Annotated in this window: 54 protein-coding genes, 1 tRNA gene, 1 pseudogene and 1 riboswitch (1 of these 57 cut by a window edge); of the genes and pseudogenes, 42 read left to right on the forward strand and 14 right to left on the reverse strand. The window is 61.5% G+C overall.

Translation table 11 applies throughout. The features are described 5' to 3' along the window. Positions 1 to 210: 210 nt before the first annotated feature. The 5 genes from DK842_RS12110 (at position 211) to DK842_RS12130 (ending at position 7,275) form a co-directional block, all read left to right on the forward strand. Positions 211 to 2,889 carry a type VI secretion system Vgr family protein gene (locus tag DK842_RS12110; RefSeq protein WP_114061679.1) on the forward strand — a complete coding sequence of 893 codons (2,679 nt, stop codon included), beginning with the start codon at positions 211 to 213 and terminating at the stop codon, positions 2,887 to 2,889. A gap of 3 nt (positions 2,890 to 2,892) precedes the next feature. After that, on the forward strand, positions 2,893 to 3,750 hold the full coding sequence (locus DK842_RS12115; RefSeq protein ID WP_114061680.1) for a DUF4123 domain-containing protein: 858 nt from the start codon (positions 2,893 to 2,895) through the stop codon (positions 3,748 to 3,750). A 109-nt stretch (positions 3,751 to 3,859) separates the two neighbouring features. After that, positions 3,860 to 4,390 carry a DUF3304 domain-containing protein gene (locus tag DK842_RS12120; protein WP_114061681.1) on the forward strand — a complete coding sequence of 177 codons (531 nt, stop codon included), beginning with the start codon at positions 3,860 to 3,862 and terminating at the stop codon, positions 4,388 to 4,390. Between the two features lie 216 nt (positions 4,391 to 4,606). Beyond that, positions 4,607 to 5,134 carry a DUF3304 domain-containing protein gene (locus tag DK842_RS12125; RefSeq protein ID WP_114061682.1) on the forward strand — a complete coding sequence of 176 codons (528 nt, stop codon included), beginning with the start codon at positions 4,607 to 4,609 and terminating at the stop codon, positions 5,132 to 5,134. A 2-nt stretch (positions 5,135 to 5,136) separates the two neighbouring features. Continuing rightward, positions 5,137 to 7,275, forward strand: a complete 2,139-nt coding sequence (locus DK842_RS12130; RefSeq protein ID WP_114061683.1) for a phospholipase effector Tle1 domain-containing protein — start codon at positions 5,137 to 5,139, stop codon at positions 7,273 to 7,275. A gap of 183 nt (positions 7,276 to 7,458) precedes the next feature. Here DK842_RS12130 and DK842_RS12135 read toward each other — a convergent pair. Further along, a pseudogene (locus DK842_RS12135) lies at positions 7,459 to 7,728 on the reverse strand (transposase); the annotation flags it as partial. Between the two features lie 550 nt (positions 7,729 to 8,278). Here DK842_RS12135 and dusA point away from each other — a divergent pair. From dusA to DK842_RS12160, 5 genes are all read left to right on the forward strand, one after another. After that, positions 8,279 to 9,241, forward strand: coding sequence for a tRNA dihydrouridine(20/20a) synthase DusA (gene dusA, locus DK842_RS12140; protein ID WP_408608672.1), 963 nt, complete (start codon positions 8,279 to 8,281; stop codon positions 9,239 to 9,241). 103 nt (positions 9,242 to 9,344) lie between these two features. Beyond that, the gene (locus tag DK842_RS12145) at positions 9,345 to 10,418 is read left to right on the forward strand and encodes an ABC transporter substrate-binding protein (RefSeq protein ID WP_114061685.1); all 1,074 of its coding nucleotides are present in this window, start codon (positions 9,345 to 9,347) and stop codon (positions 10,416 to 10,418) included. Positions 10,419 to 10,485: 67 nt separating this feature from the next. Further along, the gene (rdgB, locus tag DK842_RS12150; protein ID WP_114061686.1) at positions 10,486 to 11,079 is read left to right on the forward strand and encodes an RdgB/HAM1 family non-canonical purine NTP pyrophosphatase; all 594 of its coding nucleotides are present in this window, start codon (positions 10,486 to 10,488) and stop codon (positions 11,077 to 11,079) included. Further along, a complete protein-coding gene (gene hemW / locus DK842_RS12155) occupies positions 11,076 to 12,266 on the forward strand; it encodes a radical SAM family heme chaperone HemW (RefSeq protein WP_114061687.1) in 1,191 nt (396 codons plus the stop codon). Before rdgB ends, hemW begins: the two co-directional genes overlap by 4 nt. Continuing rightward, positions 12,266 to 12,646 carry a RidA family protein gene (locus tag DK842_RS12160; RefSeq protein WP_046155452.1) on the forward strand — a complete coding sequence of 127 codons (381 nt, stop codon included), beginning with the start codon at positions 12,266 to 12,268 and terminating at the stop codon, positions 12,644 to 12,646. Before hemW ends, DK842_RS12160 begins: the two co-directional genes overlap by 1 nt. A 63-nt stretch (positions 12,647 to 12,709) precedes the next feature. Here the strand turns inward: DK842_RS12160 and DK842_RS12165 are convergent, their stop codons facing one another. Beyond that, positions 12,710 to 14,467, reverse strand: a complete 1,758-nt coding sequence (locus tag DK842_RS12165; protein ID WP_114061688.1) for a carboxypeptidase-like regulatory domain-containing protein — start codon at positions 14,465 to 14,467, stop codon at positions 12,710 to 12,712. A gap of 166 nt (positions 14,468 to 14,633) precedes the next feature. Between DK842_RS12165 and DK842_RS12170 the strand changes: the two genes are divergently transcribed. The 5 genes from DK842_RS12170 (at position 14,634) to recG (ending at position 18,315) form a co-directional block, all read left to right on the forward strand. Then, on the forward strand, positions 14,634 to 15,098 hold the full coding sequence (locus DK842_RS12170; protein WP_114061689.1) for a DUF4124 domain-containing protein: 465 nt from the start codon (positions 14,634 to 14,636) through the stop codon (positions 15,096 to 15,098). Beyond that, positions 15,098 to 15,310 (forward strand): PhzF family phenazine biosynthesis protein, encoded by a 213-nt coding sequence (locus tag DK842_RS12175; RefSeq protein ID WP_114061690.1) that lies wholly within the window; start codon positions 15,098 to 15,100, stop codon positions 15,308 to 15,310. Before DK842_RS12170 ends, DK842_RS12175 begins: the two co-directional genes overlap by 1 nt. Positions 15,311 to 15,354: 44 nt before the next feature. Continuing rightward, positions 15,355 to 15,507, forward strand: coding sequence for a hypothetical protein (locus DK842_RS23445; protein WP_168194879.1), 153 nt, complete (start codon positions 15,355 to 15,357; stop codon positions 15,505 to 15,507). A gap of 244 nt (positions 15,508 to 15,751) precedes the next feature. Next, a complete protein-coding gene (locus tag DK842_RS12180) occupies positions 15,752 to 16,183 on the forward strand; it encodes a DUF2147 domain-containing protein (RefSeq protein WP_114061691.1) in 432 nt (143 codons plus the stop codon). A gap of 83 nt (positions 16,184 to 16,266) precedes the next feature. Then, positions 16,267 to 18,315: an ATP-dependent DNA helicase RecG gene (recG, locus tag DK842_RS12185; protein WP_114061692.1), complete on the forward strand. Its 2,049-nt coding sequence runs from the start codon at positions 16,267 to 16,269 to the stop codon at positions 18,313 to 18,315. A gap of 198 nt (positions 18,316 to 18,513) precedes the next feature. Here the strand turns inward: recG and DK842_RS12190 are convergent, their stop codons facing one another. From DK842_RS12190 to pstS, 5 genes are all read right to left on the reverse strand, one after another. Beyond that, positions 18,514 to 19,968, reverse strand: a complete 1,455-nt coding sequence (locus tag DK842_RS12190; RefSeq protein WP_114061693.1) for an inorganic phosphate transporter — start codon at positions 19,966 to 19,968, stop codon at positions 18,514 to 18,516. A gap of 245 nt (positions 19,969 to 20,213) precedes the next feature. Then, positions 20,214 to 20,978: a phosphate ABC transporter ATP-binding protein PstB gene (gene pstB, locus DK842_RS12195; protein ID WP_114061694.1), complete on the reverse strand. Its 765-nt coding sequence runs from the start codon at positions 20,976 to 20,978 to the stop codon at positions 20,214 to 20,216. Between the two features lie 12 nt (positions 20,979 to 20,990). Further along, positions 20,991 to 21,881 (reverse strand): phosphate ABC transporter permease PstA, encoded by an 891-nt coding sequence (gene pstA / locus DK842_RS12200; RefSeq protein WP_198414714.1) that lies wholly within the window; start codon positions 21,879 to 21,881, stop codon positions 20,991 to 20,993. Positions 21,882 to 21,918: 37 nt separating this feature from the next. Then, the gene (gene pstC / locus DK842_RS12205) at positions 21,919 to 22,881 is read right to left on the reverse strand and encodes a phosphate ABC transporter permease subunit PstC (RefSeq protein WP_114061695.1); all 963 of its coding nucleotides are present in this window, start codon (positions 22,879 to 22,881) and stop codon (positions 21,919 to 21,921) included. An 83-nt stretch (positions 22,882 to 22,964) separates the two neighbouring features. Beyond that, entirely contained in the window at positions 22,965 to 24,002 is a 1,038-nt protein-coding gene (gene pstS / locus DK842_RS12210; RefSeq protein ID WP_114061696.1) for a phosphate ABC transporter substrate-binding protein PstS, read from the reverse strand. A gap of 171 nt (positions 24,003 to 24,173) precedes the next feature. Here pstS and tpiA point away from each other — a divergent pair, with 171 nt between their 5' ends. The 19 genes from tpiA to DK842_RS12305 all read left to right on the forward strand — a co-directional run bounded on the left by tpiA (position 24,174) and on the right by DK842_RS12305 (position 41,107). After that, a complete protein-coding gene (tpiA, locus tag DK842_RS12215; protein ID WP_114061697.1) occupies positions 24,174 to 24,920 on the forward strand; it encodes a triose-phosphate isomerase in 747 nt (248 codons plus the stop codon). A 1-nt stretch (position 24,921) separates the two neighbouring features. Then, positions 24,922 to 25,278 carry a preprotein translocase subunit SecG gene (gene secG / locus DK842_RS12220; RefSeq protein WP_114061698.1) on the forward strand — a complete coding sequence of 119 codons (357 nt, stop codon included), beginning with the start codon at positions 24,922 to 24,924 and terminating at the stop codon, positions 25,276 to 25,278. Between the two features lie 19 nt (positions 25,279 to 25,297). Further along, positions 25,298 to 25,382 (forward strand) — tRNA-Leu (locus DK842_RS12225). A 91-nt stretch (positions 25,383 to 25,473) separates the two neighbouring features. Next, positions 25,474 to 25,830 carry an NADH-quinone oxidoreductase subunit A gene (locus DK842_RS12230; RefSeq protein WP_011134496.1) on the forward strand — a complete coding sequence of 119 codons (357 nt, stop codon included), beginning with the start codon at positions 25,474 to 25,476 and terminating at the stop codon, positions 25,828 to 25,830. Continuing rightward, a complete protein-coding gene (locus DK842_RS12235) occupies positions 25,821 to 26,297 on the forward strand; it encodes a NuoB/complex I 20 kDa subunit family protein (protein WP_011134497.1) in 477 nt (158 codons plus the stop codon). Before DK842_RS12230 ends, DK842_RS12235 begins: the two co-directional genes overlap by 10 nt. Before the next feature lie 10 nt (positions 26,298 to 26,307). Next, positions 26,308 to 26,904 (forward strand): NADH-quinone oxidoreductase subunit C, encoded by a 597-nt coding sequence (locus DK842_RS12240; RefSeq protein ID WP_114061699.1) that lies wholly within the window; start codon positions 26,308 to 26,310, stop codon positions 26,902 to 26,904. Then, entirely contained in the window at positions 26,897 to 28,150 is a 1,254-nt protein-coding gene (locus DK842_RS12245) for an NADH-quinone oxidoreductase subunit D (protein WP_114061700.1), read from the forward strand. Before DK842_RS12240 ends, DK842_RS12245 begins: the two co-directional genes overlap by 8 nt. Continuing rightward, positions 28,150 to 28,650, forward strand: a complete 501-nt coding sequence (gene nuoE / locus DK842_RS12250) for an NADH-quinone oxidoreductase subunit NuoE (protein ID WP_114061701.1) — start codon at positions 28,150 to 28,152, stop codon at positions 28,648 to 28,650. The genes DK842_RS12245 and nuoE overlap by 1 nt, the downstream gene beginning before the upstream one ends. Next, a complete protein-coding gene (gene nuoF, locus DK842_RS12255; protein WP_114061702.1) occupies positions 28,650 to 29,945 on the forward strand; it encodes an NADH-quinone oxidoreductase subunit NuoF in 1,296 nt (431 codons plus the stop codon). The genes nuoE and nuoF overlap by 1 nt, the downstream gene beginning before the upstream one ends. Positions 29,946 to 29,948: 3 nt before the next feature. Next, positions 29,949 to 32,270, forward strand: a complete 2,322-nt coding sequence (gene nuoG, locus DK842_RS12260) for an NADH-quinone oxidoreductase subunit NuoG (protein ID WP_114061703.1) — start codon at positions 29,949 to 29,951, stop codon at positions 32,268 to 32,270. Between the two features lie 3 nt (positions 32,271 to 32,273). Further along, positions 32,274 to 33,320: an NADH-quinone oxidoreductase subunit NuoH gene (gene nuoH, locus DK842_RS12265; protein WP_114061704.1), complete on the forward strand. Its 1,047-nt coding sequence runs from the start codon at positions 32,274 to 32,276 to the stop codon at positions 33,318 to 33,320. A gap of 29 nt (positions 33,321 to 33,349) precedes the next feature. Then, positions 33,350 to 33,829: an NADH-quinone oxidoreductase subunit NuoI gene (gene nuoI, locus DK842_RS12270; protein WP_198414715.1), complete on the forward strand. Its 480-nt coding sequence runs from the start codon at positions 33,350 to 33,352 to the stop codon at positions 33,827 to 33,829. 9 nt (positions 33,830 to 33,838) lie between these two features. Continuing rightward, positions 33,839 to 34,483, forward strand: a complete 645-nt coding sequence (locus DK842_RS12275; protein WP_114061706.1) for an NADH-quinone oxidoreductase subunit J — start codon at positions 33,839 to 33,841, stop codon at positions 34,481 to 34,483. A gap of 28 nt (positions 34,484 to 34,511) precedes the next feature. Continuing rightward, entirely contained in the window at positions 34,512 to 34,817 is a 306-nt protein-coding gene (gene nuoK, locus DK842_RS12280; protein WP_011134506.1) for an NADH-quinone oxidoreductase subunit NuoK, read from the forward strand. Between the two features lie 32 nt (positions 34,818 to 34,849). Then, positions 34,850 to 36,901, forward strand: a complete 2,052-nt coding sequence (nuoL, locus tag DK842_RS12285) for an NADH-quinone oxidoreductase subunit L (RefSeq protein WP_114061707.1) — start codon at positions 34,850 to 34,852, stop codon at positions 36,899 to 36,901. 40 nt (positions 36,902 to 36,941) lie between these two features. Then, entirely contained in the window at positions 36,942 to 38,441 is a 1,500-nt protein-coding gene (locus DK842_RS12290; protein WP_114061708.1) for an NADH-quinone oxidoreductase subunit M, read from the forward strand. A 21-nt stretch (positions 38,442 to 38,462) separates the two neighbouring features. After that, complete coding sequence (gene nuoN / locus DK842_RS12295) at positions 38,463 to 39,917, forward strand: NADH-quinone oxidoreductase subunit NuoN (RefSeq protein ID WP_114061709.1); 1,455 nt, start codon at positions 38,463 to 38,465, stop codon at positions 39,915 to 39,917. A gap of 9 nt (positions 39,918 to 39,926) precedes the next feature. Beyond that, complete coding sequence (locus DK842_RS12300) at positions 39,927 to 40,223, forward strand: DUF2818 family protein (RefSeq protein ID WP_114061710.1); 297 nt, start codon at positions 39,927 to 39,929, stop codon at positions 40,221 to 40,223. 146 nt (positions 40,224 to 40,369) lie between these two features. Further along, positions 40,370 to 41,107, forward strand: coding sequence for a ribonuclease T2 family protein (locus DK842_RS12305; protein ID WP_114061711.1), 738 nt, complete (start codon positions 40,370 to 40,372; stop codon positions 41,105 to 41,107). Between the two features lie 66 nt (positions 41,108 to 41,173). Here the strand turns inward: DK842_RS12305 and DK842_RS12310 are convergent, their stop codons facing one another. The 5 genes from DK842_RS12310 to DK842_RS12330 all read right to left on the reverse strand — a co-directional run bounded on the left by DK842_RS12310 (position 41,174) and on the right by DK842_RS12330 (position 44,908). Beyond that, positions 41,174 to 41,833, reverse strand: coding sequence for a DUF799 domain-containing protein (locus DK842_RS12310; protein ID WP_114061712.1), 660 nt, complete (start codon positions 41,831 to 41,833; stop codon positions 41,174 to 41,176). Between the two features lie 9 nt (positions 41,834 to 41,842). Then, on the reverse strand, positions 41,843 to 42,199 hold the full coding sequence (locus DK842_RS12315) for a DUF4810 domain-containing protein (RefSeq protein WP_114061713.1): 357 nt from the start codon (positions 42,197 to 42,199) through the stop codon (positions 41,843 to 41,845). 37 nt (positions 42,200 to 42,236) lie between these two features. Then, entirely contained in the window at positions 42,237 to 42,902 is a 666-nt protein-coding gene (locus DK842_RS12320) for a CsgG/HfaB family protein (RefSeq protein ID WP_406850481.1), read from the reverse strand. Between the two features lie 249 nt (positions 42,903 to 43,151). Then, positions 43,152 to 44,018 (reverse strand): lipid A biosynthesis lauroyl acyltransferase, encoded by an 867-nt coding sequence (locus tag DK842_RS12325; RefSeq protein ID WP_114061715.1) that lies wholly within the window; start codon positions 44,016 to 44,018, stop codon positions 43,152 to 43,154. After that, positions 44,015 to 44,908, reverse strand: a complete 894-nt coding sequence (locus DK842_RS12330) for a lysophospholipid acyltransferase family protein (RefSeq protein WP_114061716.1) — start codon at positions 44,906 to 44,908, stop codon at positions 44,015 to 44,017. Before DK842_RS12330 ends, DK842_RS12325 begins: the two co-directional genes overlap by 4 nt. 76 nt (positions 44,909 to 44,984) lie before the next feature. On the opposite strand from DK842_RS12330, the gene metK reads away from it, so the two are divergent. Continuing rightward, entirely contained in the window at positions 44,985 to 46,154 is a 1,170-nt protein-coding gene (gene metK, locus DK842_RS12335) for a methionine adenosyltransferase (RefSeq protein WP_114061717.1), read from the forward strand. Positions 46,155 to 46,214: 60 nt separating this feature from the next. Here metK and DK842_RS12340 read toward each other — a convergent pair whose 3' ends face one another. Then, positions 46,215 to 47,804 carry a histidine kinase N-terminal 7TM domain-containing protein gene (locus DK842_RS12340; protein WP_114061718.1) on the reverse strand — a complete coding sequence of 530 codons (1,590 nt, stop codon included), beginning with the start codon at positions 47,802 to 47,804 and terminating at the stop codon, positions 46,215 to 46,217. An 89-nt stretch (positions 47,805 to 47,893) separates the two neighbouring features. Beyond that, positions 47,894 to 47,985: riboswitch (S-adenosyl-L-homocysteine riboswitch) on the forward strand. 72 nt (positions 47,986 to 48,057) lie between these two features. Here DK842_RS12340 and ahcY point away from each other — a divergent pair. The 3 genes from ahcY to DK842_RS12355 all read left to right on the forward strand — a co-directional run bounded on the left by ahcY (position 48,058) and on the right by DK842_RS12355 (position 51,018). Continuing rightward, a complete protein-coding gene (gene ahcY / locus DK842_RS12345) occupies positions 48,058 to 49,458 on the forward strand; it encodes an adenosylhomocysteinase (protein WP_114061719.1) in 1,401 nt (466 codons plus the stop codon). A 125-nt stretch (positions 49,459 to 49,583) separates the two neighbouring features. Continuing rightward, positions 49,584 to 50,420, forward strand: coding sequence for a methylenetetrahydrofolate reductase [NAD(P)H] (metF, locus tag DK842_RS12350; protein WP_114061720.1), 837 nt, complete (start codon positions 49,584 to 49,586; stop codon positions 50,418 to 50,420). Positions 50,421 to 50,472: 52 nt separating this feature from the next. Beyond that, the gene (locus DK842_RS12355; protein WP_114061721.1) at positions 50,473 to 51,018 is read left to right on the forward strand and encodes a TIGR00645 family protein; all 546 of its coding nucleotides are present in this window, start codon (positions 50,473 to 50,475) and stop codon (positions 51,016 to 51,018) included. 60 nt (positions 51,019 to 51,078) lie between these two features. Here DK842_RS12355 and DK842_RS12360 read toward each other — a convergent pair whose 3' ends face one another. Then, positions 51,079 to 51,564 (reverse strand): Lrp/AsnC family transcriptional regulator, encoded by a 486-nt coding sequence (locus tag DK842_RS12360; RefSeq protein WP_114061722.1) that lies wholly within the window; start codon positions 51,562 to 51,564, stop codon positions 51,079 to 51,081. 421 nt (positions 51,565 to 51,985) lie between these two features. On the opposite strand from DK842_RS12360, the gene hppD reads away from it, so the two are divergent. From hppD to maiA, 4 genes are all read left to right on the forward strand, one after another. Further along, positions 51,986 to 53,062, forward strand: coding sequence for a 4-hydroxyphenylpyruvate dioxygenase (gene hppD / locus DK842_RS12365; protein ID WP_114061723.1), 1,077 nt, complete (start codon positions 51,986 to 51,988; stop codon positions 53,060 to 53,062). Between the two features lie 121 nt (positions 53,063 to 53,183). Further along, positions 53,184 to 54,314: a homogentisate 1,2-dioxygenase gene (locus DK842_RS12370; protein WP_114063719.1), complete on the forward strand. Its 1,131-nt coding sequence runs from the start codon at positions 53,184 to 53,186 to the stop codon at positions 54,312 to 54,314. A 178-nt stretch (positions 54,315 to 54,492) separates the two neighbouring features. Beyond that, entirely contained in the window at positions 54,493 to 55,470 is a 978-nt protein-coding gene (locus tag DK842_RS12375; protein ID WP_114061724.1) for a fumarylacetoacetate hydrolase family protein, read from the forward strand. Beyond that, positions 55,463 to 55,928, forward strand: the 5' portion of a protein-coding gene (gene maiA, locus DK842_RS12380; RefSeq protein ID WP_114061725.1) for a maleylacetoacetate isomerase. The gene runs 179 nt beyond the window's last position; the window shows 466 of its 645 coding nt (coding positions 1–466); its start codon is at positions 55,463 to 55,465; its stop codon lies beyond the right edge, outside the window. Before DK842_RS12375 ends, maiA begins: the two co-directional genes overlap by 8 nt.

The following is a 55,928-nucleotide window of genomic DNA, read 5'->3' on the forward strand; positions in this document are numbered from 1 at the left end:
TTAAAGACTATCCTGGCAGCTTGTCTGGTGCGGCGTGTTATCGCTTCAAGGAAGCGGCATGAAATGAATTTTCACCTGTACTTTAGTGTAGGTTTGTCCGATTTGTGGCAGGCCCAGCTTGTTGACGCTTGCAGGGCAGCATAAAATTCTTATCCTCTTTCAGTTCAATGACATACCCTCGCCATGAGGGTATTTTTATTTGGGAATCGGATGGATTTAAACGCACTGCTGGCCAGTTTCGCCTCCGCTTTTGGCCAAGATCGACGGGTATTGACTTTGCGGCTGGGGACCGGGCAGATCGCCGCCGAGCAGTTGCTGCCGCTGAGCCTGCAGGCCGAAGAAGGTCTGTCCCAACCTTACCGTTACACCCTGACCTGTTTGTCGCCGGACACCCATATCGAACTGAAGTCGCTGCTGGGCCAGCCGGCGCGCATCGGCATCGAGGATGCGGCGGGCGGCGAGTCCATCCGTTGTGGTGTGGTGAGCCAGGCCCGGCTGGCCGGCGCCGATGGCGGCTTCGCCAAGTACGAACTGACGATCGAGCCGCCGTTCGCGCTGCTGCGCCACCGCCGCACTTCTCGCGTGTTCCAGGACCTGACAGTGCCGGACATCATCCAGCAGATCCTCTCCGAACATCAGCAAGCCAACCCTGCCTTCGCCCGCGTGCAGACGCTGGCCATCCAGGTGCAGCCGGCCCCGCCGCGCAGCTACACCTTGCAATACCGCGAGAGCGATTACGAGTTCATCGTCCGGCTGTTGCATGAGGAAGGCTACGCCTGGCGATTCGTGCATCTGGATGACGTGACCGAGCGTGGTAGCGAAGCGTCGCGAGGGAATAGTCCGCAGGTGCAATTGACGGTGTTTGACGACCCGCATAGTCTGCCGGCCGCTCCGTTGAGCCGCGTGCGCTTTCACCGCGCCGACGCCACCGAAGACGAAGACGGCCTGACCGAATGGCAGGCCACGCGCCAGATCGTGCCCAGCAGCGTGGCGCTGGCCAGTTACGACTACAAACCCGTCTCCACCCAGCACAGCGAAGACGGCAGCCGCATCGAACAAGGCCAGGCCGGCCAATCGTTGCAGAGCAGCCTGACCCACTACGACGCGCCTGGCCTCTACTACGCCGGCGACGAAGAACAGCTGGGCCGCTACGCCCAGTTGCGCCAGCAGGCGCACGACCTGCAAGCCAAATCCTTCACCGCCAGCGGCGCCGTGCGCGGCCTGCAGCCGGGCGAATGGTTCCGCCTGGACGACCATCCGGCGCATGAAAGCGACAGCCCGCAACACCGCGAATTCGTTGTCACCGGCCAACGCTTCCAGGCGCGCAACAACCTGCCCCAGGATCTGGCCCAGCACCTCGGCGCTCCCAGCGACGCCGCGCCGTTCACCACGTCCATCCAGACCCAGCGCCGCGGCATTCCGTTGACGCCGGCCTATGCCGACACGCCACTGGCCAAGCCCCAATCGCGCGGCGTGCAAACCGCCACCGTGGTCGGCCCGGCCGAGCCGACAGACCAAGTCGCCGACGAGATCTACACCGACGCCCAAGGCCGCATCAAGGTGCAGTTCCACTGGCAACGGCCAGAGGAACATAAAACCTTCGGCGCCAACCTCGACGACAAATCCAGCTGCTGGCTGCGCGTGGCCATGCCCAGCGCCGGGGCCGGTTTCGGCCATCAGTTCATCCCGCGCATCGGCCAGGAAGTGCTGGTCGACTTCATCGAAGGCGACATCGACCGGCCGGTGATCACCGGTGTGCTGTACAACGGCAGCCACCCCACGCCCGACTTCAGCGGCGCCGGCGCGCTGCCCGCCAACAAGACCCTGTCCGGCATCAAGAGCAAAGAACACCAGGGCGGCGGCTATAACGAGCTGCTGTTCGACGACACCCCCGGCGAAGTGCGCGCCAAACTGTCCAGCGAATCCGGCAAGACCCAGCTGAACCAGGGCTTCCTCACCCACCCGCGCAGCAACGGCAAAGCCCAGCCGCGCGGCGAGGGTTTCGAGCTGCGCACCGACCAGCACGGCGCCATCCGCGCCGCGCATGGCCTTTTGCTGTCCACTGAAGCGCAGAACGGCGCCGGCGGCAAGCAGCTGGCGCGCGAGCATGCGCAAAGCCAGCTGCAATCCGCTGTCGCGCTCAGCCAAGCCCTCGCGGAAACTGCTACAGGCCAGCTCGCTGACACCATGGAAACCGGGCCGGATGAGATTGGCGACGACAACGCCAAGGACGGCAAGAAGGACAAAGGGCACATGCAGCACCAGCTGGATGCCCTGGCAGCCTGGGAGGCTGGCAGCAATACCGATAAAGATGGCAAGACCGCCAAGGAGCAGGAGGGTCAACAGCCGCTGCTTATCCTGTCTGGTCCGGCCGGCATCGCCAGCGTCACTGAGCAAAGCCAAACCCTCAGCGCCGAGCAGAACCTCAACCTAGTCGCCCAGCGCGATGCCAACCACACCACCGGCCGCCGCTGGCTTCACAACGTAGGCAAGAGCATCAGTCTGTTCGTAGCCGGCGTACAAGACCAAGTGGCCATGAAACTGATTGCAGCCAAAGGCAAGGTACAAGTTCAGGCGCAAAGCGATGCAATGGAGATCACGGCAGACAAGGATGTGACCATCACATCCTGCAAGGAGAGGATCGTCGTCAATGCCAAAAAGGAAATTCTGGTAACGGCTGGCGGGGCTTACTTTCGCATTGCGGACGGCAATATCGAAGTGCATGCGCCCGGCACTGTCAGCGTTAAAGGCGCCAGCCATGATCTCAGTGGCCCAGATAGTCTGAAACCGCCGCTGCCGCAATTCCCCAAAGGCATTTGCATCGAATGCATGATCAACGCCTTGAAAGCGCGCAGTCCTGTTGCCACCACGACGCCAGGGAGCGCTTGATCCATGTATCTGCAGAACCCACATGCCACAGACCTGTCCGCACAGATAGAGGCCTGGATGGCCAAGCAGCCGGAAGCGGAATACTGCTGGCTGCTGGATGGCAGCCAGTTGGAAGCACCAGATAGACGCTGGCTGCAACGCCATGCAACGCCATGGCAATCTGCATTTGAAGGCGGCCCCATGGCAGAACTGGCTGACCAGGGCATCCTGCTATGGTCCGGCAATCTCCCGTCTCAATCCTGGTGGCCGGAATGGTTGGCGCTGACCTCCGGCCGGCCTCAGCTAAGCGTGATTGAGTGCCGGGATGGGCTGCCCAGCAGCGATTTCTGGCATTGGCTCAGCCAGCTGGGCACTGAAGACGGCACCAGTCTTGTGCTGCGCTTTGCCGATACCCATACCCTGGCCAATGCTCTTCCCTTGCTCAACGAAGAACAACAAGCCCTTGTATCGAGCCACATTGCGCGCTGGGGCTGGGTAGGCCGCGACGGAAATTGGGAAGCGTATGCATTTCAACCGGCTCAGCCAACCGCTACCCCATGGCCTCCACTGCTATTCAATGATGAGCAGTATGAACAACTGATGCAGCGAGCCCACCCAGACATGCTGGTCCCGGTACTGCAGCATTTCGAAGTGGAGCTGCCTGAACTGTCTCCAGCTGCGCTGCATCAACGCCTGGACGGCTTGTCCGCCGCGCTGCGTGAATACGGCATCGAGGACACACCTAGCCAAGCGCTGTTTACTTCCATTGCCTTCGAGCAAGGCGATGACTTCCATGAACATCCCGAATGGCAAACACACTGGCAGCAAACACGGGCTGGTAAACCTTTAACGCGGATTCTAATTGATATTAATGAAAATTAAAATTCACCAGTCATGCTTAACGTTGCAAAATTAACTAGACCGCCAGAATTTAAATTTAATTGCTTTGGATATTAAAATCCAATCTAACAAATGACCAAAGAGCCATAAAATGATTAGATCAATCATCTTGATGATATTGGTCACTTTACTAACAGGCTGCCTTGAAAAAGCACCAGTGAATATACCTGTTGCCGGATACAACTTCACTGACCATTCTGTAATATCTATCTGGATAGACAAGAAATGGGTAGGGAGTGTTTCACATGCTCAAGGTGGCGCCAGCACATGTTGCGTATCTCTCCCTTACAATTACAAGCCAGGAACCAAATTAACCCTTGATTGGGATAGATATGATTGTTCAGTCAGCAATAATGAGTGCATTGAAAAATACAAAGGGAAAGATTGGCCAATTAAAAGGATTCACCGAGAAGTTGAAATACCTCCTTACAACATGAACAGTGTTGCTGAACTACAACTAGCATTTTTACCCGGAGATGAAGTTCGAGCATATGCAGACAATCGCTCATTTAGTCATTCAGAGCACCCATCTCATAAAGAGTTTGGAAATCTACTAGAAGACACTGTCCCACTTGAAGGAAAATGGCCAAAAGCAAGAAACAAAACAGGAGTTGAAAAATGACAGCTCAAAACTCATCAGGAATGGCAAACGCACTGGCAGCAAACACGGGGCGGTAAACCTTTAATGCAGATTCTAATTGATATTAATGAAAATTAAAGCATTGCAATATTCACATATCATATTTAACGTTGCAAAATTAATTAGTCTGTCAGAATTTAAATTTAATTACTTCAGATATTCAAATCCAACCCAACAAACAAATTTAAAGATATAAAAATGATTAGATTAATTGCCTTAGCTATATTTGGCATTCTACTTACAGGGTGCTTTGAAAGATCTCCTCTGAATATACCCATAGCAGGGTATAACTTCACAGACCACACCATTAAAAATATTTGGGTAAATAAATCTTGGAGTGGAAGTGTTATTCAGGGTGGCGGAGGAGGGGCTGTTTGCTGCGTATCAATTCCATTTAATTACAAACCAGGCGAAAAAATAACAATTGACTGGGAAATATATGACTGCACGATCAGTAATAACGAATGCGCAGAAAAATACAAAGGAAAAGAATGGCCCACTAAAATGCTGCATAAAGTCATAGAAATCTCCCCCTACAATTCAAAAGACGTAGCTGAGCTACAGTTAGCATTTCTGCCCAATGATGAAATTCGAGCATATGCAAATGGAGCACTATTCTCATATGAAAAGCATCCTTCCCGAAAAGAGTTTGGCGAACTTTTAGCGCATGGAATGAGACCTCTGGAAAAAATTTGGCCTAGACAAAGTAAAAAAATGGAGCCATAAAAATGAGCAGTCAAAATGCAAGCACTCCTCAAGAATCACACTCCATCTCACAAAAGGCTGCTCAATTTCAAACTAAAGGACAGCTAACCGGCGATACCGGAAAAATTCAACCAAGCTGCAAGCGCGACGTTTGGGCTGCATTTTTCTTTGATGGAACAAATAATAATCGTGATCGTGACTTGGTGGAATCCGTAAAGAAAGGCAAGCCTAGGTACTTATGCGAGCACTCCAATATTGTAACTCTTTATGAAAGCACTAGAGCAGACAATGAAAACTACCACTTTACATATTACATGCAAGGTGTTGGCACGGTTTTCAAAGAAATTGGCGAAGATGAACCTAATGATAAAGGACTTTCATTAGCCCAGGGAGGACAATCTAGACTAAGCTATGCATATTATCAATTATGCAACGCGATTCATGTTTCACTGCAAAAAACTCCACTATTCAAAGGTGGTGATTTTAAAAAAGAACTTTCTGTATCCAGTAACAACAACCCAAATAGTCCTGACTTCAACTGCCTCCAGGCAGTTCAACAAAAGCTAGCAGCTGCAATTGGACTTAATAAGAATACCCCAAAAATTCAAATAATAAACGTCGCGGTATTTGGCTTTTCACGCGGAGCTGCAGAAGCTAGAGTTTTTTGCCGTTGGCTGGAAAAGTCTTGCAAACAAGATGGCGACACTTGGCTGTTTGCTGGTTGCGTACCGATCAGACTGCAATTTCTAGGCATTTTCGATACAGTGGCTTCGGTTGGTCTAGCACATTCGACCCCAACGGCGGGTCGCGAACCTGGCAGGTCGGCTAGCGGAGTGATAGATGGCCAAATGGGTTGGGCCACCCCGGACATGCTGAAAGTAACTAGCTTTACCAAAAATTGTCGACATTATGTGGCTGCACATGAGGTGCGCTACAGTTTTCCCCTTACTAGCATTCGACATGAAGACGGCGGAATGCCATCAGGAGCAATTGAAGTTGTCTATCCTGGTTCACACTCAGATGTTGGCGGCGGATATGGTCCTGGAGACCAAGGAAAAGCCGCCGGCCATCGCAGAAAATTATTAAGCCAAATTCCATTATTAAATATGTATAGAGATGCTAAAAATTTAGGCGTTCCTCTTTATGATCTTAAAACTTTGGAAATTAAATTTCCAGACGTTTTCAAAGATTACTCGTGCGATCCAATTTTGATTAAGCGTTTCAGTTCATATATGAAATGGGCTGGTAGTGGCGGAAGCTTGGTGGAGGAAAAACTTTATCACCATCTGAAAAAATACTGGTACTGGCGAGTGGCGACCAGCCCGCAATTCATGCAACAGGACTGCATGCAGCAGCTCAGCAAGGGGACGACGCAACGTAGCCCTCGCGCCGACAAGCAAGATCTGGAAGACATGCGGGCAAGCGAACAAGATTGGCTCGGAGACCTGAATGGCTCGCAAGATGGTGAGACCGGCGAAGCCGCTGACCTGCTCAAGTTGCGGCTTCAAGCCGGCAAGCTATCGGTCCCCAAGGACGTTCATGACTTTCTGGATCAGCATGTCCACGATTCGCATGCGTCGTTCTACATGATCGGCCCCACCACCGCATGGCAGCGTCAGCAACGAGTGGCAAACATTCGTAGCAAGCTCAAACGGCCGACCATCAGCGCCAGCGGTTTGAACAATCAAGGACTGAGTCCATTCGAGCAAAAGGCGATGAGCAGCGCGCCTGGCGATGCTACCGATCCGGCAAAGATCGACGCATCCAACTTCCCCGTGGTGAGCGACAAAGATTACGCCGACTTGGTGAAGTCGGATGGCTTTGCCGGTACCGTTGCGGGCGCAATGACCAATACTCGGCGCGAAGTAGGCGGGCATGGCCATCAGCGTGCTACTTTCGTTGGCAGCCAGGCCCGCTATGCCAAGACTAAAGAACGAGCTGTTGATGTACTGGCGAAAGATACGCTTCGCAGGCGCCAAGACCAATTGGCAGAGGACTACTCTCAGCAAGTTAAAAAAAGTAATATTGCCTATGAAAATCAGAAAGCATTTTTAAAAAACCAAGGATTGCCGAGCAATCAGCTGGATAGACTGCATCAGCAAGATCTAAAAGCGATAGGCATAAAATTTAAAGAACAAATGTCAAGGCTTAACACCCCATGACTGGACTTGGAAGCGTATAGAACCAGTTTTCTATCAACTTTGTTGCCTAGTGGCGCTGTTGCATAAACTGTGGATAGGCAAAGTTTTCCCTTTGATTTCAATGGCGCGGATTTGCAGGGTTTCCGCACCCATGCCCAGATGCACTCTGCGCCATTGCCGGCGATACACCGCGGCCAAGCTTTTCTGGTAGGGAATCCTGACTTGAAGCGTCTGCTGCCGACTGGATAGCATGCTGTAATCTGGAACACTCCAGTCCAGACCCACCGGCTTGAGCAGGCTTTGGATGACGCCGACGGTCTGCCGCAACGTCAGTCCAAACAAGTTTTTGATGGCCAGACAGAATGGAATCGCGGCATCGCTATAGGTTTGCGTCCGTCCGCGTTTGCCCCGAGGAGCCGCCTGCCACGACATGCTCGTGTCCAGCCAGACGGACAGAGAGCCACGTGGGATCAGGGCTCAGTTGTAGGCGTTCCAGTTGGTCGTTCGGTAACGTTTCGGAGCGGGCTTGGTCATGCCACTATCTTACCAAGCGGCAGAGAGAGGACTTGTGCAACAGCGCCCCGTCAAGACCGAAGATTAATGGGCTGGACTCTGTAGGCTGATATCTTCGCTGCGTCGACATCGCCAAGGTACTCTCGGCTTTCCCTGTATATTTCGCCCTACCGCGGATGATCTCGGGTAGGGCGGATGCCCCGCAAGCGGTGCGATCCGTCGCTGAGTGATTGGCATGTGTCTGTCTGCCAAACTTGACCCTGTCGCGGTGTAAGGGGGATAATTCTTCGTTTATTCAAATGCTTAGTCAGCGCCGCCGTGTGAGCTAGAAGGCGGGCGCTACGCAAGGCGTGCGAGTGGTGCTATAGCCCCCGGAAAGTCGCGCTTTGTGTAGCTCCGGCGGGACGGAAATAGGCGGAAATCAGCCGGAATGAACGTAAACAAGACTGCCCCCCAAGGCGTTGAAACCCTCGCCAACCAAGGATTTCAAGCAAATAAGCCGTCTCGCCGCATGAGCGTGGCGCCCATGCTGGATTGGACGGATCGCCACTACCGTTATTTCGCCCGCCAGATCACGCGCCATACCTGGCTGTACACCGAGATGGTGACCACCGGCGCGCTGTTGAACGGCGATGTCGCCCGCCATCTGCGCTTCGACGAGGCCGAACATCCGGTCGCGCTGCAACTGGGCGGCAGCGAGCCGTCTGAGTTGGCCGCTTGCGCCAAGCTGGCGCAAGAGTGGGGCTATGACGAAGTGAACCTTAACGTTGGCTGCCCATCGGAAAGAGTGCAGAAGGGCGCTTTCGGCGCCTGCCTGATGGCAGAGCCGCAATTGGTGTCGGACTGCGTCAAGGCGATGCGCGACGCGGTGGAGATCGATGTCACCGTCAAGCACCGCATCGGCATCGACCAGATTGAGCATTACGATTACCTGCGCGAATTCGTGGATACTGTGGCCGAGGCCGGTTGCCATACCTTCATCGTCCATGCCCGCAACGCCATCCTGAAGGGCCTGAGCCCGAAGGAGAACCGCGAGATTCCGCCGCTGAAATACGACTATGTCTATCGTCTGAAGCGGGAGCGGCCGGATTTAGAGATCCTGATCAATGGCGGTGTGAAGACCAACGCCGAAATCGCCGAGCACTTGAAGCATGTGGACGGCGTGATGGTGGGCCGCGAGGCCTATCACAATCCATGGCTGATGGCCGAGTGGGACGCGCTGTTCTACGGCGACGCGGCTGCCGGACCCGAGCGCGAGGCGGTGGTGGACGCGATGATGCCCTACGTGACCGCGCGTCTGGGCGATGGCAGCAATGTCCGCCACATCGCCCGCCACATCCTGGGCCTGTTCCAGGGCCTGCCCGGCGCGCGCAACTGGCGGCGCATGCTGTCCGACGCCAAGCTCTTGGACGGCGCCGACGCCGGCCTGCTGCGCCAGGCCTACGAAGCGACGCAGGCGGGCCGCCGCGCCTGATTATCCGATGGCCGCCGACGAGCGGCTGTCTTCGCCAGGCGGCTGCGGCCGCCTTTTGTCATGGTTGTCATGCCCGGCATGACTGTCTGGAGGTGGATCCCAATTGAAAAAGTTGCAAAAGCTGATGCTCGCCCTGTCGCTGTCTTCCGGCCTGGTCTGGGCCGGTCCCAATGACGTGCTGCACATCTACAACTGGAGCGGCTCTTTGTCCGACAACATCGTCAGGCAGTTCGAGAAGCGCTGCGATTGCAAGGTGGTGCAGGACTATTACGGCGACAACGAGGAAATGCTGGCCAAGCTGGCCGCCGGCGCCAAGGGCTACGACATGGTGTTTCCGTCCAGTTTCGTCGTGCAGGCGATGACCAAGCAAAAGCTGTTGCAGCCATTGGACCACCGCCAGATTCCCAATTTGAAGTATGTGGCGCCGGCCTATCTGTCGCAAAGCTACGATCCGGGCAACCGCTACACCATCCCCACCGTGTTGTCGCTGACCTCGGTGGGCTACAACGCGGAGAAACTGCAAAAACTGGGCGTGGACCCTGGCAGCTGGTCGGTGATCTTCGATCCGAATGTGCTGCGGAAGATCAAGGGCAAGGTGACGGTGCTGGACAGCTCGCGCGAGGTATTCGCCGCCGCGCTGTTCTATCTGGGCAAAGACCCGAATAAGGCGACCGACGCCGACATGCGCGCCGCGCGCGACGTGATCAAAAAAGCCAAACCGTACTGGGCGGCCTTCTCCAACGCCAGCTACCTGAAGCAGCTGGCGGTCGGCAATATCTGGGCGGCGCTGGGCTACTCTACCGAATTCTTCCAGGCCAGCGAGGACGCGCGCCTGACCAAGCGGCCATTCCATATCGGCAACGTGCCGCAGCGCGAGGGCAATGAGATCGGCGTCGACACCATGGCGATCACAGCCAGCGCCAAGCGGCCGGACCTGGCGCACCAGTTCATCAATTTCATGCTGGACGGCAAAAACGCCGCCCAACTGACCAACCTCAACGGCGCGACCAACCCGGTATCCACCGCCAGCGCCTATTTCCGCGCCGACTTGAAAGCCAACCCGGTGATCAATCCTACGGCCGAGCAAGCCAAGACATGGACGGTCTTGCGCGAACTGACGCCCGCCGAGCGCCGCGCGCTGGCGCGGATGTGGACGGAAGTGAAGGTCAGCCGCTAAGCTGGCGGCCTGGCCGGACGCCATCGACCCGGTTCGGCCGCACCCACAAGATAGAAAGAGCGAAAAGATGTTCGACCAACTGGTTCTCGCCAGCAACAACGCCGGCAAGCTGAAGGAGTTCGGCGCCCTGTTCGCCGAGCTGGGTGTCACCGTCCGCCCGCAGCGCGATTTCGACGTGCCGGAATGCCCGGAGCCGCACCACACTTTTCTGGAAAACGCGCTGGAGAAGGCGCGCCATGCCAGCCGGCTGACCGGTCTGCCGGCGCTGGCCGACGACTCCGGCATCTGCGTGGAAGCGCTGGGCGGCGCGCCGGGCGTATACTCTGCCCGCTTCGCCGGCGAACCCAAATCCGACGCGCGCAACAACGCGCTGCTGGTGGAAAAGCTGCAGGGCGAGGCCAACCGCCGCGCCTGGTACTACTGCGTGCTGGTGCTGGTGCGCCATGCCGACGACCCGCAACCGCTGGTGGCCGACGGCATCTGGCTGGGCGAAGTGCGCGATGAGGCGGCCGGCGAGGGCGGCTTCGGCTATGACCCGTATTTCCACCTGCCGAGCTACGGCGTATCGGTGGCCGAGCTCGACGCCGGAGAGAAGAACCGCGTCAGCCACCGGGGCCAGGCGCTGGCCGCGCTGATGGCCAAGCTCAAGGCGCTGGCATGAGCGTGGTCGACCTGTCGGCGCTGACGGGCGGCCTGCGCGAGCTGCCGCCCCTGGCGCTGTACGTGCATTTTCCGTGGTGCATCCGCAAGTGCCCGTATTGCGACTTCAACTCGCACGAGCCGAAAAACGGCTTCGACGAGATGGCCTACGTCGACGCGCTGCTGCGGGATCTGGAATACTCGCTGCCCGAGGTATGGGGCCGTCCGCTGACCAGCATCTTCATGGGCGGCGGCACGCCCAGCCTGTTCAGCCCGCAGGCGATGGACGTCTTCCTGGCCGGCGTGCGCGCGCGGATGAAGCTGCATCCGGACGCCGAGATCACGATGGAGGCCAATCCCGGCACCTTTGAGATCGAGCGTTTCCGCGGCTACCGCGAGGCCGGCATCAACCGGCTGTCCATCGGCATCCAGAGTTTCGATCCCAAGCACTTGAAGGCGCTGGGCCGCATCCATGACGGCGACGAGGCCAAGCGCGCGGTCGAGATCGCGCTGACCCACTTCGACAACGTCAATCTGGACCTGATGTACGCGCTGCCGGGCCAGACCCTGGGCGAGGCGCTGTCCGACCTGAACACCGCGCTGTCCTACGGCATCACCCATCTGTCGGCCTATCATCTGACGATAGAACCGAATACGATGTTCGCGGCGCAAACGCCGAACAACCTGCCGGACGACGAGGTGTCGGCCGACATGCAGGAAGCGATAGAATCCTGTCTGGCAGCCGCCGGTTTCGATCACTACGAAACCTCGGCCTTCGCCAAGCCCGGCCGCCATAGCCGGCACAATCTCAATTACTGGCAGTTCGGCGACTACGTCGGCATCGGCGCCGGCGCCCACGGCAAGATCAGCAGCCATGCCGGCATCGTGCGCCAGATGCGGCACAAGCAGCCGGCGGCCTATCTGAAGGCGGTGGCGGACGGCAATCCGCTGCAAAGCAGCCAGAAAGTCGCCCGCGCCGACTTGCCGTTCGAATTCATGATGAATTTGCTGCGCCTGACCGGCGGCTTCGAGAGCCGCCTGTTCCAGGAACGCACCGGGCTGCCGCTGGCGCTGATCCGCCGCCAGCTGGACGACGCCCAGGCGCAAGGCCTGCTGGAGGGCGATGGCGCCATGCTGCGCCCGACGCTGAAAGGCCAGCGCTTTCTCAACGATTTGCTCACCCTGTTCCTCAAAGAAGGAGATGAATAATGGCTAAGGAAATTATCCACACCGACAAGGCTCCGGCTGCCATCGGCGCCTACTCGCAAGCCGTCAAGGCAGGCAACACCGTCTATCTGTCCGGCCAGATCCCGCTGGACCCGGCCACCATGGCCGTGGTGGAAGGTGGTTTCGCCGCCGAAACCCACCAGGTGTTCAAGAACATGAAGGCCGTGTGCGAGGCCGCCGGCGGCAGCCTGGACCAGATCGTCAAGCTCAACGCCTACCTGACCGACCTGTCCAACTTCGCCACCTTCAACGAAATCATGGGCCAGTACTTCAGCCAGCCGTTCCCGGCCCGCGCCGCCGTCGGCGTGGCCAGCCTGCCCAAGGGTGTGCTGGTGGAGGCCGAAGCGGTGCTGGTGCTGTAAGCGCGCCGCGTCCGCGATGAAAAAAAGCCCCGGAACACCGGGGCTTTTTGTTGGGCAGGGGATTCAGCGCAGCTGATAGCGGGTGTAGAGGCCCCGGCCTTGTTTATCCTGGCTCCAGATCGTTACGCGCAGGAAGTCGGGCGAGGTCAGCGTGGGACTCTTGCGGGCGTTAAGCGTCAGCGGGTTGGCCAGTGCGCCCGCGTTGTCTTCGATGCGTTGCGGCTGGCCTTTTTGACGCATGTCCAGCAACAGGCTGTTGAACCAGAGCCGCGGCGGCATTTGCCAGGCGAGTTTCAGATCGCTGGCGCCGTTGGCCTTGGCGAGCGCCTGCAGCGTGTCGCTTGTCAGAGCGGGAAAGGCCTGCTGAGCGATTTCGGCGGCGGTGAACAGCGGCGCGCGTGGGCTGAAGTCCTTGCCGACCGGCTGGGCGAAGCGGTCATCGGCGTAAAAGCGCAATTTCAGAGCGTTCCGGCTCAAGGCGTCGTTGTAGACGGCGGCGAAGCTATCGGGCGTCAGGTAGTTCACCGGGCAATGATAGTCAGGATTCGCCGATGCCAGCTCCTGTGGCTCCAGTTGCGCGCACTTGGCATTTTCCTTCAGGGTCAGGATGGCTTTGCCGTCCGCCAGCAGCAGGGCGCTGCGGGCGACAATGTGCGCGGCGGGACGGTCTGGCTGGCTGTAGATCGGGTTGTCGTGCCGGGCATATTGGCTGAGCATCAGGTTCAGCAGGCTGACCTTGACGTTGCTCTTGTCGGCGGCGCTGATGATCTGGCGGGCCCCAGATCCCATCTCCAAGGAGACCGGGCTGTCATTTCCCGCCAGCTTCCAGCCTTCCTTCTGCAAGCGGGCCTTCATGCGGAAATAACTGGGCGCCATGCCCGCCACGCGGACCGTCATTGAAATCTGACAGAGCGCGGCGCTGTAACAGGTTTCCACCTTTGGCGGCGAGAAACGTCCGCCGACATAGGTTTCTCCGTATCCGGCGTCCTCCATTTCCCGCGCCAGATATTGCGCCGCGTTGTCGCCGTCAAACTGGAAATCGTCGCTGAGCAACGCCGCCAGGCGCTTGTCCAGGCCGTCCGCGCTGAGATAGGCGGCGTTCAATTGCGCCGCCAGTTCATCCAGCCGGCTCAGGTCCGGCAGGTCGTCGGCCGGCAAGGGGTTCGGCTTTTGATCCCGGCTCACCATGGTGGCGGCCTGGGCGCGCTTGCTTTGCAGGCGCATGGTTCCCGCCTGGCTGCCGGCGGAAACCTCCACCATTTCCAGCAATTTGTCGTGCCCGGTCTTGTCGGCGGCGAAAGCCGTCCGCAGCAGATCGGCGCGGCTGTCCAGGCCGACGGCCTGCATCAAGGGAGCCAGCGCGGTTTTCAGGCTGGCTTGGCTCTGGTTCAGCTTGGCGCTGTCGAATTTGGCCGCGCAAACCGCGGCGTTGAGGAAGCATTCGTTCGCCTCGGTGTCGCTGCTCATCGACAGAATGGCGTCGGACAGCGGCGTGATGTTGACGGTCCCCGTTTGAGTGGCGACCGAGTGGAGAGACACCGGCACGCCGCCGATCAGTCCGGTAGCTTCCAGCAGCGCCGGCGAGGCGAACTGGCTCAAGTCGGCGCTGTAGCGGCCTTGCGCGTCGGTTTGGACTGTAATCGAGTGGCCTTGGACGTCTTTGATCGTGATTGAGCCATTGTCCAATGGGGAGCCGGAAGCCGCGGTGCCGTTGATCTGGCCGAGCGTCTGAGCATTGCCGCCGGATGTGGAGTGGCTGTCGTCGCCTCCGCAAGCGGCCAGCGCGAACGCGATGGCCAATGCGAGAGCGGATTGCTTCATCACAGTATTCATTATGCGAGTTGTTTTAGTTTGGCGAAGCGTTGAGAAATAGTTAGGATGAAATAGTACATTGACATTTATTTTGTGTCATTTATGTCCAGGCGAGCAGTGGCGGGATGGCGGAGAGTTGGGCATGGTTCCGAGATTGAGACTCTGAGGCCGCGAGATGAAAAATCTTTTCCTGCTGGGCCTGCTGTTAGGTGCGGATCTGTGTTCAGCCGAAGTGTTCAAGTGCAGGAGCGCCGACGGCAGCGTGGTCTATGGCCAGCAGCCGTGTCCGCCGGGGAGCCAGCCGCTGGAGATGTCCAGCCATCCGTTCAGCGTGATCGAGCAGAACGACGGCGGCCAGGCGGCGAAGCGCTACCGCGAGCAATTGCGGCAGTGGTCCGACAAACAAGACAAAAGCCGGCAGGCGGATGCCAAGTTCGAGCGGCGCGAGCGGGCCGCCCAACGCAAGAAGTGGCTGGCCGAGCGCGAGCATTGCCGCCGGCTGGACGCCAAGCGCGCGTCGCTGGACGCCAGCCTGCGCGGCGGGCAGCCGCTGCGGGAGGCGGAGCGCGCGAAGGCGCGCCTTGCCAAGGTGGAGGATCAGATGCTGGATCGGGCATGCCATCTATATAAGGAGGATTGATGGACGCTTACCGATTCCAGATCGTCAGCGTCTTCGCCGAACAACGCTTCGGCGGCAATCCGCTGGCGGCGTTCGCCGATGCCGCCGGCTGGCCGGACGAAGACATGCAACGGATCGCGCGGCAGTTCAACCTGTCCGTAAGCGTATTCCTGTTTCCCGGCAACGCCGGATGCGCCGCCATCCCGCGCTGGGCGGCGCGGCGAGCTGGGTGACGATTTCACGCTGCGCACCCGCTCCGGCTTGATCCCGATCCGCCATGCCGGCGTGGTTCACCCGGCATGCGACGCTGCGGCCTGGACGCAGCATCGCCTATGTCTGGCATCAGGATGGCGGCGTCGCCACCGCGCGGCTGTTTTTCGAGCAGTTGGGCTCGGTGATAGAAGACCCCGGCAGCGCCTGCGCCAACTAGGGCGGCCGGTGCGCGCTGAACGGTCTTGCGCCGCTGTCGCGGCGGGTGGAGCAGGGCGAGGCGATCAGCCGGCCCAGTCGGCTGTATCTGGATGTGGACGCGGATGGCGCACTCAGCTCATGGGAGAGGGTGAATTCCGCGGCGGACTCCGTCACCCGGCTTGACTGGCTTGCCTGCTATTGGCATCCTAGAGCCGCTACTCCAAACTGTTGTTTCATAACAAACGAGACGAGGAAAAAACATCATGATCCGAATCGCCAAAGCCGCCTGCTTCGCGACCGCGCTGGGCCTGCTCAGCCAGCTGGCGCTGGCAGGCAGCGCCGCTGGCCTGTGGAAGACCATAGACGACGAAACCAAGCAGGCCAAGGCCCTGGTGCAGATCAACGAGGGCGCCAACGGCGAGTTGACCGGCAAGGTGATCAAGCTCTACCTGCATCCCGACGCGGTGTGCGACAAGTGCGACGGCGCCAACAAGGGCAAGCCGGTGAACGGCATGCAGATCCTGTGGGGCCTGAAGAAGAACGGAGAGGAATGGTCGGACGGCCAGATCCTGGATCCGAAGTCCGGCAAGATCTACACCTCCGGCGCCAAGCTGATCGAAGACGGCAAGAAGCTGCGCGTGCGCGGCTACATTGGGCCCTTCTTCCGCACCCAGGTGTGGGAGCACCAGCAGTAAGCCGGCGGTTCTGACCGAATGACGAGGCGGAAGCCGGCGCGAGCCGCTTCCGCCTTTCGCATTGTTGGGTACAATCGCTACTCATGAATTCGCCGATCGATCTCGCCAACCAGCCGCCGGCGGCGCCGGCCGCGCTGGTCAAAAAGCTGGAGAAGCTGGGCATACGCCGCCGCTTCGACCTGGTGCTGCACCTGCCGCTGCGCTACGAGGATGAAACCCACATCTATCCGATCGCCGACGCGCCTTACGGCCAGCCGGCGCTGGTGGAGGGCACCGTCACCGCGCACGAGGTCAGCTACAAGCCGCGCAAGCAGCTCAGGGTGCAGATCGAGGACGGCAGCGGCACGCTGATGCTGCGCTTCATCCATTTTTACCCCAGCCAGCTCAAGCAGTTCGCCGAGGGCAGCCGCATCCGCGCGCTGGGCGAAATCCGCCGCGGCTTCGCCGGCGACGAGATGGTCCATCCCAAGACCCGCGAGGTGCGCGAGGGCGCGCCGCTGGCCGACAGCCTGACGCCGGTGTACCCGACGGTCAACGGCCTGACCCAGCCGGTGCTGCGCAAGCTGGTGCATGCCGAGCTGAAATCGCAGCGGCTGGACGAGTTGCTGCCGGCGCCGCTGATGGCGCCGCTGGCGCTGCAGCCGTTCGCCGACGCCATCCGCCTGCTGCACCAGCCGCCGCCGGAATGGTCGGCGCAGCAGCTGGCCGATCCGCGGCTGCCGGCCTGGCAGCGGCTGAAATTCGACGAGCTGCTGGCGCAGCAGCTGTCGATGCGCCTCGCCTACCGCGCGCGCCGGCTGGGCCACGCGCCGCGCATCGCCGGCGACGGCAGCCTGAGCGGAAAACTGCTGGCCAGCCTGCCGTTCCAGCTGACCGGCGCCCAGCGCAGGGTGCTGGACGAAATCCGCGCCGACCTGCGCCAGCCGCATCCGATGCACCGGCTGCTGCAGGGCGATGTCGGCAGCGGCAAGACCATCGTCGCCGCCCTGGCCGCGCTGTCGGCGATCGAGGCCGGCTACCAGGTGGCGCTGATGGCGCCGACCGAAATCCTGGCCGAGCAGCATTACCTGAAGCTGTCCGGGTGGCTGGCGCCGCTGGGCATCGGCGTGTCCTGGCTGTCCGGCAGCCTGCGGAAGAAGGCGAAGCAGCAGGCGCTGGACGAGATCGCCTCCGGCCGGTGCCGGCTGGCGGTGGGCACTCATGCCCTGTTCCAGGACGACGTCGCCTTCCAGAAGCTGGGGTTGGCCATCGTCGACGAGCAGCACCGCTTCGGCGTCGGCCAGCGGCTGGCGCTGCAGGACAAGGGCGAGGAGCCGCACCAACTGATGATGTCGGCCACGCCGATTCCGCGCACGCTGGCGATGAGCTTCTACGCCGATCTCGACGTATCGGCGATAGACGAGCTGCCGCCGGGCCGCACGCCCATCGTCACCAAGCTGATCGGCAGCCCGCGCCGCGCCGAGGTGGTGCAGTTCGTCGAGAAGACCTGCGCCGAGGGCAACCAGGCCTACTGGGTGTGCCCGCTGATCGAGGAGTCCGAGGCCTTGCAGCTGCAGACGGCGGTGGATTGCCACCAGCAGCTGCAGCAGGATCTGCCGCAACGGCGGATCGGCCTGGTGCACGGCCGCATGAAGGCGGCGGAGAAAGCCGAGGTGATGGCGGCATTCGGGGCGGGCCAGTTGGACGTGCTGGTGGCGACGACGGTGATCGAAGTGGGCGTGGACGTGCCCAACGCCAGCCTGATGGTGATCGAGCACGCCGAGCGCATGGGGCTGGCGCAACTGCATCAGCTGCGCGGACGGGTGGGGCGGGGCAGCGCGCGCAGCGTGTGCGTGCTGTTGTTCGAAAACCCCTTATCCGATCTGGCCAAGGCCAGGCTGAAGGTGATCTACGAGAATACCGACGGTTTCGAGATCGCGCGGCAGGACTTGCAGATACGCGGGCCGGGCGAATTCCTCGGCGCGCGGCAGAGCGGCCTGCCGATGCTGCGCTTCGCCGACCTGGAGCAAGACCAGGCGCTGCTGGAGGCGGCGCGGGATCTGGCGCCTGTCCTGCTGGAGCGCTGGCCGCGGGAGGCGGAGGCGCATCTGGAGCGCTGGCTGGCCGGGCGCGAGCAATTTCTCAAAGCGTAAAAAAAAATCCGCCGCGATTGGGGGAAATCGCGGCGGCGAGGGAGGATTGCTGCAAACAAAAGAAACCATTAATGAAGCAGCGCTATATTAGCAAACCATGAATTTTTGGTTCAAGCGCGGACTAACGCGCCGTTGACCTGGATCAAGCAAGAAAAAAGCCGCTCGATGAGCGGCTTTTTCGTTCGGGCGCCGTATGGGTCAGAACCACTGCGCCGCCAGGTAGTACAGGCCGGCGGCCAGCGCCATCGAGGCCGGCAGCGTGAACACCCAGGCCAGCGCGATGGAGCGGATGGTGCTCATCTGCAGGCCCGCCTTGTCGGCGATCATGGTGCCGGCCACGCCGCTGGATAGCACGTGGGTGGTGGACACCGGGAAGCCGAACCAGCTGGCAAGGCCGATGGAGACGGCGGCGGTGGCCTGCGCGGCCACGCCCTGGGCGTAGGTCATGTCCTTCTTGCCGATGCCTTCGCCCACGGTCTTCACCACGCGGCGCCAGCCTATCATGGTGCCGATGCCCAGCGCCAAGGCCACGGCGACGATCACCCAGGTGGGCGCGTATTCGGTGGTGGTGGTCAGATCCTTGCGCAGATTGCTCAGCAGCTGCTTCTCGTCGGAAGACAAGTTGGGCAGGACGGCGGCCTTCTTGGCGGCGTCGTCCAGGCACAGCAGCTGAGTGCGCACGTCCCAGCGCTGAGAGGCGCTCAGGTTGTGGTAGTCGTTGCCGTCGCCCATCAGTTGCAGCAGCTGGTTGGCGGTGGCCACGGTTTGCTGCGGGTGGCACTCATACTGGCTGGTGCTGGTGGACTTGACGATGATCTTGGACAGGTCGGCCTCGTGGCGCTGGTAGAACTGCTGCAGGTGCTGCGCCGCGTCGCGGGTGCGCTCCAGCTGATACGGTGTGCTGTCCAGATTGAGCACGAACTTGGCCGGCACGATGCCGATCAGCACCAGCATCACCAGGCCCACGCCCTTCTGGCCGTCGTTGGAGCCGTGGGCGAAGCTGACGCCCATCGCCGACACGATCAGCATGAAGCGGGTCCAGAACGGGGGATGCTTGCGGCCTTCCACTTGCTGGCGCTGGTACGGCGTCTTGTGGACGTTGCTGCGCGGGCGGTAGCGCCGCAGCAGGATGACGATCAGGCCCGCCATCACCGCGCCGGCGATCGGCGACACCAATAGCGAGGCGCCGACATCGATGGCCTTGCCCCAGTTGATGCCGTGCGACAGCGAGGTGTTGTTGATGAAGCTGTTGGCCACGCCGACGCCCAGAATGGCGCCGATCAGCGTGTGGCTGCTGGATGCCGGCAGGCCCAGGTACCAAGTGCCCAGGTTCCACAGGATGGCGGCGGCCAGCAACGCGAACACCATCGCCATGCCGCGGCTGGTATTCACCGAGATCAAGAGGTCCACCGGCAGCAGGTGGACGATGGCGTAGGCGACCGCCAGGCCGCCGCTCATCACGCCGAGGAAGTTGCAGACGCCGGAGTAGAACACGGCGAGGCGGGGCTTCATCGACTGGGTGTAGATGACGGTGGCGACGGCGTTGGCGGTATCGTGAAAACCGTTGATGAACTCAAAGGCGAGCACGAAGCCCAGGGAAAGCATCAAAGTGATGGCTACATGGGTATCGAGCCCGGAGAACAGGTCCAGCATGGCGAGTCAGTGGATTATCGTAAAGGCGGGATTGTTGTGTTCCGCGCCATGGCCGTCAAGTCTTTATAAAAAAAAAATAAAGCGTGTGGTTTTGCCTGTGAAAAAGGCAAAATCTTCTTGACAGCGCGGGTTTGAAAGACGGCTAAGTCCATGATTTTACAAAATGGCGTCATCATTATTGCTTAGCCGAGCGGCATGAGAAACGGCTGGCGCGGTGCGCGCGCCAGCCGGTGGCGACGGCGAAATCAGCCGAATTTGCCGGTGATATAGTCCTCGGTAGCCTTTTTCTGCGGCGTGGTGAAAATGGTGTCGGTCTTGCCGAACTCCACCAGCTCGCCCAGGTACATGTAGGCGGTGTAGTCGGACACCCGCGCCGCCTGCTGCATATTGTGCGTCACGATGGCGATGGTGTAGTCCTCCTTCAGTTCGTGGATCAGCTCTTCGATGTGGGCGGTGGAGATCGGGTCCAGCGCCGAGGTCGGTTCGTCCAGCAGCAGCACTTCCGGCTTGGACGCCACCGCGCGGGCGATGCACAGGCGTTGCTGCTGGCCGCCGGACAGCGAGTTGCCGGACTGCTTGAGCTTGTCCTTCACCTCGTCCCACAGCGCCGCCTTGCGCAGCGCCCATTCCACGCGGTCTTCCATCTCGCCCTTGGACAGCTTCTCGTACAGCTTCACGCCGAAGGTGATGTTGTCGTAGATGGACATCGGGAACGGCGTCGGCTTCTGGAACACCATGCCCACTTTGGCGCGCAGCAGGTTGACGTCGATGTCGCGCCCCAGGATGTTCTGGCCGTCCAGCATGATTTCGCCCTCGGCGCGCAGGCCGGGGTAGAGCTCGTACATGCGGTTGAAGGTGCGCAGCAGCGTGGATTTGCCGCAGCCGGACGGGCCGATGAAGGCAGTCACCTTGCGGGGAGCGATTTCCAGCTGGATGCCCTTGAGCGCGTGGAAATTGCCGTAGAAGAAGTTCAGGTCGCGGACTTCGAGCTTGGAGGCGTTGCTGGTCATGGTTGTCATGCCTTAATTCGATTGAGACTTGCTGCCGCCCATCCAGCGGGCGACGATGTTCAGGGCGAGAACGCTGAAAGTGATCAGCAGCGAGCCGGCCCAGGCCAGGTGGTGCCAATCCTCGTAGGGGCTCATCGCGAACTGGAAGATCACGATGGGCAGGTTGGCCATCGGCTGGTTCATATTGCTGTTGAAGAACTGGTTGTTCAGCGCAGTGAACAACAGCGGCGCGGTTTCGCCTGAGATGCGCGCCACGGCCAGCAGGATGCCGGTGAGCACGCCGGCCTTGGCCGCGCGCAGCGTCACGGTCAGCGTGACCTTCCACTGCGGCGCGCCCAGCGCGGCGGCGGCTTCGCGCAGGCTGTTCGGCACCAGGCGCAGCATGTTCTCGGTGGTGCGCACCACGACCGGGATCACCAGGATGGCCAGGGCGAAGGAGCCGGCCCAGCCGGAGAAGTGGCCGACCGACACCACGTACACCTCGTACACGAACAGGCCGATCACGATGGAAGGCGCCGACAGCAGGATGTCGTTGATGAAGCGGGTGGCCGGCGCCAGCCAGCCGCGCTGGCCGAATTCGGCCAGGTAAATGCCGGCCAGGATGCCGATCGGCGTGCCGAACAGCGTGCCGAAGGCCGTCATCACCAGGCTGCCGTAGATGGCGTTGGCCAGTCCGCCGGCGGAGCCTGGCGGCGGCGTGCTCTCGGTGAACACTTGCCAGTTGATGCCGGACAGGCCGTGCTGCAGCAGCGTGAACAGAATCCAGAACAGCCAGAACAGGCCGAAGGCCATGGTCAGCATCGACGCGGCCATGGTCAGGCGATTGGTCAGCCGGCGCCGGCGGTAGACGGCGCTATCCTGTTTCAGGCTAAGGGCGGGCGCGGTGCGCAAGGCGTCGTTCATTGTCGCTTGGCTCATCGTGGTAACGTCTTCTTTCATCTCAGGAAGGCTTGCCTTCCTGCTTCTTCAGGCGGAGCAGCAGCAGCTTGGAGCAGGACAACACCACGAAAGTGATGAAGAACAAGATCAGGCCCAGCTCGATCAGCGAGCCCAGGTACAGATCGCCGTTGGCTTCGGCGAACTCGTTGGCCAGCGAGGAGGCGATGGAGTTGCCGGGCTCGAACAGGCTGGTGGAGAAACGGGTGGAGTTGCCGATCACGAAGGTGACGGCCATCGTTTCGCCCAGCGCGCGGCCCAGGCCCAGCATGATGCCGCCGACGACGCCGGTCTTGGTATAGGGCAGCACCACGTGGCGCACCACCTCCCAGGTGGTGGAGCCCAGACCATAGGCGGACTCCTTCAACATGGTCGGCACCACCTCGAACACGTCGCGCATCACCGAGGCGATGAAGGGAATCACCATGATGGCCAGGATCAGGCCGGCGGTGAACAGGCCGATGCCCATCGGCGCGCCCTGGAACAGGAAGCCGATCAGCGGAAACTCGCCCAAGTGATCGATGACCCAGGGCTGGATGTGGTCGGCGAAGAAGGGGGCGAACACGAACAAGCCCCACATGCCGTAAATGATGGACGGGATGCCCGCCAGCAGCTCCACGGCGATGCCCAGAGGCCGTTTCAGCCAGGTCGGGCACAGCTCGGTCAGGAACAGCGCGATGCCGAAGCTGACCGGTACGCCGATCAGCAGGGCGATGAAGGAGGTGACCAGGGTGCCGAAAATGGGCACCAGCGCGCCGAACTTCTCCTGCACCGGATCCCAGTCGGAATTGAACAGGAAGCTCCAGCCAAAGCCCTTGATGGCGGGCATCGCGCCGACCAGCAGGGAAAGAAGGATGCCGATCAGCAGCGCCAGCACCAGGAAGGCGAAGCCGCGGGTAGTCACGCGGAAAGTTGTGTCCAGCAGTTGCTGGCGTCCCAGCTGCTGCTCGTTGCTCAGTTTTTGCATGCGCCGATTCTTGATGGTTCAGACACAAAGCCGGAGAGAGCAAGCTCCCTCCGGCCCGGGGCCGACAGTATAAACGTCGCCTATCAGTTCCAGACAGCCTTGCCGCTGCCGTCGGTGATCTGTTTCCAGCTGGCGCGGATCACGCCCTTGACGTTGTCCGGCATCGGGATGTAATCCAGATCCAGGGCGGTCTTGTCGCCGTTCTTGTAGGCCCAGTCGAAGTACTTCAGCACTTCGGCGCCTTGGGCCGGCTTGTCCTGTTTCTTGTGCATCAGGATGAAGGTGGCGCCGGCGATCGGCCAGCTGGTCTTGCCCGGCTGGTTGGTCAGCAGCAGGTAGAAACCCGGGGCCTTCTTCCAGTCGGCGTTGGCGGCCGCTGCCTTGAACGAGGACTCGTCAGGGCTGACAAAGGCGCCGGCCTGGTTCTGCAGCAGACCGTAAGCCAGCTTGTTCTGCTTGGCGTAGGCGTATTCCACATAGCCGATGGAGCCCTTGATGCGGGACACGTAGTTGGCCACGCCCTCGTTCCCCTTGCCGCCCACAGAGCTGCCCTTCCAGCTGACGGCGGTGTTGGAGCCGACTTCCTTCGCCCATTCCGGCGAGACCTTGGACAGGTAGTTGGTGAAGATGAAGGTGGTGCCGGAGCCGTCGGAGCGGCGCACTACCGAGATGCGCTGGTCGGGCAGCTTGACGCCGGGGTTCAGCTTGGCGATGGCCGCGTCGTTCCACTTGCTGATCTTGCCCATGTAGATGTCGGCCAGCAGCGGGCCGGTGAACTTGATCTGGCCGGCGGCGATGCCCGGAATGTTATAGACCGGCACCACGCCGCCCATCACGGTCGGAAATTGGGTCAGACCGGTTTTTTCCAGTTCTTCCGGCTTCAGCGGCATGTCGGACGCGCCGAAGTCCACGGTCTTGGACTGGATCTGCTTGATGCCGCCGCCAGAGCCGATGGACTGGTAGTTCATGTTGTTGCCGGTGCTGCCCTTGTAGGTGGCGGCCCACTTCGCGTACAGCGGGTAGGGGAAGGTCGCGCCGGCGCCGGTGATGTCAGCCGCGTAGGCCGAGCCTGCGATCAGCGCGGAACCCAGGACTGCGGCCAGACGAACAGACTGTTTCATTGCTTAACTCCCGAACTGTGGATGGGACTGCGTTTGTGATGGCCGCAATCGTATCGGGCAAATCTTTCAGTAATATTACAAGTCGTAAATGCTTGACCCAGCTCCATTGGAGAGGGGGCTGCCGCCGCGCTATAATCGGCGCCAACCAATAACATGGAAATGGAGAGTCGCATGTCCGGCAAACTGGTGATTGGCAATTGGAAGATGAATACCCGCGGCGATAGCGCTCGTCAATTGGCGGCGGCGCTATTGGCCGATGCGCAAACCAATCGCGAGGGCGTCGGCATCGCCGCACCCGCCGTTTACCTGGCTGCGCTGGCCGAGCAACTGAAGGGGAGCAAGATCGCCTTGTCTTCCCAGGACGTCAGCCGTTTCGCCGCCGACGGCGCGTTTACCGGCGAGACCAGCGCCGCCATGTTGGCCGACGTGGGCTGCCGCTACGCGCTGGTCGGACATTCCGAGCGCCGCCAGTATTTCCGCGAAGACAATGCGGCGCTGCTTGCCAAGATGCGCAACGCGATCGCGGCCGGCGTGGTCCCGGTGCTGTGCGTGGGCGAGACGCTGGCGCAGCGCGAGGCGGGCGATTATTTGAACGTGGTGCGAGAACAGCTTGCCATCTTGGCCGAGATCGCCGATGGTGAATACGTTGTCGCCTACGAACCGGTATGGGCCATCGGCACCGGCAAGGTGGCATCGCTTGAGCAGATCGCCGAGATCCATGCATTCATCAAAAATTGGTGCTTGCAAAACGTTGCCGGCTCCGCTAAGATTCGCGTCCTCTACGGCGGCAGTGTCAAAGCAGAGAATGCCGAAGCGATTCTGGCGACGGAAAACGTCGACGGAGCACTGGTCGGAGGAGCCTCTCTGGACGCCGATTCATTCAGAGTGATTTGCCAAGCCGCAGGAAAATTGATATAGTATGGAACTTCTCAAGACGCTTATTTGGATTGTTAATCTGCTGTCCGCAGCATCTATCATCGTCCTTGTTCTGATGCAGCACGGCAAGGGTGCGGATATGGGCGCGGCCTTTGGTAGCGGCTCGTCCGGCAGTCTGTTCGGGGCGTCTGGTTCTGCGAATTTCTTGAGTAGAACGACTGCGGTTGCTGCCGCGGTGTTCTTCTCGACCTCCATGGCGCTGGTCTTTCTTTCCGGGGGTGGGAAGAGTGATCTGGGCGTAATGGGCAATGGCAGTAAGATTGAGCAGGCGGCGCCGCAAATCCCGGCAGGCGCGCCTAATAAAAACGCTTCGGGAACGGCTTCCAAGATTCCGGAGTGACAATGTAAAGCTTTGCTGTGCCGACATGGTGAAATTGGTAGACACGCTATCTTGAGGGGGTAGTGGCGAAAGCTGTGTGAGTTCGAGTCTCACTGTCGGCACCACCATTCAAAAACAGGCCACCGGGACTCCGGTGGCCTGTTTTATTTGGAGCCAAGAGGGGGTGACCCCTCTTTTTTTGGGGGTGTACGGGAAATGCTGCAAAACTACTTTCCCATTCTGATGTTTGTCATCGTCGGACTTCTGGTCGGTGTGGGCCCTATTGTTCTGGGCAAACTGCTGGCGCCGAATCGTCCTGACGCTGAAAAACTTTCTCCATACGAATGCGGCTTCGAGGCCTTCGAAGATGCCCGCATGAAGTTTGACGTCCGCTACTACCTGATCGCCATTCTCTTCATCCTGTTCGACCTGGAAATCGCATTCCTGTTTCCGTGGGCGGTGGTGTTGAAGGATCTGGGCGTCTATGGTTTGGGCGTGATGGTCGAGTTTCTGGCCGTGCTGACGCTCGGCTTCGTCTACATGTGGAAGAAGGGAGCTCTGGAATGGGAGTAGAAGGGATTCTGGAGAAAGGCTTCGTCACCACGACAGCCGACAAGCTTATCAACTATACCCGCACCGGTTCGCTGTGGCCGATGACCTTCGGCCTGGCCTGTTGCGCGGTGGAAATGATGCACGCCGGCGCGGCGAGATATGACCTCGACCGCTTCGGCGTCGTGTTCCGTCCCAGCCCCCGCCAGTCCGACCTGATGATCGTCGCCGGCACGCTGTGCAACAAGATGGCGCCGGCCCTGCGCAAGGTTTACGACCAGATGGCCGAGCCGCGCTGGGTGATTTCGATGGGCTCCTGTGCCAATGGCGGCGGTTACTATCATTACTCCTACTCTGTAGTTCGTGGCTGCGACCGCATCGTGCCGGTCGATGTCTACGTGCCGGGCTGTCCGCCGACCGCCGAGGCGCTGCTGTACGGCATCATCCAGCTGCAGAACAAGATCAAACGTACCAACACCATCGCCCGCTAAGGTAGAAACTATGGCCTCCAAGAAAATGGAAGCGTTGGGTTCGGTCGTTGCCGCGGCGCTGGGCGACAAGCTCGTGAGCAGCACGCTGGCCCTGGATGAGCTGACCATCGTGTGCAAGGCGTCCGATCTGCTGTCCGTCGCGCAAACGCTGCGCGATCACGCCGATCTCGCCTTCGAGCAGTGCATCGACGTCTGCGGCATGGACTACAGCGCTTATCGCGACGAGCCGTGGGACGGTCCGCGTTTCGCCGCCGTGTACCACCTGCTGTCCGTCAAGCTGAACCATCGCCTCCGCCTGCGCGTTTTCGCCGAAGACGACGATTTCCCGGTGATCCCGTCGATCAATGGCGTGTGGAACGCCGCCAACTGGTTTGAGCGCGAAGCGTTCGACCTCTATGGCATCGTGTTCGAAGGCCACCCCGACCTGCGCCGCCTGTTGACCGACTATGGCTTCGTCGGCCATCCGTTCCGCAAGGACTTCCCGCTGTCCGGCCACGTGGAAATGCGTTACGACCCGACCCAGCAGCGCGTGATTTACCAGCCTGTGACCATCGAGCCGCGCGAAATCACTCCGCGCATCATTCGCGAGGAGAATTACGGTGGCTGAGATCCGCAACTACACCCTCAACTTCGGCCCGCAGCACCCGGCCGCGCACGGCGTGCTGCGCCTGGTGCTGGAGCTGGACGGCGAAGTCGTCCAGCGCGCTGACCCGCACATCGGCCTGCTGCACCGCGGCACCGAGAAGCTGGCCGAGAGCAAGACCTTCATCCAGTCGCTGCCGTACATGGACCGTCTCGACTACGTGTCGATGATGTGCAACGAGCACGCTTACTGCCTGGCCATCGAGAAGATGATGGGCATCGAGGTGCCGGAGCGCGCGCAATACATCCGCGTGATGTTCGCCGAAATCACCCGCATCCTGAACCATCTGCTGTGGATCGGCGCCCACGCGCTGGACATCGGCGCGATGACCATGTTCCTGTACGCGTTCCGCGAGCGCGAAGACCTGATGGACTGCTACGAGGCGGTGTCCGGCGCGCGGATGCACGCGGCCTACTTCCGTCCGGGCGGCGTCTACCGCGACCTGCCGGACAGCATGCCGCAGTACACCGTGTCCAAGATCAAGAACGCCAAGGAGCTGGCGCGCCTGAACGAGGGCCGCAAGGGCTCGATGCTGGACTTCATCGAAGACTTCACCAAGCGCTTCCCGACCTATGTCGACGAGTACGAGACCCTGCTGACCGACAACCGCATCTGGAAGCAGCGGACCGTGGGCATCGGCGTGGTGACGGCCGAGCGCGCGCTGAACCTGGGCATGACCGGCCCGATGCTGCGCGGTTCCGGCATCGCCTGGGACTTGCGCAAGACCCAGCCGTACGACGTGTACGACAAGATGGATTTCGACGTGCCGGTGGGCGTGGGCGGCGACTGCTACGATCGCTACCTGGTGCGCGTGGAAGAGATGCGTCAGTCCAACCGCATCATCCAGCAGTGCGTGGCCTGGCTGCGCGCGAACCCGGGTCCGGTGATCACCGACAACCATAAAGTGGCCCCGCCTTCGCGCGAAGGCATGAAGTCCAATATGGAAGACCTGATCCACCACTTCAAGCTGTTCACCGAAGGCATGCACGTGCCGGAAGGCGAGGCTTACGCCGCGGTGGAGCACCCGAAGGGCGAGTTCGGCATCTATCTGGTGTCCGACGGCGCCAACAAACCGTACCGCCTGAAAATCCGCGCGCCGGGCTATGCCCATTTGGCGGCGCTGGACGAGATGGCCACCGGCCACATGATCGCCGACGTCGTCGCGATCATCGGTACGCAGGATATCGTGTTTGGGGAGATTGACCGCTGATGCTGTCCGCACAATCGCTAGCCTTGATCGACCGCGAGGTCGCCAAATATCCGGCCGACCAGAAGCGCTCCGCCGTCATGGGCGCGCTGCGCATCGCGCTGGACGAGCGGCGCGCGACCGGTGAAACCCCGGAAACGCGCTGCCTGAATCCGGAACTGATCGAGTTCGTCGCCGACTACCTGGGCATCGCCCCGTTAGCCGCTTACGAAGTCGCCACGTTCTACAACATGTACGACATGAAGCCGGTGGGCAAATTCAAGATCACCGTCTGCACCAACCTGCCCTGTGCGCTGTCCGGCGGCGTCAACGCCGCGGAGTACATCTCGAAGAAGCTGGGCATCGCCATCGGCGAAACCAGCGCCGACGGCATGTACACCCTGCTGGAAGGCGAATGCATGGGCGCCTGCGGCGACGCGCCGGTCTTGCTGGTGAACAACCACAAGATGTGCAGCTTCATGACGCCCGAAGCAATCGATAAAAAACTGGCGGAGTTGAAATAATGGCTGTCTTCGCTAATGGCGTGATTTTCGACGGCGTCGACACTGCCCAGCCTGATTGCTGGCGTCTGGACGCCTATGTGGCCCGCGGCGGCTACCAGGCGCTGCGCCGCATTCTCGACTCCAAGATGACGCAGGAAGACGTGATCGCGGAAGTGAAGAACTCCGGCCTGCGCGGCCGCGGCGGCGCGGGCTTCCCGACCGGCCTGAAGTGGAGCTTCATGCCGCGCTCGTTCCCGGGCGACAAGTACGTCGTCTGCAACACCGACGAGGGCGAGCCGGGCACCTTCAAGGACCGCGACATCATCCGCTACAACCCGCACTCGTTGATCGAGGGCATGATCATCGCCGGTTACGCGATGGGCACCAAGGCGGGTTACAACTACATCCACGGCGAAATCTTCGAAGACTACGTGTTGTTCGAGGAAGCGCTGGAAGAGGCGCGCAAGGCGGGTTTCCTGGGTCAGAACATCCTGGGCTCCGGCTTCAACTTCGACCTGTTCGCCCACCACGGCTACGGCGCCTACATCTGCGGCGAAGAAACCGCGCTGCTGGAATCGCTGGAAGGCAAGAAGGGCCAGCCGCGCTTCAAGCCGCCGTTCCCGGCCAGCTTCGGCCTGTATGGCAAGCCGACCACCATCAACAACACCGAATCGTTCGCCTCGGTGCCATTCATCATCCGCGACGGCGCGCAAACCTTCCTCGAGAAGGGCAAGCCGAACAACGGCGGCACCAAGCTGTTCTCGGTTTCCGGCCACGTCAACCGTCCGGGCAACTACGAGATCGCGCTGGGCACTCCGTTCTCCGAGCTGCTGGAAATGGCCGGCGGCATGCGCGACGGCAAGAAGCTGAAGGCGGTGATCCCGGGCGGCTCGTCCGCGCCGGTGCTGCCGGCCGACATCATGATGCAGTGCACGATGGACTACGACAGCATCGCCAAAGCCGGCTCCATGCTGGGTTCGGGCGCCGTGATCGTGATGAATGAGGACGTGTGCATGGTCAAGGCGCTGGAGCGTCTGGCCTACTTCTACCACGAAGAATCCTGCGGCCAGTGCACGCCGTGCCGCGAAGGCACCGGCTGGCTGTACAAGGTGATCCATCGCATCGTCAATGGCCAAGGCCGCAAGGGCGATCTGGAGCTTCTGGATTCCGTGGGCAACAACATGGCCGGCCGCACCATCTGCGCGCTGGCCGACGCCGCGGTGTTCCCGGTTCGCAGTTTCACCAAGCATTTCCGCAATGAGTTCGAGTACGCGATCGAACACGGAAAGACCTTGGTGGATCACAAATGGTGTTGAGCGATGCTTGAAATCGAAATCGACGGTAAAAAACTGACGGTGCCGCAAGGCAGCACCGTCATCGAGGCTGCCCACTCGGTGGGCACCTACATTCCGCACTTCTGCTACCACAAGAAGCTGTCCATCGCGGCCAACTGCCGGATGTGCCTGGTGGAAGTGGAAAAAGCGCCCAAGCCGCTGCCGGCCTGTGCCACTCCGGTCACCGACGGCATGAAGGTCCATACCGCGTCGCCGCTGGCCAAGAAGGCCCAACAGGGCGTGATGGAATTCCTGCTGATCAACCACCCGCTGGATTGCCCGATCTGCGACCAGGGCGGCGAATGCCAGCTGCAGGATCTGGCGGTGGGCTACGGCAACTCCACCTCGCGCTACGAGGAAGAGAAGCGCGTGGTGGTGGGCAAGGACATGGGTCCGCTGGTTTCCGCCGAGGAAATGTCGCGCTGCATCCACTGCACGCGCTGCGTCCGCTTCACGGAAGAAGTGGGCGGCTTCCAGGAAATCGGCATGGCCAACCGCAGCGAGTTCTCCGAAATCCTGCCGTTCCTGGGCAAGACCGTGGACTCGGAAATCTCCGGCAACGTCATCGACCTGTGCCCGGTGGGCGCGCTGACGTCCAAGCCGTTCCGCTACAGCACCCGCGCCTGGGAACTGTCGCGCCGCAAGTCGGTGAGCCCGCACGACGGCCTCGGCTCCAACCTGGTGGTCCAGGTGAAGAGCAATGAAGTGATGCGCGTGCTGCCGCTGGAAAACGAAGCCATCAACGAGTGCTGGATCGCCGACCGCGACCGCTTCTCCTATGAGGGCCTGAACAGCGCCGAGCGTCTCTCCAAGCCGATGATCAAGTTCGACGGCAAGTGGCACGAGACCGACTGGGAAACCGCGCTGAACTACGTGGCCAAGGGCCTGAACGGCGTGTCCGCCGATCACGGCAAGGACGCCATCGGCTTCCTGCTGAGCCCGCACTCCACCACGGAAGAACTGCACCTGGCGCAGAAGCTGGCGCGCGCCTTCGGCGTCAACGCCGTCGACTACCGCCTGCGCCGCAGCGATTTCGCCGCCGACGCTTTCAAGCAGGGCGCCGAGTGGCTGGGCTCCACCATCGCCGAACTGGCTGACGCCAAGTCGGTGCTGGTGGTCGGCTCCACGCTGCGCAAGGAACAGCCGCTGCTGGCCTCGCGTCTGCGCCAATCGGTGAAGAAGGGCAGCGAGCTCAACATTATCCATGTCGCCGACGACAATCTGCTGACCCAGATCAAGGGCAAGCTGATCGTGTCGCCGCTGGCGCTGGTGAATGCGCTGTCGCAAGTGCTGAAGGCCGTCGCCGAGATCAAATCCGGCTCGACCGAGATCGACCTGGCTGCCGTGGAAGTGTCCGCCCAAGCGCGCGTCATCGCTGAAAGCCTGAGCGGCGCGGAAACCGCGTCCATCGCGCTGGGTAACGTCGCGCAACACCATCCGGCCTACAGTCAGCTGCTGTCGCTGGCCCAGGAAATCTCCCGCCTGTCCGGCGCGCGTTTCGGCATCCTGGCCGAAGCCGCCAACAGCGTGGGCGCCGAACTGGTGGGCGCATGGGCGCAAAACGGCGACAACGCCGCCGCGATGATCGCCAAGCCGAAGAAGGCCTACTTCCTGCTGAACGCGGAAGTGGAATTCGACAGCTACGACGGTCAGGCCGCCGTGGCCGCGATGAAGCAGGCCGCCACGGTGATCGCGCTGACCGCCTACCAGGGCCAGGGTCTGCTCGACTACGCCGACGTGCTGCTGCCGATCGCGCCGTTCTCCGAGACCGCCGGCTCCTTCGTCAACATGGAAGGCAAGCTGCAAACCTTCAACGGCGTGGTCAAGCCGCTGGGCGAAACCCGTCCGGCCTGGAAGGTGCTGCGCGTGCTGGGCAATATGCTGAATCTGGCCGGCTTCGAGCAGAACAGCGCCGAAGACGTGCGCGCCGAGTTCGGCGACCTGGCTGCCAAGCTGAACAACGCCTTGTCCAAGACAACCGCCAGCCCGGCCGTCGGCTCCGGCATCGTCCGCATCGGCGAAGTGCCGATGTACCAGGCCGACGCCGTTTGCCGCCGCGCGCCGTCGCTGCAGGCCACCAACGAAGCCAAGGGCGCCGACACCGCCTATGCCCATAGCAGCCTGCTGGCCAAGCTGGGCGTGGATGCCGGCTCCACCGCGCTGTTGAAGCAGGGCGAAGGCGAGGCCCGGGTCCGGATCGAGGCCGACGACAGCCTGCCGGCCGACGCGGTACGAGTCGCAGCAGCGCACGCTTCCACGCTGGCGCTGGGCGGCATGTTCGACGCAATCGAGATCAAGCAGGGGTAAGCGATGGAGTTCTTGCAAGGTATTCTTGGCACTGACGCGGGGCTCCTGGTGTGGACCCTGCTGAAGATCATCGCCATCGTGCTGCCGATGTTGGGCTGCGTGGCGTATCTGACGCTGGCCGAGCGCAAGGTGATCGGCTACATGCAGATCCGCATCGGCCCCAACCGGGTCGGCTATTTCGGCCTGCTGCAGCCCATCGCCGACGCGGTGAAGCTGCTGATGAAGGAAATCATCCTGCCGACCAACTCCAGCAAGGGCCTGTTCCTGCTGGCGCCGGTGCTGTCCATCGGGCCGGCTCTGGCGGCCTGGGCGGTGATTCCGTTCACCGACAAGCTGGTGCTGGCCAACGTGAACGCCTCGCTGCTGTACATCCTGGCGCTGACCTCGATGGGCGTGTACGGCGTGATCATCGCCGGCTGGGCGGGCAACTCGAAGTACTCCTTCCTCGGCGCGATGCGTTCCGCCGCTCAGATCGTATCCTACGAACTGGCGATGGGCTTCGCGCTGGTCGGCGTGCTGATGGTGTCCGGCAGCTTGAACCTGGTCGACATCGTGCATCAGCAGTCGTTCGGCAGGGGCGATGGCTCCATCCTGTCCTGGAACTGGATCCCGCTGTTCCCGCTGTTCATCGTCTACCTGATCTCCGGCGTGGCCGAGACCAACCGCGCGCCGTTCGACGTGGCCGAAGGCGAATCGGAAATCGTGGCCGGTTTCCACGTGGAATACTCGGGCATGGCCTTCGCCATTTTCTTCCTGGCCGAATACGCCAACATGATCCTGGTGGCCGCGCTGACCGCGCTGCTGTTCCTGGGCGGCTGGCTGTCGCCGTTCCCGGCATCCTGGGGCATCCTGGGCGCCGGCGGCTTCCACTGGCTGGCGGCCAAGGTCGCGATGGTGCTGTTCTGCTTCCTGTGGTTCCGCGCCACCTTCCCGCGCTATCGTTATGACCAGATCATGCGTCTTGGCTGGAAGGTGTTCATCCCGGTGACCCTGGCGTGGATCCTGGTGGTGGGCGTGTGGATGTTTACCCCGCTGTCCATTTGGCACTGAGACAGGGGATAGGTGAAAAAATGAATTCGATCCGCAACTTTTTCAAGACCTTCCTGCTGGTGGAGCTGGTCAAGGGCCTGATGGTCACTGGCCGCTACTTCTTCGCCCGCAAGATCACGGTGCAATTCCCGGAAGAGAAAACGCCGATTTCGCCGCGTTTCCGCGGCCTGCACGCGCAGCGCCGCTACGCCAACGGCGAGGAGCGCTGCATCGCCTGCAAACTGTGCGAGGCAGTGTGCCCGGCGCTGGCGATCAGCATCGAGTCCGAGCAGCGCGAAGACGGCACCCGCCGCACCTCGCGCTACGACATCGACCTGACCAAGTGCATCTTCTGCGGCTTCTGCGAGGAAGCCTGTCCGGTGGACGCGATCGTGGAAACCCACATCTTCGAATACCACGGTGAAAAACGTGGCGACCTCTACTACACCAAGCCGATGCTGCTGGCGATCGGCGACAAGTACGAGGCCGAAATCGCCGCCAACAAGGCGGCCGACGCCAAGTATCGCTAAGGGGAGGCCATGAACCTAACTACGGTAATTTTCTACGTTCTGTCCGCCATCCTGATCTTCGCCGGTCTGCGCGTGGTGACGGCCAAGAACCCGGTCCATGCCGCGCTGTATCTGGTGCTGGCCTTCTTCACCAGCGCCGGCCACTGGTTGCTGATGGAGTCGGAGTTCCTGGCGATCACGCTGGTGCTGGTTTATGTCGGCGCGGTGATGGTGCTGTTCCTGTTCGTGGTGATGATGCTGGACATCAACATCGAGAAGCTGCGCGAAGGCTTCTGGAAGAACCTGCCGGTGGCCGCCACCGTCGGCGCCATCATGGTGTTCGAAATGGCGCTGATCCTGGTGAGCCCGGACGCGGCGCTGTCGCAGTACAAGGCCGGCGCGCCGCTGGCCGCCGACTTCAGCAACGTGAAGGTGCTGGGCAGCCAGCTGTACACCACCTATCTGCTGCCGTTCGAGATCGCGGCGGTCGTGCTGCTGCTGGCGATGATCGCCGCCATCGGCCTGACCATGCGCTCGCGCAAGGACAGCAAGGTGATCGACCCCGCCGTTCAGGTGAAGGTGCGCCGCGAAGACCGCGTCCGCATCGTCAAGATGGACGCCGTGAAAAAAGTGGAAGCGGCCGACGCGGCCGATTCCGGTGAGCAACAGGCCTGACGGCCAATCAACCAATAAGGGAGGAAACGTGCTGACACTGACTCACTTTCTGGTGCTGGCCGCCATCCTGTTCGCCATCAGCGTGCTCGGGATTTTCCTGAACCGGAAAAACCTGATCATCCTGCTGATGGCCATCGAGCTGATGCTGCTGGCGGTGAATTTCAACTTCATCGCGTTTTCGCACTACCTGTCGGATTCGGCAGGCCAGATCTTCGTGTTCTTCATCCTGACGGTTGCCGCCGCCGAGTCCGCCATTGGTCTGGCGATTCTGGTGGTGTTGTTCCGCAACCTGCAGAGCATCAACGTTGAAGACTTGGGCAGCCTCAAGGGCTAAGGCAAACCGGAACCACTACAAAGCACAAAAGCATGGATATGAAGAGCTTATACCTGCTGATTGCACTCGCCCCACTGGCGGGTTCCATCATTGCGGGCCTGTTTGGATGGGCGATCGGGCGGCGCGCCTCGCACGTCGTCACGATAGCCGGCGTGGCGGTGTCCGCCGCGCTGTCGCTCAAGGTGCTTCTCGGCTTCCTCAATGGAAGCGCGGAAGTGTTCAATGGACCGGTTTACACTTGGCTGACCGTCGGCGGTCATGAGTACGCCGTGGGCTTCCTGGTGGATTCGCTGACCGCGATGATGCTGGTGGTGGTCACCAGCGTGTCGCTGATGGTGCATATCTACACCATCGGCTACATGCAGGATGATCCGGGCTACCAGCGCTTCTTCAGCTACATCTCGCTGTTCACCTTCTCGATGCTGATGCTGGTGATGAGCAACAACTTCGTCCAGCTGTTCTTCGGCTGGGAAGCTGTGGGCCTGGTGTCCTACCTGTTGATCGGCTTCTGGTTCAAGCGCCCGACCGCGGTGTTCGCCAACCTGAAGGCCTTTCTGGTCAACCGCGTCGGCGACTTCGGCTTCTTGCTGGGCATCGGCATGGTGCTGGCTTACTTCGGCGGCTCGCTGAACTACAGCGACGTGTTCGCCGCCGCTCCGGCGCTGGCGCAGAAGACCGTCGAGCTGATCCCGGGCCAGGAGTGGTCGCTGATGACCGTCACCTGCATCCTGCTGTTCATCGGCGCGATGGGCAAGTCGGCGCAGTTCCCGCTGCACGTGTGGCTGCCGGACTCGATGGAAGGCCCGACCCCGATCTCCGCGCTGATCCACGCGGCCACCATGGTGACCGCCGGCATCTTCATGGTGTCGCGGATGAGCCCGCTGTTCGAGCTGTCCGACGTCGCCCTGAACGTGGTGATGGTGGCCGGCGCGATCACCGCGCTGTTCATGGGCCTGCTGGGCATCGTGCAGAACGACATCAAGCGCGTGGTGGCCTACTCCACGCTGTCGCAGCTGGGCTACATGACCGTGGCGCTGGGCGCGTCCGCCTACTCGGTGGCGATGTTCCACGTGATGACCCACGCCTTCTTCAAGGCGCTGCTGTTCCTGGCCGCGGGCTCCGTGATCATCGGCATGCACCATGATCAGGACATGCGCAACATGGGCGGCCTGCGCAAGTACATGCCCATCACCTGGATCACCTCGCTGCTGGGTTCGCTGGCGCTGATCGGCACGCCGTTCTTCTCCGGCTTCTATTCCAAGGATTCGATCATCGAGGCGGTCAAGGTCTCCCACCTGTCCGCGTCGGGCTTCGCCTATTTCGCCGTGGTGGCGGGCGTGTTCATCACCGCCTTCTACTCCTTCCGCATGTACTTCCTGGTCTTCCACGGCAAGGAGCGCTGGATGGAGAACCATGGCTCGCAGCATGAGCACCATGGCGACAGCGACGAAGAAGAAGTGTCCCACGACCATCATCATGGACTGGGTCCGAACGACAAGCCGCATGAAAGCCCATGGGTGGTGACGCTGCCGCTGGTGCTGCTGGCCATCCCGTCGGTGTTGGTCGGCTTCTTCGGCATCGACAAGCTGGTTTACGGCACTTTCTTCGACAACGTGATCGCGGTGAATCATGCCGCGCATCCGGGCATGGAAGAACTGGCGCACGAGTTCCACGGCGCCGTCGCCATGGCGTTGCACTCGTTCACCACGCTGCCGCTGTGGCTGGCCATCGCCGGCGTCGCCACCGCCTGGTTCTTCTACATGAAGGCGCCGCACATCCCGGCCGCCATCAAGGAGAAGTGCGCGCCGATCCACAGGCTGCTGGAAAACAAGTACTACCTGGACGAGATCTACTTCGCCGTGTTCGCCAAGGGCTCGCGCGCCATCGGCACCTTCTTCTGGAAGGTGGGCGACACGCTGCTGATCGACGGCCTGATGGTCAACGGCACCGCCAAGCTGGTGGGCTGGTTCTCCAGCGTGGTGCGCCGCGCGCAGACCGGCTTCATCTACAGCTACGCCACCGCGATGATCATCGGCGTGCTGGGTCTGATGACTTGGTGGTTCCTGCCGCTGATTCTGCGTTGAGTCCGGATTCCGGGATTGAAATAACAATATAGGTTTGACTATGTTCACAAATCTGTTAAGTCTGGTGATCTGGACGCCGATACTGGCAGGCCTGGCAGTGCTGGCCACCGGCGGCGACCAGCGCGCGCCGCTGGCGCGCTGGCTGGCCTTGGCGGGCGCCCTGGCGGGCTTCCTGCTGTCGGTCCCGCTGTTCACCGAGTTCAACAACCTGAACGGCGGCATGCAGTTCGAAGAGATGAAGCCGTGGATCGCTTCGCTCAACATCAACTACCACCTGGGCGTGGACGGCATCTCCATGCTGTTCGTGGTGTTGAACAGCTTCACCACGCTGTTGGTGGTGATCGCCGGCTGGGAAGTGATCCAGAAGCGCGTGGCGCAGTACATGGCCGCCTTCCTGATCATGTCCGGCCTGATCAACGGCGCCTTCGCCGCGCTGGACGCCATCCTGTTCTATGTCTTCTTCGAAGGCATGCTGATCCCGATGTACCTGATCATCGGCGTCTGGGGCGGTCCGCGCCGCGTTTACGCGTCGATCAAGTTCTTCCTGTACACGCTGCTCGGCTCGCTGCTGATGCTGGTGGCGCTGATCTACCTGTACTTCCAGGCCGGCAAGAGCTTCGAGATCCTGGCTTTCCACGACATCGCCAAAATCTCGCTGACCGCGCAGATCCTGCTGTTCGTCGCCTTCTTCATGTCCTTCGCGGTGAAGGTGCCGATGTGGCCGGTGCACACCTGGCTGCCGGACGCCCACGTGGAAGCGCCGACCGGCGGTTCCATGGTGCTGGCCGCGATCACGCTGAAGATCGGCGCTTACGGCTTCCTGCGGTTCGTGCTGCCCATCCTGCCGGACGCCGCGCGCGAGCTGTCGCCCGTCGTCGTCACCCTGTCGTTGATCGCCGTGGTCTACATCGGCCTGGTGGCGCTGGTGCAGTCGGACATGAAGAAGCTGGTGGCGTACTCGTCCATCTCCCACATGGGCTTCGTGACCCTGGGCCTGTTCCTGTTCACCGGCAGCGAACTGAACCAGTGGGCGGTTGAGGGCGCGCTGGTGCAGATGGTGTCCCACGGCTTCGTTTCCGCCGCGATGTTCTTCTGCATCGGCGTGATGTACGACCGCGTGCACAGCCGCAACATCGCCGACTACGGCGGCGTGGCCAACAAGATGCCCGTCTTCGCGGCCTTCATGATGCTGTTCGCGATGGCCAACTCCGGCCTGCCGGCCACTTCCGGCTTCGTCGGCGAGTTCATGGTGATCCTGGGCGCGGTGCAGGTGAACTTCTGGTACGCCGCGCTGGCCGCCACCACGCTGATCTTCGGCGCCGCCTACACCCTGTGGATGTACAAGCGCGTGATCTTCGGCGACGTGGCCAACCAGCATGTGGCCGAGCTGTCCGACGTCAACAAGCGCGAATTCCTGGTGCTGGCCATCCTGGCCGTGATGGTGCTGGGCATGGGTCTGTACCCGCAGGCTTTCGTCGCCAAGATGCATCTGGCGGTCAACGACCTGATCATGCACGTCGCTCAGACCAAGCTGCCGTAAGGACGGAAGGAATAAACACAAATGAATTGGGCTGATCTCAACCTGATACCCGCGGTGCCGGAGCTGTTCCTGATCGGCGCCTTGCTGGTGGTGCTGATGCTGGATCTTTTCATCCCCGATGAAAAGCGCGGCGTCACCTACGGCCTGACGCTGCTGACCCTGGTCGGCGCCGCCGTCGCTCAGGTATGCACCTTTACCCCGTACCCGGTGACCACGTTCTCCGGCATGTTCGTCGCCGATCCGCTGGCGGCGCTGGTCAAGCTGGCGATGTACGGCGTCACCGCCATCGTGCTGGTGTACAGCCGCCAGTACACCGCCGACCGCGGCCTGTTCAAGGGCGAGTACTTCTCGCTGTCGCTGTTCGCGCTGCTGGGCATGAACCTGATGGTGTCCGCGTCCCACTTCCTGACTCTGTACATGGGCCTGGAGCTGCTGTCGCTGGCGCTGTATTCGCTGATCGCGCTGCAGCGCGATTCGGTGGCGGCCACCGAATCGGCGATGAAGTACTTCGTGCTGGGCGCGCTGGCCTCCGGCCTGCTGCTGTACGGCATCTCTATGATCTACGGCGCCACCGGATCGCTGGAGCTGGCCGTAGTGGCCAAGTCCATCAAGTCGCACGCGGCCAACCCGGTGCTGCTGATCTTCGGCCTGGTGTTCATCGTCGCCGGCCTGAGCTTCAAGCTGGGCGCCGTGCCGTTCCACATGTGGGTGCCGGACGTGTACCAGGGTTCGCCGACTTCCGTGACGTTGATGGTCGGCGCCGCGCCCAAGCTGGCCGCCTTCGTGTTTGTGCTGCGCATTCTGGCCCAGGGGCTGGACGCGCTGGTAGTGGACTGGCAGGGCATGCTGATCATCGTCGCCGCATTGTCGATGGCCATCGGCAACATCACCGCCATCGTGCAGACCAACATCAAGCGGATGCTGGCTTATTCCACCATCTCGCACATGGGCTTCCTGTTGCTGGGCGTGCTGGCCGGCACCAAGCAGGGCTACTCCGCCGCGCTGTTCTACGCGGTGGTGTACGTGGCCATGTCGCTGGTGAGCTTCGGCATCATCCTGGCGCTGTCGCGCAAGGGCTTCGAGTGCGAGAAGATCGACGATCTGAAGGGGCTGAACAGCCGCAACAGCTGGTACGCGCTGCTGATGCTGCTGGCCATGTTCTCCATGGCCGGCATTCCGCCGCTGGCCGGCTTCTACGCCAAGTTCGCGGTGATCCAGGCCGTGGTGCAGATCGGCATGCTGAAACTGGCCGTGTTCTCGGTGGTGATGTCGGTGATCGGCGCCTTCTACTACCTGCGCGTGGTCAAGGCCATCTATTTCGACGACGCCCAGGACAACGCGCCGATTACTGTGCGGGCCGACATGAAGCTGGTGCTGTCGCTGAACGCGCTGGCGCTGCTGGTGGTGGGCATCCTGCCGCAGTCTCTGTTCGAACTGTGCGCGCAGGTGATGCGCCAGTCGCTGGGCATGATGTAAGGAGCGGCCATGCAGACCAGCATCGTTGTCTTGCTGCTGCTGGCCGTTGTCGCCGCCAACCTGCCGTTCGCCACCACCCGGGTGGCCGGAATGTTCAAGGTGGCGCGCAAGCGCTTCGGTTGGCAGGCGCTGGAACTGGCGGCGCTGTATCTGCTGGTCGGTCTGCTGGCCAGGCTGCTGGAGTCGCGGGCCATGCCGGTACATCCGCAAAACTGGCAATTTTACGTGACGACCTTCTCGCTGTTCGTGGTGGCGGCCTTTCCAGGCTTCCTCTACCGTTATTTCTGGCGCAAGCCGGGACAGTGAGGCGCGAGAGCCGCGCAAACAACAAAGCACCGCTGCGGCGGTGCTTTTTTATTGGCAATTGTTTTCGCTTCTTGCTTAATATCGCATCTTGATTGAAATTGACATTTTATACCCGCATACCATGCGGACTCGATGGAACGATCATCATGATGCGCAAACTGCTTTCCGCTTCTCTGCTCGCCGTGCTCGCGGGCTTCGTCCAAGCCGATGAGCTGACGCCGGCCCGCAACGGCGACTTCGCCCATTACACTTTCGCTCTGGCCTGGATGCCGGGCTTCTGCCAGGCAGGCGGGGAGGGCTGTCTGCCGGATCAGAACCAATCCGAACTGATAGGCCTGCACGGCCTGTGGGCATCGGAGCCGCAAAGCCTGGCTGACAAGGGGGTGGCGGTGAGCCAGTGGTGGGAGCAGGGGTGTTCTCTATTTCCCCATGTCACCATGGTACCGGCCCTGTCGGAGGATTTGCGCCAGAGGCTGAAGGAGACAATGCCGCAACTGGCGAGCGACCTGCAGACGCATGAATACGTCAAGCACGCCCAGTGTTTCGGTTTCGACGCCAACGAGTTCTTCACCACCGCGCTGCAGCTGCGCGAGGCGGCGCTGGACAGCGATTTCGGTCGCTACTTGCAGGCTCAGGCCGGCCGGGTGCGAAACGGAGCGGAATTGAAGGATGCGTTCGCCAAGGGCTACAACGGCGCCGCGCGCGGCGCTCTGCAACTACGCTGCGCCAAGGATGCCAAGGGGCGCAACGTCTTGACCGAACTGTGGTTCACGCTAAAGAAGGACAAGCTGGAAAGTTTTCCGGAATCGGACAGCTTCATGGATACGCCGGCGGGGGAAAGGGAGGATACGTGCGGCAAACCTTTCTTGCTGCCTAGATGGTGAGAGGGCGCGAAAAAGCCGCCCTGGCTTGACGGCCGGGCGGCTTTCGCCGTCGCATGCGATGCGCGCTCAGTCCGTGCCGTATTGCGGAGAGCGCGGGCCATACAACACGCCGTTCACGTGTCCCGCCGACAGCAGCATATTGCTCGCCATGCCCGCTACCGGATAAGTGGCGTCGGTCGCGCTGTTGACGATCTGTTTGATCGCCGCGTTGATCAGCATGCCGACCAGGCCGCCGCCTGAGTTGTTGCTGTTGGCGTTATTGGCCGCCGCGCTGCCCGTCCACAGCTCCTGGCCGGTTTTCAGGTCCACCAGCCTGGTCTGAACTTCCACTTCGGCCACGCTGTCGATCACGCTGTAATGAACGCCGTAGCGCTTGATCGTGGTGTACAAGGCGGCGTCGGCTCCGAATATCTCACGCAGTTTGGCGGGGGAGACAGACTGGATGTCGTTGGCGCTGGATAGGCCGTTCTGTTTGAAGGATTCGGTCATCAGGGTGACAGGCACCACGTAGTAGCCGGCTTCCGCGAGCGGATAGGTCATCTGCGAAAGCACGCCGTTGGGCGCATTGACATCAGGAGAGTCGTTGACCGGGGGCAGAACCAGAATGCTGCGTGGCTTGCTTTGTTTGTAGGCGGTGTAGTCGCGCTTGACGACAGGGCCGGCGCAACCGGTGGCCAGAATGGCCAAGGCGGCGATCAGGGTCGCCTTGAAAAGAAGCTTGAGCATGATGTCCTCTTATTTTTTCAGTTTGCTCATCAAGAAGTCCATATAGATCGAAGATTCGGGGAAGCGTTTTTTCTCCGCGTCGAACTCTTGGACCATCTGCTCGGTTTTGCCCGCATTGGCGTATAGCATGCCCAGATGGGCGTGATAGCCGGGCGGCTCTTGATTGCCATTGGCGCGTATCCTTTGCAGCCCTTCTTCCAGCGCGGCGATCTGTTTCTGAGCATCCGCGCCGTCGCCTTTCAGGTATTCATACACTTGAGGCTGATACGCTTCCCATTGATAAAGGGATTTTGGGCCGCTGGCGCAGGCGCTGAGCAGCGCGCAGCCAGCCAGCAACAAGCTGGTTTTGGATATTTTCGTTTTCATTGTCTCTATTATTTTTGATCTGGGGTTGCGAGTGGAGTTAGTTGCCAGGCTTCCAGGCGCCGGAGTCGATGCCGTTGACGAGGTTGTTGACGGCTTCGCGCATGGCCAAGTCCAAAACCTTGCCATTCAGCGTTGAGTCGTAGCTGGCGGTGCCGCCGAAGCCGATGATCTCGCGATTGGACAGCGAGTATTCGCCCGCGCCTTGCGAAGAGAAGACGACTTCGGAAGTTTGGGTATTGACCACGTTCAGATTGACCTTCGCATAGGCGATCTGCTGTTTGCCGCGGCCGAGGATGCCGAACAACTGGCGATCGCCGATTTCCTTACGGCCAAACTCGGTGACGTCGCCGGTGATGACGTAGTCTGCTCCTTTAAGCGTTTGCGCTTGTTTTTTCAAGCCCGCTTCCTGCTTGATCTCTTCCATGTTGGCGCGATCCAGCACGTTGAAGCGATTGCTTTGCTGCAAATGCGTGATCAGGATGGTTTTGGCCTGGCTGCCGAGATGGTCGACACCGTCGGAGAAGATGCCGCGCATGAAGCTGGAGCGATTGTCGAATTTGCCGACCGAGATGGGCGCGCGCGGACCATGATAAGGTTTGTTGGCGGTGGCGACCTGTTGCACTGACAGCGCGGTGGAGGATTCTGTGGCGCAGCCGGACAGCAAAGCGGCGCTGATGGCGGCTGCGAAAATGGTCTGTTTCAACATTGATAAAATCCGATTTAAATTTACTGGGTATGAATGTTAACGTGGGTTAACAATATACCCGAAGTCGGACTCAATGTTGATGCTTTAACTCAATGGCATTTGATGTCGGGAAGCCCCGGCCATGCTTGGCGCCGCTTGCAAAAGTCCTGGTGCTGCGTTGCGCCGACTTGGCGTACGCTTTGTACTGTCTGCGTCGGCGCGCCTTGCCTCAGACGTAAAACTGAATTTTGTTAGCCGCCCTTACCTTTAGTAGAAGCGCGCTTCGCCCTGCGGGCGATTCTTGAAGCGTTTGTGCAGCCAGAAGTACTGGTCCGGGATTTCGCGCACGCGCTCTTCTAAGAAGGCGTTCATCCTGCGGGTGTCCGCTTCTATGTCCTCGCTCGGATAATTGTCCCAGGCGGGATAGAACTCGAGCTCGAAACGGTCGCCGACGCGGCGGGCGATAGCTGGCACCACCTTGGCTCGGGCCAGCTTGGCGATGCGCGACATGCCGGTGATGGTGGCGGCCTTGACGCCGAAGAAATCGACGAACAGCGAGTCGCGAACGCCGAAGTCCTGATCGGGCAAGTACAGGAAGGGAGCGTGATCCTTGCGCATCGCCTTGATGATGGGACGCAGTCCTTCCTGGCGCGACACGATGTAGGCATTGTCGTATCGCTGGCGGCCGGCGTAGATCTGGCGGTCCAGCGCCTTGTTTTTCTGGTGGGAATACACGCTGACCAGCGGAATGTACTGGTTCAACGCGAATACGCACATTTCGAAGCCGACAAAGTGGGGGTAGAACAGGATCACGTCCTCTCCCTTGTCGCGCAAGTCTGTGACGTGATGCAGATTCTTGATGTCGACCAGGGCGTCGATGCGTTTGGCAGAACTCCACCAGCACACGCCATACTCCAGCACCATCCGCATCATGTGCTGGCAGTTTTTGCGTATCAGTCGCCTGCGTTCCGTCAAAGGCATGTCTGGAAAGCATAGCCTCAGGTTGATCAGGCCGATGCGGCGGCGGCTGCGGGCCAGGAGATAGGCGATATTGCCGAGGCCGGCGGCGATGAGGCCGATGGCCCGCATCGGCAGCAGGCGGATCAGCCACAACAGGGCGAATGCGAGTTTCATGCTTGTCCTTGTTCTGCGTCGGGCCGAGAGACCCCAGCCGGGCATTTGTAGCGGTTATAGCTCCACAGATACTGGCTGGGGAAGCGGCGGATCAGGTTTTCCACCTGGGCGTTCATCAGCGCGCAATCGGCTTCCTTGTCGCCGCTGAACGGTTGAGCCAGCGGCTCGATGTGGACGACGAAGCCTTGGCCGCGCGGCAAGCGCTCGCCGACGAAAAACAGCGTGGTCACCTTGTTCATCTGCGCCAGCCTGGGCGCCAGTGTCATCGTGTAGGCCGGGCGCCCGAAGAATGGCGCCCACACGCCTTCTCCGTTGCCTGGAGCCTGGTCGGGCAGGATGATGGTGGCCTCGCCAGACTTCAGCGCCTTCATCAGCGCGCGGACGCCGGCGGCGGTGGCCGGCGCGGTGCGGCCTTTGTCGCGCTCGCGGCCCGCCTGCATCACCGGCTCCAGCCATTGCAGCTTGGGGGGGCGGTACATCGCGGTCAGCGGAAACGGCAGGCGCGAGCTGATGTAGCGGCCGGCAATGTCATAGCTGCCAAGGTGCGGCGTGATGAAAACAATCCCGTTGCCTTGTTCCAGCGCGTGCTCGACATGTTCCCAGCCATGGCATTCTTTGACCATGGCGGCGATGTCTTCCGGGCTGCGACACCAGGCGATGGCCAGCTCCAGCGCGCCCTTGCCGGTTTCCGCCGCGCTTCGTTTGACTTCGCGTGCTAAAACCTGATAGCTTTCAACGGTTTTACTAGAGCAAAGATTTTCCCGTAGCCGCGCCGCGAAACGGGGCGACGCGAGGAAAGTCAGCCGCCCCAGAGCGGCGCCCAAACCTTGTAGCCAGGACAATGGGAGGCTCGCCAGTAAGGTCAGTAGCACTTGGACTAGCTTGGACATGATCTGAGCGGTCTTGATCTGAAAGCGGCCTATTCTACCATCACAGGGTTTTGTATTTTTTGGGAACGCAGAATAAATGAGTGAATACCTGTTTACCTCGGAGTCCGTCTCCGAAGGCCATCCGGACAAGGTAGCCGACCAGATCTCCGACGCCATCCTCGACGCCATCCTGCGCGAGGACAAGCACGCCCGCGTCGCCGCCGAGACGCTGGTGAACACCGGCCTGGTAGTGCTGGCCGGCGAGATCACCACCACGGCCAACATCGATTACATCAAGATCGCGCGCGAGACCATCAAGCGCATCGGCTACGACGATTCCGAGCTGGGCTTCGATTATCGGGGCTGCGCGGTGATGGCTTGCTACGACAAACAATCGCCGGACATCGCCCAGGGCGTGAACGAGGGCGAGGGCCTGGACCTGAATCAGGGCGCCGGCGACCAGGGCCTGATGTTCGGCTACGCCTGCGATGAAACCCCGACGCTGATGCCGTTCCCGATCTACTACGCGCATCGCCTGGTGCAGCGCCAGGCCGAATTGCGCAAGGATGGCCGCCTGCCGTGGCTGCGTCCGGACGCCAAGAGCCAGATCACCTGCGTGTACGACGCCGCCACCGGCCTGCCCAAGCGCATCGACACGGTGGTGCTGTCCACCCAGCACAGTCCGGACATCGACCACCAGACGCTGACCGAAGCGGTGATCGAGGACATCATCAAGCCGGTGCTGCCGCCGGACATGGTGACGGCGGAAACCAAGTTCCTGATCAATCCGACCGGGCGCTTCGTCATCGGGGGCCCGATGGGCGACTGCGGCCTGACCGGGCGCAAGATCATCGTCGACACTTACGGCGGCGCGGCGCCGCACGGCGGCGGCGCGTTCTCCGGCAAGGATCCGTCCAAGGTGGACCGCTCGGCCGCCTACGCCGGCCGCTACGTGGCGAAGAACATCGTCGCCGCCGGCCTGGCGCGCCAGTGCCAGATCCAGGTGTCGTACGCGATCGGCGTGGCGGAGCCGACCTCGATCGCGGTGGACACTTTCGGCACCAACAAGATTCCGAACGAAAAGATCGTGGAACTGGTGAAGAAGCACTTCGACCTGCGTCCCAAGGGCATCATCCAGATGCTGGACCTGCTGCGTCCGATTTACGGCAAGACCGCCGCCTACGGCCACTTCGGCCGCGAGGAGCCGGAATTCAGCTGGGAGCGCACCGACAAGGTGGAGGCGCTGCGCGCCGACGCCGGCTTGTAAGCGGTTGACCGCCGCACGAGAAAACCGCCGAATGATTTCGGCGGTTTTTTTATGGGGCGGTCAGCGCGCCGCGCGCGCGCTGCGGTTCTTGCCGGCGGCCTTGGCCTGGTAGAGCGCCTGGTCCGCCCTGCGGTAAAGTTGTTCCAGATCGCTGCCGTGGTCGGGCAGGGCGGCGATGCCGCAGGAGAAGCTGGCGCGGAAAGTCTGGTCGCCGCTGCCCTGGTGTTCGATGCGATGGAAGCGGCGTCGCCAGATTTCCGCCCGTTGCTGCGCCTGTTCTGCATCGCTTCCGGGCAGCACGACCATGAATTCCTCGCCGCCGAGCCGGCAAACGATGTCGGCCGCGCGGCATTGTTGTTTCAGCAGCCAGGCCAACGCCTGCAGCACGGCATCGCCCACCTGGTGGCCGTGCAGGTCGTTGATGCGCTTGAAGTCGTCCAGGTCCAGCATCGCCACTGCGATGGGCTGCGATTCGCGTTCGGCGCGCTCGCGTTCCCGTTCGAAGGTTTCATCCAGATAGCGGCGATTGAACAGCTGGGTCAGCGGATCGCGCAGCGTCTGCTCGCGCAGCGCAGCCTGCAACGCTTCGATCTGGGCCAGCCTGTCGGTCAGTTGCAGATTGGCGTCGCGCAGCGCGTCTTCGGTCTGGCGGCGCAGAGTGATGTCGCGCATCACCAGCATCCGGGTGAGGGCGGGCTTGCGGAAGGGTTGGATCTCGTAGACGCGGATATCGAGAATGCGGTCGCCGTCAGGCGTCATCAGTTCTAACTGAGGCCCGCCTGAAAGCATGCCGGCGCGCAGCCAGGGCGCCGGCAGTTCGCAGCCATGCCATGGCGCCGGCTTGTCGCCCAGCATGTCCGAGCCGGCGGGGTTGATGTCGAGGATGCGCAATTGATGGTCGACCACTACGACGCCGTCGCCCATCGCCTCGAACGCGCGGGCGCGGGCCACCGGCACCAGATACAACTGGCGCAGGTATAGCAGATCGATGGCGAAGATCATGCCGGTGAAGGCGAAGGAGTGGGGCGTCGGATCCAGTCCTTGCAGCGGGAACGCGCCGCTGAGGTAGAGGATATTGCCGAACCAGGGCGCGATCGCGCTGAGCATCAGCGTGATGGACTGGCCTCGAAAGTGGGGCGGGAAGTAATGCAGCGCCCGGATCAGCAGCAGGCTGCCCAGCAGCATCATCAGGTAGGAGTAGCCTGCCACGCCCAGCCAGAACGCCGGGCCGTGGCCGTAGATCAAGAGGTTGTAGCCGGAGGGGCTGGGCCGGACGCTGGTCCATATCAGACGGTGGTGGTCATTGCTGGCCGCGAGCAGCAGGCAGAGGACGGGAATCGCGAACAGCAGGGCCAGCCAACGGCGGCGCAGCGAGATGTGATTGTAGTCCAGCGCCAGCAGCAGAAACAGCACCGGCGTGCTCAGCGTGCCTAGATATTCCACCTTGGACCAGAAGAGTTTGGCGCCTATGCTGGTGACGGACAGTTCGCACATCGCGCCGCCGGCCCAGAACGCCACCGAGGCCATCAGCAGCGCCAGCCAGCGCACCCCGGCGAATTGCCGTCGGTTCCAGGCGATGATGCTGATGGCGGCGGCCAGCAGCGAGGCGAGGCCGGACAAGGCGGCCAGCGGCGTGAATGCGAAGGACATGGCAAGGCGGCGAAATGACCAAGCGCCAGTTTATCGCTTTGACATGACAAGTCCTACCTTTTCCGATGGGACTGGGTATAATCGTTTTACCACCCGAGGGGCGCTGCGAGGAGGTTCATCTCCCCAGGCTCGGGCTGCCGCGGGCGATATCGTCCGCGAATCAAAACGGCGCTCACCTGACTCATGACCGTGGCGGCACGGGATGGCGGGTGGGCCGCATCCTGGCTGGCCGCGTGAACAAGGATGCTTCACGATGGCTGAATTTTCCGATTTTCACGTAGCAGACATCTCGCTTGCCGGCTGGGGCCGCAAGGAGCTGAACATCGCCGAAACCGAGATGCCGGGCTTGATGGCGACACGCGACGAATACCGCGCCAGCCAACCGCTGCGCGGCGCCCGCATCGCCGGCAGTCTGCACATGACGGTGCAGACCGCAGTGCTGATCGAGACCCTGACCGCGCTGGGCGCCGAAGTGCGCTGGGCTTCGTGCAACATCTTCTCTACCCAGGACCACGCCGCCGCCGCCATCGCGGCTGCCGGCATTCCGTTGTTCGCGTTCAAGGGCGAGAGCCTGGACGAGTACTGGGAATTCAGCCATCGAATCTTCGAGTGGCCGGAGGGGCAGCCCGCCAACATGATTCTGGATGACGGCGGCGACGCCACCTTGCTGTTGATGCTGGGCAGCAAGGCTGAGAAGGACATCGGCGTGCTGGCTCACCCGACCAATGAGGAGGAGACCGCGCTGTTCGCGTCGATCAAGCGCCACCTGGCCGTCGACCCTCGTTGGTATTCCAAGCGTCTGGAGCACATCCAGGGCGTGACCGAGGAAACCACCACCGGCGTGCACCGCCTGTACCAGATGGAGAAGGATGGCCACTTGCCGTTCCCGGCGATCAATGTCAACGACTCCGTCACCAAGTCCAAGTTCGACAACCTGTACGGCTGCCGCGAATCGCTGGTGGACGGCATCAAGCGCGCCACCGACGTGATGGTGGCCGGCAAGGTGGCGGTGGTGCTGGGCTACGGCGATGTGGGCAAGGGCTGCGCGCAGAGCCTGCGCGGGCTGGGCGCCACGGTGTGGGTGACCGAGATCGACCCGATTTGCGCGCTGCAGGCGGCGATGGAAGGCTACCGCGTGGTGCGCATGGACGAGGTGGCCGACCAGGCCGACATCTTCGTCACCGCCACCGGCAACGTCGGCGTGATCTCCCACGAGCACATGAAGAAGATGCGCAACAACGCCATCGTCTGCAATATCGGCCACTTCGACAGCGAGATCGAGGTCGCCTCCTTGCGCCGGTACCAGTGGGAGAACATCAAGCCGCAGGTGGACCACATCATCTTCCCGGACGGCAAGCGCGTGATCCTGCTGGCCGAAGGCCGCCTGGTCAACCTGGGCTGCGCCACCGGCCACCCCAGCTTCGTGATGTCCAACAGCTTCACCAACCAGGTGCTGGCGCAGATCGAGCTGTTCGCCAACGGCAACAAGTACGATAAAAAGGTGTACGTGCTGCCCAAGCATCTGGACGAGAAGGTGGCCCGTCTGCACCTGGCCCGCATCGGCGCGCGGCTGACCGAGCTGTCCGACCAGCAGGCCGCCTACATCAGCGTGCCCAAGCAGGGGCCTTATAAGCCGGATCACTATCGTTATTGATTATTGAACCAAGGCGAAACGGACAGCGCCCCTAGAATGGAGCTGTCCGTTTTTTGCGACAGGCACGAGACGACAGCCGGCGCGAGACCGGCGAGCCAGCCAGGACAGCGATAGAGAGGATCACCATGACGCAGACGCCGCGCACCTTCAGTTTCGAATTTTTCCCGCCCAAGACGCCGGAAGGCGTCGCCAAGCTGCGCACCACGCGCCAGCAACTGGCCCAGTTCAAGCCGCAGTTCTTCTCGGTGACTTTCGGCGCCGGCGGAACTACCCGCGACGGCACCTTGTCCACTGTGCTGGAAATCCGCAGCGAAGGGCAGGCCGCCGCGCCGCACCTGTCCTGCATCGGCTCCACCCGCGAGAACATCGCCGCCATCCTGAATGAATACCGGGCCAACGGCATCCGCCACCTGGTGGCGCTGCGCGGCGACATTCCGTCAGGCATGGTGGCGGCCGGCGAATTCCGCTACGCCAACGAGTTGGTGGCGTTCATCCGCGCCGAGCATGGCGACCATTTCCACATCGAGGTGGCCGCCTATCCGGAATTCCATCCGCAGGCGCGCTCGGCGGAAGACGACCTCGCCAATTTCGTGCGCAAGGCCCAGGCCGGGGCGGATTCGGCGATGACGCAGTATTTCTTCAACGCCGACAGTTATTTCCGCTTCGTCGACGAGGTCCGCGCGCGCGGGGTGGACATTCCCATCGTGCCCGGTATCATGCCGATCTCGAATTTCGGCCAGCTGTGCCGCTTCTCCGACATGTGCGGGGCGGAAGTGCCGCGCTGGCTGCGCCTGCGCATGCAGGCCTATTACGACGATGCCGCGTCCATCCGCGCGCTGGGGCTGGACGTGGTGACCGAGCTGTGCGATCGCCTGTTGCAAGGCGGCGCGCCCGGACTGCATTTTTACACATTGAACCAGGCAGGCCTGGTCTCCACCATCTGGCAGAGGCTAGGCCTGTGACGGCGCGCGGGCGGATTCTATCCGCCCGCGGCCGCAAGCAACAGGAAAGCCCATGCAAGACCAACAAGCCGTTCAAACCGCGCCCCGCAAATCGCTGCTCGGCCAGGTGATTTTCAGCAGCCGCTGGCTGCAGCTGCCCATCTACCTGGGCCTGATCGTGGTGCAGGGCGTGTACGCCTGGAAATTTCTCGCCCAGTTGTGGGAGTTGCTGGAAGGGCTGAACCACCTGACCGAGACCGACATCATGCTGGCGGTGCTGGGCCTGATCGACGTAGTGATGATCGCCAACCTGCTGGTGATGGTGACGGTGGGCGGCTACGAGACTTTCGTGTCGCGGCTGCGCATCGATACCCATCCGGACCAGCCGGAGTGGCTGGACCACGTCAACGCCTCGGTGCTGAAAGTGAAGCTGTCGATGGCCATCATCAGCATCTCGTCCATCCACTTGCTGCAGACTTTCATCAACGCCAGCCGCATCGACGAGCACACCATCAAGTGGCAGCTGTTCCTGCACCTGGCCTTCCTGCTGTCGGCGGCGGCCATCGCCTACACCGACAAGTTGCTGGCCGGCACCACCGCCCACCACCAGAGAGACTGATCGGCGCAGCCAAAGCAAAACGGCCCTTGTGGGCCGTTTTGTTTTTGAGCCGCGCGCCGCTTACAGGCCGCGCATCTGTCCCAGCGGCAGCGCGGTGGTGCGCTTGATCTCCTTCAGCACGAAGCTGGACTTCACATCCTCGACGCCCGGATGTTGGAGCAGCTCGTCCATCACGAAGCGCGAGAAGTGCTCCATGTCCTCGAAATACACTTGCAGCAGATAATCCATTTCTCCGGTCATCGCGAAGCAATTGATGACTTCCGGCCAGTTCTGCACCGCCTCGATAAAGCTCTGCAGGTGCATGTTTCCGCGTTTTTCCAGCGTCACGCGCACCCAGGCCTGCAGGCCCAAACCGATGTGCGCCGGATCGAGCAGGGCGACGTACTGGCGGATCACGCCGGACTCTTCCAGTTGCTTCAGTCGGCGCAGACAGGGCGATGGCGACAGGGCCACGCGCTCGGCGAGTTCGACATTGGTCAACCGGCCGTCCAGTTGCAGCTCGGCCAGAATACGCAAGTCTGTCTTGTCTAATGTGAGACTTGGCATATTTTCTCCTGATAATCGGTTTGTTGTGGTGTTTTATTCTTCAATATCGCTTGGCAAAAATCATTTAGCAAGATAATTGCCGCTCTATTTCCATAGAATAAAAAGCCTAATCGCAAACGGCGGCGCAAGACTGCCGATGCATGTCGATGGTGTGTGACAGCAGATAACGATTCGTTCGGAGGAGAGCCAAGTCGTACCGCCATCGGCGGCCGACGCCGGCGCGCGCGTCCCGTCGCGCAACCGTTTCCCCTTGCCTCTGCTTCCTTCCGACTCGTCAAACCGCCCCCGGCGCCCACGCGAACGGGAATGCGGTCAGCTTACATAACGCGGACCATCTGCGCACGTTTACAAAAGACTGAACGAAAATTGATAGACCATGCCTCGAATGTCTGGCACGAGGCTATAAACAGAGGAGAAACAAATGAAAATGGAAGCCATGCTGCAAAACCCGCTCGCCACCGATGGATTCGAATTCGTCGAATATACCGCGCCGGACGCGGCCGGCGTGGAAAAGCTGCGCCAGCTGTTCCTGTCGCTGGGCTTTACCGAAGTGGCCCGCCACCGCAGCAAGGATGTCAGCTTGTTCCGTCAGGGCGACATCAACTTCATCCTGAACGCCGAGCGCAGCCAGCCGGCCAGCGAATTCGCCAAAGCGCACGGTCCGTCGGCTTGTGCGATGGCTTGGCGCGTCAAGGACGCCGCCAGGGCGTATGAATACGCGCTGTCGCACGGCGCCAAGCCCTATCAGCGCCCGGTCGGCGCGATGGAGCTGAACATCCCGGCGGTGCAGGGCATCGGCGGCTCCGCGCTGTATTTTGTCGACCGCTATGGCCAGGGCAAGGACATCTATGAGATCGACTTCGTGCCGCTGGATGGCGTCGACCAGCATCCGTACGGCGTCGGCCTGACTCTGATCGACCACCTGACCCACAACGTCGCGCGCGGCAATATGGCTACCTGGGCCGACTTCTACACCGGCATCGCCAATTTCCGCGAAATCCGCTACTTCGACATCGAGGGCAAGCTGACCGGCCTGGTGTCCAAGGCGATGACCAGCCCCTGCGGCAAGATCCGCATCCCGATCAACGAATCGTCCGACGACAAGAGCCAGATCGAGGAATTCCTGCGCCAGTACAACGGGGAGGGCATCCAGCACATCGCTCTGACCACCGACGACATCTACGCCACCGTGGAAACGCTGAAGGCGCGGGGCACCCGCTTCCTGGATACGCCGGATACCTACTACGAGAAGGTGGATACCCGCGTGCCGGGACACGGGGAGGATGTGGCTCGCCTGAAGAAGAACAGCATCCTGATCGACGGCGCGCCGGTGGAAGGCATCCTGCTGCAGATCTTCACCGAAACCGTGATCGGCCCGATTTTCTTCGAAATCATCCAGCGCAAGGGCAACGAGGGCTTCGGCGAAGGCAACTTCAAGGCCTTGTTCGAGTCCATCGAGGAAGACCAGATCCGCCGCGGTGTGCTGAAGGCCGATTGATCCATTCCCGCCGCGGCGGCCGGCTCCGGATTTCCGGACGGGCGCCGCGGCGTCTTGCCGTATGTACACCATGCAATGGCGCGGTCCCGACGCCGCCGGCCGCGCCGACAGGACATTCAAAATGCGTAAATGGATCAGTTACCCGCACCGCGAGGGCACCATCTCGCGGCAAGCCCACGCCGATTTTCCGGCCGAGGCCATCTACGAGCGCGAAGTGGGCCGCAGCGGCTTCTTCGGCCCGGCCACCCACCTGCATCACAAGCATCCGCCGACCGGCTGGAGCGCTTGGGAAGGCCCGCTGCGCCCGCGCGCTTTCGATCTGAACGAACTGCCGCACGGCACGCCGGCGCCGTGGGACGCGCCGCTGGTGTTGCACAACGCCCAGTGCAAGCTGCGCATCTGGCGCTGCGACCAGGCGATGACCCAGCTGTTCCGCAACGCCGACGGCGACGACCTCTTGTTCATCCACGCCGGCAGCGGCGAGCTGTTCTGCGACTACGGCCACTTGAGCTACCGCGACGGCGACTACATCCTGGTGCCGCGCTCCACCAGCTGGCGCATCGAGCCGGCCAGCCCGACCACCATGCTGATGGTGGAAACCAGCAATGGCGCCTACCAGCTGCCGGAAAAGGGCCTGGTCGGTCCCCACGCCATCTTCGACGAGGCGGTGCTGGACGTGCCGGCCATCGATGACGCCTTCAAGGCGCAGCAGACCGAGGACGAGTGGCAGGTGGTGATCAAGCGCCGCGGCGCGCTGTCCACCGTCACCTACCCGTACAACCCGTTGGACGCCATCGGCTGGCACGGCAATTTGTCGGTGGCGCGCGTCAACTGGCGCGACATCCGTCCGCTGATGAGCCACCGCTACCACCTGCCGCCATCGGCGCATACGACTTTCGTCGCCGACGGTTTCGTGATCTGCACCTTCGTGCCGCGGCCAATCGAGTCCGACCCGGGCGCGCTGAAGGTGCCGTTCTATCACAACAACGACGACTACGACGAAGTGATCTTCTATCACGCCGGCGACTTCTTCAGCCGCGACAACATCAAGCCGGGCATGCTGACTTTCCACCCGGCCGGCTTCACGCACGGCCCGCACCCGAAGGCATTCGCCAAGGCGATGACCGATCCGAAGAAGTTCACCGATGAAGTGGCGGTGATGATAGACGCTCGCGACGCTTTGGAGCAGGGGCCTGGGCTGGCCAGCGTGGAGTGGCAGGGATACGTGGATAGCTGGAAGCCCAAGTCCTGACGCCATTGCTGCTGCGCGGCCCGATCTCGACGCTGCGATGCTCGCGGTACGATTTGTACCGCTGCGCTTCTCCCGCCGACCTCGGACCGCTCGCGACGCAATCGCGTTCAGGCCAGGCCGAACATTGATTGATATAGAGGAACGGCCCGCAGCGGCCGCAAGCAGAAAGAACATCAAGATGAAATTAGCCACCTACCACAACCACACCCGCGACGGCCAGCTGATGGTCGTCAGCCGCGATCTCTCCCGCGCCGTGGCGGTGCCGGCGATCGCCGCCACGCTGCAGGCCGCGTTGGACAACTGGGCCCAGGCCGAGCCGCGCCTGAAGGAAGTCTACAACGCCATCAACCACGGCCAGGCGCCGGACGAAGTGGCCTTCGATGCCAGGCGTTGCCTGAGCCCGTTGCCGCGTGCTTACCAGTGGGCCGACGGCAGCGCCTATCTGAACCACGTGGAACTGGTGCGCAAGGCGCGCGGCGCCGAGGTGCCGGCCAGCTTCTACACCGATCCGCTGATGTACCAGGGCGGCTCCGACGCTTTCCTGGCGCCGACGGCCGATATTCCGCTGCGCGACGAGGCCTGGGGCCTGGATTTCGAAGGCGAGGTGGCGGTGGTCACCGGCGATGTGCCGCTGGGCGCGCCGGCCGACGCCAAGCACATCCGTCTGCTGATGCTGGTCAACGACGTGACCCTGCGCAACCTGATTCCGCCTGAGTTGGCCAAGGGCTTCGGCTTCTTCCAGAGCAAGCCGGCCACCGCCTTCTCGCCGGTCGCCGTCACGCCGGACGAACTGGGCGATGCCTGGGACGGCGGCAAGGTGCACCTGCCGCTGTTGGTCGACTATAACGGCGCCTTCTACGGCAAACCCAACTGCGGCGTGGAGATGCAATTCAGCTTCCCGCAACTGGTGGCCCACGTGTCGAAGACCCGCGAGCTGGTCGCCGGCTCCATCGTCGGCTCCGGCACCATCTCCAACAAGGATCGCTCGGTCGGCTCTTGCTGCCTGGCCGAGCAGCGGATGATAGAAACCATCGAGCAGGGCGCGCCGAAGACGCCGTTCATGAAGGTGGGCGACACGGTGCGCATCGAGATGAAGAACGCGGCCGGCGACAGCATCTTCGGCGCTATCGTCCAGACGGTGGCGAAACATGACTGATCGCGTGCTGTACGGTTATTTCCGTTCCAGCGCCGCCTACCGGGTGCGCATCGCGCTGAACCTGAAGGGGCTGGATTACCGCTATCAGCCGATCAACCTGCTGAAGGGCGAGCAGCGCAGCGCCGAGTACCTGGCGATCAACCCGCACGGCCTGGTGCCGCTGCTGGACGACGACGGCGTCAGGATCGCGCAGTCGCTGGCCATCTGCGAATACCTGGACGAGGCGTATCCGGATACCCCGCCGCTGCTGCCTGCCAATCCGGCGGCGCGGGCGCGGGTCCGCTCGCTGGCGCTGGCCATAGCCGCCGACATCCATCCTTTGCAGAACACCCGGGTCGGCAAGTATTTGCAGACCGAGTACGGCAAGGACGAAGAAGGCAAGGCCGAGTGGATACGCCATTGGATACGCGTTGGCTTCGACGCGCTGGAGCGGCAGCTGGCGGAATCGCCCAGCCGCT

The organism is Chromobacterium phragmitis (genome assembly GCF_003325475.1).
Taxonomy (GTDB): domain Bacteria; phylum Pseudomonadota; class Gammaproteobacteria; order Burkholderiales; family Chromobacteriaceae; genus Chromobacterium; species Chromobacterium phragmitis.

Coding starts and splice junctions, on each gene's coding strand:
- nuoL (WP_114061707.1), top strand. CDS start 34,850: ATGGATATGAAGAGCTTATACCTGCTGATTGCACTCGCCCCACTGGCG.
- DK842_RS12170 (WP_114061689.1), top strand. CDS start 14,634: ATGAAAAATCTTTTCCTGCTGGGCCTGCTGTTAGGTGCGGATCTGTGT.
- nuoE (WP_114061701.1), top strand. CDS start 28,150: ATGCTGTCCGCACAATCGCTAGCCTTGATCGACCGCGAGGTCGCCAAA.
- pstA (WP_198414714.1), bottom strand. CDS start 21,881: ATGAACGACGCCTTGCGCACCGCGCCCGCCCTTAGCCTGAAACAGGAT.
- DK842_RS12315 (WP_114061713.1), bottom strand. CDS start 42,199: ATGAAAACGAAAATATCCAAAACCAGCTTGTTGCTGGCTGGCTGCGCG.
- nuoN (WP_114061709.1), top strand. CDS start 38,463: ATGAATTGGGCTGATCTCAACCTGATACCCGCGGTGCCGGAGCTGTTC.
- DK842_RS12120 (WP_114061681.1), top strand. CDS start 3,860: ATGATTAGATCAATCATCTTGATGATATTGGTCACTTTACTAACAGGC.
- pstS (WP_114061696.1), bottom strand. CDS start 24,002: ATGAAACAGTCTGTTCGTCTGGCCGCAGTCCTGGGTTCCGCGCTGATC.
- DK842_RS23445 (WP_168194879.1), top strand. CDS start 15,355: ATGCCGGCGTGGTTCACCCGGCATGCGACGCTGCGGCCTGGACGCAGC.
- DK842_RS12360 (WP_114061722.1), bottom strand. CDS start 51,564: ATGCCAAGTCTCACATTAGACAAGACAGACTTGCGTATTCTGGCCGAG.
- DK842_RS12305 (WP_114061711.1), top strand. CDS start 40,370: ATGATGCGCAAACTGCTTTCCGCTTCTCTGCTCGCCGTGCTCGCGGGC.
- pstC (WP_114061695.1), bottom strand. CDS start 22,881: ATGCAAAAACTGAGCAACGAGCAGCAGCTGGGACGCCAGCAACTGCTG.
- DK842_RS12310 (WP_114061712.1), bottom strand. CDS start 41,833: ATGCTCAAGCTTCTTTTCAAGGCGACCCTGATCGCCGCCTTGGCCATT.
- tpiA (WP_114061697.1), top strand. CDS start 24,174: ATGTCCGGCAAACTGGTGATTGGCAATTGGAAGATGAATACCCGCGGC.
- dusA (WP_408608672.1), top strand. CDS start 8,279: ATGAGCGTGGCGCCCATGCTGGATTGGACGGATCGCCACTACCGTTAT.
- DK842_RS12340 (WP_114061718.1), bottom strand. CDS start 47,804: ATGTCCTTCGCATTCACGCCGCTGGCCGCCTTGTCCGGCCTCGCCTCG.
- DK842_RS12190 (WP_114061693.1), bottom strand. CDS start 19,968: ATGCTGGACCTGTTCTCCGGGCTCGATACCCATGTAGCCATCACTTTG.
- DK842_RS12275 (WP_114061706.1), top strand. CDS start 33,839: ATGAACCTAACTACGGTAATTTTCTACGTTCTGTCCGCCATCCTGATC.
- DK842_RS12235 (WP_011134497.1), top strand. CDS start 25,821: ATGGGAGTAGAAGGGATTCTGGAGAAAGGCTTCGTCACCACGACAGCC.
- DK842_RS12160 (WP_046155452.1), top strand. CDS start 12,266: ATGGCTAAGGAAATTATCCACACCGACAAGGCTCCGGCTGCCATCGGC.
- DK842_RS12230 (WP_011134496.1), top strand. CDS start 25,474: ATGCTGCAAAACTACTTTCCCATTCTGATGTTTGTCATCGTCGGACTT.
- DK842_RS12180 (WP_114061691.1), top strand. CDS start 15,752: ATGATCCGAATCGCCAAAGCCGCCTGCTTCGCGACCGCGCTGGGCCTG.
- DK842_RS12290 (WP_114061708.1), top strand. CDS start 36,942: ATGTTCACAAATCTGTTAAGTCTGGTGATCTGGACGCCGATACTGGCA.
- metK (WP_114061717.1), top strand. CDS start 44,985: ATGAGTGAATACCTGTTTACCTCGGAGTCCGTCTCCGAAGGCCATCCG.
- nuoF (WP_114061702.1), top strand. CDS start 28,650: ATGGCTGTCTTCGCTAATGGCGTGATTTTCGACGGCGTCGACACTGCC.
- nuoH (WP_114061704.1), top strand. CDS start 32,274: ATGGAGTTCTTGCAAGGTATTCTTGGCACTGACGCGGGGCTCCTGGTG.
- DK842_RS12165 (WP_114061688.1), bottom strand. CDS start 14,467: ATGAAGCAATCCGCTCTCGCATTGGCCATCGCGTTCGCGCTGGCCGCT.
- DK842_RS12110 (WP_114061679.1), top strand. CDS start 211: ATGGATTTAAACGCACTGCTGGCCAGTTTCGCCTCCGCTTTTGGCCAA.
- ahcY (WP_114061719.1), top strand. CDS start 48,058: ATGGCTGAATTTTCCGATTTTCACGTAGCAGACATCTCGCTTGCCGGC.
- DK842_RS12130 (WP_114061683.1), top strand. CDS start 5,137: ATGAGCAGTCAAAATGCAAGCACTCCTCAAGAATCACACTCCATCTCA.
- DK842_RS12370 (WP_114063719.1), top strand. CDS start 53,184: ATGCGTAAATGGATCAGTTACCCGCACCGCGAGGGCACCATCTCGCGG.
- DK842_RS12240 (WP_114061699.1), top strand. CDS start 26,308: ATGGCCTCCAAGAAAATGGAAGCGTTGGGTTCGGTCGTTGCCGCGGCG.
- DK842_RS12125 (WP_114061682.1), top strand. CDS start 4,607: ATGATTAGATTAATTGCCTTAGCTATATTTGGCATTCTACTTACAGGG.
- metF (WP_114061720.1), top strand. CDS start 49,584: ATGACGCAGACGCCGCGCACCTTCAGTTTCGAATTTTTCCCGCCCAAG.
- DK842_RS12175 (WP_114061690.1), top strand. CDS start 15,098: ATGGACGCTTACCGATTCCAGATCGTCAGCGTCTTCGCCGAACAACGC.
- DK842_RS12355 (WP_114061721.1), top strand. CDS start 50,473: ATGCAAGACCAACAAGCCGTTCAAACCGCGCCCCGCAAATCGCTGCTC.
- recG (WP_114061692.1), top strand. CDS start 16,267: ATGAATTCGCCGATCGATCTCGCCAACCAGCCGCCGGCGGCGCCGGCC.
- secG (WP_114061698.1), top strand. CDS start 24,922: ATGGAACTTCTCAAGACGCTTATTTGGATTGTTAATCTGCTGTCCGCA.
- nuoG (WP_114061703.1), top strand. CDS start 29,949: ATGCTTGAAATCGAAATCGACGGTAAAAAACTGACGGTGCCGCAAGGC.
- hppD (WP_114061723.1), top strand. CDS start 51,986: ATGAAAATGGAAGCCATGCTGCAAAACCCGCTCGCCACCGATGGATTC.
- hemW (WP_114061687.1), top strand. CDS start 11,076: ATGAGCGTGGTCGACCTGTCGGCGCTGACGGGCGGCCTGCGCGAGCTG.
- DK842_RS12115 (WP_114061680.1), top strand. CDS start 2,893: ATGTATCTGCAGAACCCACATGCCACAGACCTGTCCGCACAGATAGAG.
- pstB (WP_114061694.1), bottom strand. CDS start 20,978: ATGACCAGCAACGCCTCCAAGCTCGAAGTCCGCGACCTGAACTTCTTC.
- DK842_RS12300 (WP_114061710.1), top strand. CDS start 39,927: ATGCAGACCAGCATCGTTGTCTTGCTGCTGCTGGCCGTTGTCGCCGCC.
- DK842_RS12375 (WP_114061724.1), top strand. CDS start 54,493: ATGAAATTAGCCACCTACCACAACCACACCCGCGACGGCCAGCTGATG.
- rdgB (WP_114061686.1), top strand. CDS start 10,486: ATGTTCGACCAACTGGTTCTCGCCAGCAACAACGCCGGCAAGCTGAAG.
- DK842_RS12325 (WP_114061715.1), bottom strand. CDS start 44,018: ATGAAACTCGCATTCGCCCTGTTGTGGCTGATCCGCCTGCTGCCGATG.
- DK842_RS12330 (WP_114061716.1), bottom strand. CDS start 44,908: ATGTCCAAGCTAGTCCAAGTGCTACTGACCTTACTGGCGAGCCTCCCA.